Raw genomic sequence first — 57,671 nt, 5'->3', positions numbered from 1 at the left:
GAAAAATGTTAGTTATTTGGCTACGAATATCATGAATGATGCTGAAATGCGGTTTCTGAAAAATGAAAAAACAAACATAGGTAAGGCTGTCAAACGATATAACAAATGTATTGAAGATTCACATTTAAGTATTCGGAATGATGGTGATTTAAGGCGTTATTTTACCCAAATCTATTGCGAAGTACAAAAAGAGATACAAGACCAAGGTATATATGCATTAGTTCGCCAGGATTTATTAAATGAAGATTTCATTCAAAGAGAGTTGAAAAACACCATTATCAACAAGTGTTGTCAAATGGGGTTAGAAGCTACTGTTCGAGTAGACAGAGAAGTTACTCATCAAGATAATAAACGTACAGATCTTCTCTTTCGATATGGTTTATGCAAACCGATTATGATAGAACTTAAATTACTTCATAATAATGAAATTCAACAAGATAATAAACGTCATGAATATAAGGAAAAGTTTATTCAATATATTAATGCAACCAATCCTTGCTTGTCTGTATTTTGGGTATTTGATGTTCACAAGGGTGGAGATTCTTCTAAATTCGATGAATTAAAAGAGGAATACAAAGATTTACACCATACTAAAGTCTTTCTGACAGATTGTAAATGTAGCAGTGGCGTTGAAACTGGATTACAAAAAAGAATAAAAAGCTAACTCAGACATTGTCAAAAAATATGTAAACACTTTTTCCTCTTTCATTTTGAAAGGAAAAAGCCTTTTTTATTGACCATAATCTTTTTGATTTTGCGAAATCGGGATGTATAAACGAATAAATATTCCTAAGAAACTCGTATAAAATCTGCATATATGCAGGTTTTATACAAAAATTCCCGTGGTCGTCACGCTGAACGACCACGGGAATTGTCTGAAACCACCACGGTAAACAGTAACTTTCACCGTGGTGGTTTTGAAAAATCATCAGAATAAAGTTCAAAAATGGCTGGATATGCTATGTTTTGCTCCTCTGTTTCTTCTATTTCAAGGTTCTGTGGGAAAATGATTTCTGATAATATTTTCCTGTTATCCAGAATCTTATAAGGTTATATGTTTTCTGAAACTTTATTTTTCTGCAACGCTATGTTATCCGTCTGCAAAAACAGAAAACTCAGGCGCTTTGGAAATCAAATTGTCAGATTGTCATTTCCTTCAATCCCTCCGTGTACTCATACAGTTTGCGGTAGAAGGCACTGTGACAAAGCGTCTCGCGGTTGCCCACCAGAATCAGTTTCATGCGGGCACGGGTGATGGCCACATTCATGCGGCGCAGGTCACTCAGAAAACCGATGTTACCCTGCTCGTTGGCGCGCACCATACTGATGACAATCACATCCCGTTCCTGCCCCTGAAAACCGTCCACCGTGTTGATGCTGATCAGATGGCGGTAGGGCTTGAAGAATGCGTCACGGCGCACCATGCGGCGCAGCAGGATGACCTGTCCCTTATAGGGAGAGATCAGACCGATGTCTATCCGCTCCTCCAGAATCCGTTCCTTGCCGATTTTCTCCAGATAGCGTTTCAGAATGTCCAGAGTCTGTTCCGCCTCCTTCGGGTTGCTCCGGCTCATGCCGTCGGTCAGCTCGCCGCAGTCCGCATCCCCTTCGGGATCGGTGTCAAACCACTCCATGGCGATGTCCCAATCCAGAATGCCACGATACTTCACTTCGGGCGCGCTCTTGAGTCGGCCCTGATAAAACCAGTCGCTGGAGAAACGCATGATTTCCTCGTTCATGCGATACTGAATCTCCAGCAGCGACACCGCTTCGGGACGACGCTCCACGATGGTCTGCATCAGCGTTTTGCCCAATCCGCCCTGCAAGGCCTGAAGCGACTTTACGGTGGGAGGCAACTGCTGATGGTCGCCGGCCAGAATGACGCGTCCGGCTTTCTGCAAGGCAATCCAGCAGGCCGGTTCCAGTGCCTGGGCGGCTTCGTCGATGAAGAGGGTAGAGAACTTCTTGCCGATCAGTGCCCGGTTGGCACTTCCGGCCAGGGTGCAGGCGATGACACGTGCCTCGTTGAAGAGGTCCTCGTTGATGGCGATTTCCAGTTCGGTAGCACGTTCTTTCAGGCGGGCTATTTTCTGATGCAGGGCATCGGAACCGTGTTTCTTCTGGGCATAGAGGTCGCGGATGCCCTTGCGGATGGACCACAGCTGGGTGTAGTGCGGATGGCTTTCGAAGCGCCGTTCGTAGGTGCATGCCAGCATACGGTCGGTCACACGCAACGGGTTGCCGATACGCAGCACGGGTACACCACGGTCGGCCAGTTTCTCGGCAATCCAGTCCACGGCCATATTGCTTTGGGCGCACACCAGCACCTGACTCTCGCGGTGCAGGGTTTCGTAGATGGCCTCCACAAGTGTGGTGGTCTTTCCCGTGCCCGGAGGTCCGTGAACGATGGCCACATCCTTGGCCCGCAGTACCTTGTTTACGGCTGCTTCCTGTGTGCTGTTGAGCCACGGAAAGCGCAGGGACTGAAAGCTGAACTGCTCTTCCTTACGGTTGCCGTGGAAGATTTCACGCAGGTCGGCCAGCCGTCCGCTGGTGGCGCGCATCACACGGTCCAGAGCTTCGAACATCAGCCGATAGGTGGTTTCATCGATGGACAGGTGTACGCCCAACCGCCAGGCGCTCTGCAAGGCATCGGCCACTTCCGGCCCCGGCAGAGCTACCACCATGCGGTTCTCTTCCACAAAACTTACCTGACCGAAGAATTTGAAATGGCGCAGTTTGCCGTCGGTGTCACTGCCTTTGCGCGACACGCCCGAAGCGTCCTGTGTGAAGAAGCACACGGGTTTGCCCGGTTCGAACTGATGCTCCAGATCTTCGTTGGCCGTGCGTTCCAGTTCGATGACAAACTGGTTGAGCGAGTTGTAATAGCTGCGTCCCGTTTTGATGGGATACCAGCACAGTCCCTGACGGACACTGCGTTCAATGCCCCGCACTTCGGTCTGGTTCTGAAACTGCTGCTTTTCGTTTTCGTATTCCAGTTCCAGCAGCTGGCGCTGTTTCTGGATTTCCAATATGCTTGATTGCGGCATCCGGTTTCTGATTCTTTTTAGAGTGTTTGAATTTCTTTTCCGGCTGCAAAGATACGAGGATTTTTCGGAAAACCGGCTTCCCTTTAAACGGGTTTTAAAACCTTTTTAAAAGGTGTTTTCTGTAGATGGTTCATTGTTTCTTCTCCGCCTTCACCCTGCCTATAGGTCGTGTTCCCGTTCCTTTGACTCCGGTCAGGTCGTCACCTAAGTCCTGCCGGGCATTGTCTGCGATGGCTTCCAGCTTCTTGACAATATCCGGATGCTGCTTGATGATGTTGTACCGCTCTCCCGGATCAAGTCGCAGGTCAAAGAGCATTTTTTCCTTTAGAGGGTAGAACTCGTTTACTCTTCCCGGCTTACCGTCATTTCCCGGCAGATATTGCTCGTAGGTGCGGTATTTGTGTGGGAATACCAGTTTATATCTTCCGTCGGTAACCGCTTCCAGATCGTTATTCCGATAATAATAAAGGAACGAGGTTCGGGGATTGGCATCGGGAACAGACTGCAAGAGGGGCGTGATATCGACTCCATCTATTTTATGTTCCGGAAGTTTGGCTTGTGCCAGAGCTGCAATGGTGGGAAACAGGTCGATGCCGGAAACAAGACGGTTGCACACGCTGCCGGGTTTGATGTGATTCTTCCAGTACATCAGGCAGGGCACTCGTTGCCCTCCTTCAAAACTTGTTCCTTTTCCTTCCCGCAGTCCTCCGGTGTTGCCGCTGTGGTTACCATAGTTCAGCCAGGGGCCGTTGTCGGAAATGACAATCACCAGCGTGTTTTTCTCCAATCGTTCGGAGCGCAGTGTGTTTAGAATTTCTCCCAGGCTCCAGTCCAGTTCCATCATCACATCGCCATAAAGCCCCTGTTTGCTTTTTCCCCGGAACTGGGGGGATACGGCTAACGGAACGTGAGGCATCGGGTGGGCCAGATACAGGAAAAACGGTTTTTTTCGGTTCTGCTCAATGAAACGGACAGCCCGCTTGGTCAGATCCTGGGTAAAACGGTTCTGGTCCGGATTATGGGCGATGATGCTGTCTCCTTCGATTAAGGGCAGATCTGGAAATTTGATGGAAGGATGGCCCGGCCACATATCGTTTGAGTAGGGGATGCCATAAAATTCATCGAAACCGTGCTTCAGGGGAAGGAAATCAGGATGATCTCCTAAATGCCATTTTCCGAATATGGCGCACCGGTAACCTTGATCCTTTAGCATTTCTGCCATCGTTGTTTCGTTCGGATTAATTCCATAGTTAGCTCCAGGGAAAGGAGCCCCCGAGAGATTGATTCTGTTCGGGTAACAACCGGTCAGTAGTCCGGCCCGTGATGCGCCGCTGACGGCTTGTGGTGCATAATAATGAGTGAAAAGCATGCCCTGATGAGCCAGACGGTTGAAGTTGGGAGTGTGATAATCTATGGCACCGTTTATTTCCAGATCGCCATATCCCATGTCGTCCATTAAGATAATAATGAAATTGGTGTGGTCTTTAGCAAGGGTCTGGCCGGAAGGAAGCAAGCCTGCCAGAGCCAGAAGAGGGAATTTAAGGTTCATTTCTTTTTCGTTTTATAAAGGTGTATTCATTCTAAGGCAAAAATATGGATTTATTTGATATCAGTCACTGTATTCGGGGCTGTTTTTAAAAAAAGCAGTCAAGAAATCGAAACGGTTTCTTGACTGCCTGTGAATTTGCTGCTTAGAATTTCTGAGGCGCATCTTTGGAATAGGTCACGTTGGGTTGGCCTTTATAGAATACTTTTCCATGATGTTCTATTTCGCAATAAAGCGTCTGTTCGGCCCGGCAGTAGATTTCACCGTTGATACATTTCGCGGTTACTTCCTGGACGATACAGTTCTCTGCATGAAGCTCTCCGAATCCGGCGAACTGATAGTTTGCCTTCCGGGCTTCTCCTTCCAATCGCAGGATACCGGTACCGGCTACTGCTCCGGCCAGCTCCTTCGTCTGGATTCCTGCAATATGGATGTTTCCCGAACCGGCAATACTGACATCGCATTTTTCCGACTCTACTTTGGGGCAGGATATATTTCCCGAACCGGCAATGCTTATTTTACATTCCTTAGAGTCTATCTGAGAACTGCTGATATTTCCCGATCCGCTTATTCTCCATTCCAGACTTTCGGCTTGAATATGGGAGCAAGACATAGTCCCGGAACCGGCTATGTTCATGCTCAACTTCTGGTCGCATTTCAGGCCGGGAGCCTTGAAACTGCCGCTGCCGGAAATGGATACCGTCAGATGATTCGTACTCATTTCTTTACTGAGATATATGCTGCCCGAGCCGATGATCTGGATTTCCTCCAAATAACGGTAGGGGAGAATAAGCTCAATATCGTTGTAATGAACTTCCACATTATCCTTGAATTTGAGATACAGCCTGTCATCGTTTATTTCTGTTTGGATCAGATCGGCGAGGTTTTCCGGTATACGGAGTGATACCTCGTTTTTGTCGGTTGGTGTGACACGAAGCACGATGGAAGTGATGTCGATTCTCTTCAGGTTTTCTGCATCTAACTTTTGGGTGATATACTTGCTGCTGGCGTAAAATACCGAGCGGTTAACGCTGCTTCCGCTTCCGATCATATGGTTGTACTGCAGGTTGTTTTGTACGGTCTGAGACTGTGCACAGGCGTTGAGACTTACTGAGAGCATGAATATTCCGGCTAAAATTCGAATTGTTTTCATGATGTTTGTTGTTTGGTTGTTTATTTATTCTGTTTTAATACTGTTCACGGGATTCTCTGTGGCAACACGTCCGCTTTGCAAGACAACGGTTAAGAGTACCACGATGCTGACCATCAGAAAGGCCAATGGGAAGAACCACCAGTATATCGGGGTGTGCTCGGCAAAATTCTGCAACCACTTTGTGCTGATATAGTAACCGATCGGGGCGGCAATCACGAAGGCTGCAAGCAGGGGAACCAGATAGCGTCCGGCAAAGAGCAGAAGCACCTCGTGCACCGTGCTGCCCATAATCTTTCGGATGGCTATTTCCTTTCTCCTGTATTCCGTTTCAAAGAGCGTGAGGCAGAACACACCGATGAGCGTGATGAAGATACAGATGAAAGCAAATAATTTTACCTGGGCAATGAACCGGAATTCTTCTTCATAGGTTATTTGCAGATCCTCGTCCAGGAATCGGAACTCGCACGTCTCTTCCGTGTTCAGCTGCTTGATCAGTTGCTCCAACTGCTTCTTGGCTTCCAGTTTGTCGTATCCGTCGGTGATGCGTACAAAGACATTTTTATTGCGGTCGCCCCAGTTGACCGTCATATCGGGACTCATGATGATAAACGCGGCTGGAATGGTATTGTTGTCGTTGCGCATGGAGGTGAGTTTATAATTCTCGCAGATGCCTACTACCGGATAATGGCTCTCTTCGCTTCCCCAACCTTCAATATCCAGCCCGATGGGCTGTTCCAGTTTGATCCAGGGATATTTCTGAATCATGGCCCGGTTGAGGATGTAGGCTCCTTGGCGGTCGTGCTGATTGAAATCTCTTCCTTCCACAATCTTTATATTCATGGTTTTCAGAAAATGCTCGTCTACACACAGGGCAAAAAATGACAGATTGTGTTCTCCGCTTCCGCGTCCCCAACTCATATATCCGTCGGTACTGCCTAATACGGGTTCGGCAAAACTGCAGTTTTCTGCGAATGGAAGTTTGGTGATTTCCTGCCTCAGATAATCTTTCTTGCTCAGGGCTTCATACGGAAGCTGTGCATAGAGTACTTCGTCTTTGTTGAAGCCGTAGTCGGCGTTGAAAATATAATGAGTCTGTCCGGTCATGACCAGTACATACAGAGTCATGACAAAGGCCACAATAAACTGCACGGTAAGCATGGTCCAGCGCAGCATCTTTCCTCGTGGTGACAATCCGAACGAGCCTTTCAGTACGAGTGCCGGTGGAAAAGATGTGGCATACCAGGAAGAGAACAATGCGGACAGGACTCCTATTCCCAAAGTGGCGAACAGAGTGATGCAAACCAGCCCTCCGTGTGTCTGGAAACTGATGTTTCCGGAAACCAGTTTCATGCATTCCGGACTTTTCTGGAAGAGGAGAATCAGCAGGGTGGCACCAATCAGAGCAACGACCGACCAGAATACATTTTCCAGAATCATTCCCAAACGCAGGCTGGCGGTTGTGCTTCCCATCACTTTACGGGTATTGATGCTGCGCATGCGCACCGGAGTCTGTGCCAGTGAGAAGTTGGTAAAGTTGAGTAGGCCGATAATTAGAATAAAGATTGAGGCTGCCTGTAGCACATAGACAAGTGATTCGTTTCCTTTATCAGCATAGGCACTTCCTTCAAAGTAGGCGCGGTCCATCGGGATGAGCCGGAACTGTAATTTTGTTTCTTCTCCAAAGCGTTCTTTATATAGCTTCCCGATTTCCTTTTCCGCCTGTTCCTTGTTTTCGGGATTGTCCAGGCGCAGATAAATCTCGTTGTTCCATTCGGTCATACTTTGGAACCAATTCTCTTGATAACACCGGAACAGTCCGTTTTCGAAAGAACAATTCTCTGCAAAATCCTGACATACTCCGATAATGGTCAGGTTTTCACTATTCCATTGCGGAATGGCGAACTTTTTACCTACGGGATTTTCCGTTCCGAAAATCTGTCGGGCCAGACTTTCACTGATAATATAACCGTCGGGTTGTTCCTTCCAGCTGTTGGAGCCCGGAAGCAGATGGATCCCCCAAAAATCCAGAGTATTTTTATCAATGGTGGAAAGTCCCGTCTGAAATAAATTTTCTCCGACTTTGATATTTAAAGGTACTGCTCCACACATGTTCAAGGTTATTTCTTCTATATGAGGAATCTGCCCCCATAATTCTTTCAGTGGAGCCGGCAGGCTGGGGTACCATTTCGAATCTTCCCTAGATTCCACCCGATAGGTCCGCTGATAATCTTTCAGACTATGGTTGAAGGTGTTGTTGTATTCCACCTGTGTCATGAACAGGTAGAAAGCCGCCAAAGCCATGCTCAGTCCGAGCAGATGGAGCAGTGTGGCCGTTTTATAGCGGCGCAGATAATAAAATAGCGCTTTCATGATTCTCTTAGGGTTGCGTTGTTGTTTTTGTTATGGGTTAAAGTAGTCCGTTGATCTGTTCCACAATCTGTCCGTCGAACATGTTGATGATCCGTTTTGCGTATGTGGCATCGTGCTGTGAGTGTGTCACCATCACGATGGTGCTTCCTTCGTTGTTCAGCTGGCTCAGGAGTTCCATCACTTCCTTTCCGTTTTTTGAATCCAGATTACCGGTGGGCTCGTCTGCCAGAATCAGTTGCGGATTCCCCACCACGGCCCGGGCAATGGCCACCCGCTGTTGCTGTCCTCCGGAAAGTTGCTGCGGATAGTGCTTGGCTCTATGGCTCAGGTTCACCTTGCGCAGGATGTCCAGTGTGCGTTGTTTGCGTTCGGCTTTGGACACCCCGAGGTATTTCAGCTGCAGTTCGATGTTCTCTTCTACAGTGAGTTCCTCGATCAGGTTGAAGCTTTGGAACACAAATCCGATGCGTCCCTTGCGGTATTGGGTTCTGTCTTTTTCTTTCAGCTTGCTTACTTCTTCTTCGCCCAGCCAGTATTCTCCTTCATTGGGATTGTCCAGAAGTCCTAATATATTCAGGAGGGTGGATTTACCGCATCCGCTTGGTCCCATAATGGCAACAAACTCTCCGTCCTTTACTTCGAGGCTGACTCCATTGAGGGCCACGGTTTCTACTTCTTCTGTACGGAAGATTTTGGTAAGATTCTCAATTCTAATCATGATGTTTCGTTTTTATGATACAAATTTATAATGTTTCCTTATATTTCCTCTTATTCGGTCAGCAGCACAATTTCATTGTTTTTGAATGCCTCATATCCACTGGTGATCACTTCCTCGCCGGGTTCCAGACCTTCGGTCACTTCATAGTATTGCGGGTTCTGGCGTCCAATGCGGATAGGGCGCCTATAGGCTTTTTCTCCGTTTTTATCCAGAACAAAGATCCATTTTCCGCCGGTGGTCTGGAAGAAGGTTCCTTTGGGAATCAGAAGCGCCTGCTCCGACTTTCCTAATTCCAGGTTCAGGTTGTAGGTCTGTCCGCTACGGATTTTGTCCGGATGTGCGCCGACAAAGACCATATCTATGCGGAACCGTCCATCCCGCACCTCTGGATATACTTTGCGGATGCGTAAACGGTAGGTCTTTTCATCGCGTATGAAGGTGGCCGTCAGTCCCGTCCGTACCCGGTCAATGTAATGTTCATCCAGAAGCGCTTCCACCTTGAAGTCCGACAGATCGTTGATCTGGCCGATCTTTTCTCCGGCTCCGATGCTTTGTCCGAGTTCCACATCCAGCAGACCGAGTTCGCCGTCAATGCTGGAGCGCACATTCAGCTTTTCGCGGCGTTCGCGCACCATGAGCACGTTTTGCCGCATGTTGGCCAGATTCTCTTCCATCTGTTCCATTTGTGCCGAGCGGTAAATGCTGTCCTGCTTCAGTCTTTGCGAGATGAGTCCGTGTTTTTTCCGTGCCAGTTCATAGTCCTCCTCACTTTGCAGATATTCCTCCCGGCTGATCAGTTTTTCGTGATACAGCCGTTTGTTCTGTTCATAGTTTCTCTTTTTGCGCCGCACATCCATGTCGAGCGAGATCCGTTCCGTACGGTTGTTCAGCAGATCCTGCTGCATGGTGATCTGGGTGTTCCGAAGCAGATTCTGCTTTTCGGCCAGTTCCGCTTCCGCATTGAGAATCTGCAAATCCAGATTGCTGTTGCTCAATTTCAGGATGATGTCTCCTTTTTTCACTTTGCTTCCTTCTTCGATGATCTTCTCGCGGACAATGCCGCCTTCCTCCGGAGATACCTGCACCACCTGAATGGGCACCACCTGTCCGTTGAGTCGTACGTAGTCTTTAAAAAGTCCTCGGGTTACCCTGCTGATGGTCTGTTGCTTCTTGGAAGCTTTTACTGCCTGTGTCTGGCTGCCGAGCACCAGCCACATCAGGCCGGTAATCAGGGCGACGGCAGCGGCGCCATAAAGAAGATAACGGTAAACAGGATTTGTTTTTTTTATTTTTCGGTCCATAAGGCGTTTCCTTGATAATAGTTCAACAATCGGGTGTTATAGTATAGGTTCAGGCGACATTGCAACTGCTGTGCCTGACTCTGAAGAAGGGCGACCGTAACGGTCTGGACATCGATGGGAGAGGCTAATCCTTCTTCCCATTTACGGATGGTGATTTCTGCGGAAATGCTGTCGGCCTCTACTTTCTGTTCCATCTTCTTGATTTCCTGATATGCGTTCTCCCAGTCGGCCACAATTTCCGTAATCAGCCGTTGCAGTTCCTGCTGCTCGTATTCCAGATTTTCCTTGGCCTGCTCCAGTCTGTTCCGTCTTTCCCGAATGGAAGACAGAGTGTTTGTCCGGTTAAACAGAGGAATGGAAAGTGTGGCCGAGAGATATTGACCGGCATTGTTCCGCATCTGTTCCTGAAAGGCTCTGGCGTTTTTATCATTCATGTTCTTGAAGAATGAGGAAGATACGCCGGCATTCAACGACAGCGAAGGGTAAAGGTCTGCCTTGGCTGTTTTCAGATTGTATTCGGCCATCTTCAGTGCGGTCTGGGCCTGAAGGATTTTAGGCTGTGTGTTTCGGGCATATTGGTATATGGAGTCGGTAGATGCGGAGCGGGCTTCACAGTGCCAGTCGGCAGAGGAAACAAGAATCAGCGGGTCGCCGGTGGGATAATTCATTTCTCTTTTCAGAGTCAGCAAAGCCTGGTCGAGCAGGTTTTGCTGATGCGTTGTTTCAAATTCGTCGGCGGCCAGACTGGCCTGCATCTGTTTCCATTCCGCTTCTCCTTTCCGTCCTACCTCCATCATCACCTGGGTCTGATGAAGCAGAGCCTTGCTCTGTTCCAGTTTCCGACGGGCAATGCGGAGTGTTTCCTGATAGTAAATGGCATCCAGATAGGCTTTCAGCACATTCAGTGCCACATTCTCTTTTTGCATCTGAAGAGCCTGTTTGCCGGAAAGGATCTGGGCTTTGGCCATACGGAGCTGGTGCAGACGGCGGAATCCTTCAAAAATGGAGAGGGAAGCGGAAAGACTGTATCCGTTGGAGAAGGTGCTGACATCGGTGTATGTATTGGTCTGTGGGTCGATGGCACGTCCGAAATTGTTTTGCACATTGATATAACTGCTTACATAGGGCAGGAAAGAGCCGATAGAACGGGTGCGTTGCGATTGGTAGTCATTCAGATTATAGACTTGTTGCCGTACCTGATGGTTATGCTCCACAGCGTAATCCATGCACTGTTCTATGCTCCAGACTGTGCCGGAAGTTTCCTGTGCCTGGATGTTTCCGGTCAGCAGAAGCCAGATGAATCCGATAAGGTTTCGTTTAGACATGGTGTTTCTTGTTTTAAGTTTTCAGTTCAAAGATACGGCTCCGACCGGCAGCGGACAAGAAATAGGAAGAACACAGCACCACATTGTATGATAATCATACAGTCGGTCGTATAATAATCATACAATGTGGTGCTGCCAAGGTTTGAAAATGTATTGGACTTATTCTGTTTTGATACTGTTTACCGGATTTTCTGTGGCCACACGTCCGCTCTGCAAGACAACGGTCAGGAGTACCACAGTGCTGACCATCAAAAAGGCCAATGGGAAGAACCACCAGTATATCGGGGTATGCTCGGCAAAATTCTGCAACCATTTTGTGCTGATCAAGTAGCCGATCGGAGCGGCAAGCACAAAGGCTGCAAGCAGAGGAATCAGATAGCGTCCGGCAAAGAGCAGAAGTATTTCATGCACCGTGCTGCCCATAATTTTGCGGATGGCTATTTCCTTTCTCCGGTATTCCGTTTCAAATAAGGTGAGGCAGAATACTCCGATGAGCGTGATGAAGATACAGATGAAGGCGAAGAATCTTACTTGGGCAATGAACAGGAATTCTTCTTCGTAAGTAATCTGCAGATCTTCGTCCAGGAATCGGAATTCGCAACTCTCTTCCGTATCCAACTGTTTGATCAGTTGTTCCAACTGCTTCTTGGCCTCCAGCTTGTCGTATCCTTGGGCGATGCGTACAAAGATCTTTTTATTGCGGTCGCCCCATTCGGCCATATCCGGCCCCATGATGACAAACGCGGCAGGAATCGTATGGCTGTCATAGCGCATGGAGGTGAGTTTATAGTTTTCGCAGATGCCCACCACCGGATAATGCCCTTCCGGGGTGTTCCAATCCTTGATATTTTTATTTATTGGTTGGTTCAGTGAAAGCCAGGGAAATTTCCGGCTCATGGTTTGGTTCAGGATATAGGCACCTTTACTGTCCTGTGGATTGAAATCTCGTCCTTTTGCGATCTTAATATCCATGGTTTTCAGGAAGTCTGCGTCCACACACAGGGCTTGGAAAGATATGCGATGGTTTCCGCTTCCACGTCCCCAGTACATATACCGGTCGGCGTTTCCCAATATATCTGCAGCGAAACTGCTGCTTTTTACAAAGGGAAGTCGGGTAATTTCCTGTTTCAGATAATCTTTCTTGTTTATGGCCGCATCCGGGATTTGGGCATAGAGCACTTTATCCTTATTGAAGCCATAGTCGGCATTGAAAATATAATGTGTCTGTCCGGTCATGACCAGTGCATACAGAGTCATGGCAAAGGCCACAACAAACTGGCCGGTAAGTATGATCCAGCGCAGTTTCTTTCCGCGTGGTGACTGTCCGAATGAACCTTTAAGCACAAGGGCCGATGGAATGGAGGTGGCATACCAGGCAGAAAACAGAGCCGACAGGATTCCAATTCCTAATGTGGTGAGCAAGGTAATGCCTGTCAGTTGCCCGTGATTTTGAAAACTGATGTCACCTGAAACCAGATTCATGCATTCCGGACTTTTCTGAAAGATCAGAATCAGAAAGGCTGCACCGGCTAAGGCTACTGCCGTCAGGAAGATATTCTCCAGTACCATTTCCCGGCGCAGGCTGGCCGTGGAGGCTCCCATCACTTTGCGGGTGATCATGCTGCGCATACGCAGCGGTGCCTGCGCCAGAGAGAAGTTCGTAAAGTTAAACAGGCCGACAAACAGGGCGAGAATGGAAATGATGGACATCATGTGGCCTGAAGGGCGATACCTGCTTCCGTTTGCCTGAGTAAGTTTGCTGAAGTTTGCTTGCTGGACAGGAAGCAACCGGAAAGAGTCTTTTTTAGAAGACTGAAAGAAGCTTTCTGTCAGGGCTTTTTCTACGGATATTTTGTTTTTAGGATCGTCCAGACGTACAAAAATTGCATAGTTCCAATTGCTCCAGTTTCCTAAGTGAAAATGCTCCCTGCGACGGATAAGTCCGTTTTTTATGGAGCTGTTGTCCGGAAAGTCCTGATAAATGCCCTGAATGGTTACCGGACGTTTACGGTTTTCTTCTGTAATAAACAAGGTTTTTCCAATGGGATTCTCTGCTCCGAATATCCTTCGGGCTGTTTTTTCGCTGAGGATATATTCTGGTAGGTCTGTTTGTGCACTGTTTGCATCGGACTGCATCCTGATTCCCCAAAAACCAATGGCATTCGAACCCAGATCCAGATAACTGAGTTGGTAGGACATGCCCTTGTATTCCGTTTCTACTTGTTCCGTCAAGGCGCACAGACTGCTGATCTGTTCTATATGAGGCAGGTTCTGCCAGTATGAAACAATCTCTATCGGAAACACGATATTCCAGTCATAAGGCTGTGAGGTAAATGAGGAGGTTTCTACCCGATAGGTTCGCTGATAATCTTTCAGGCTGGTATTGTAATTGCGGTTGTATTCTGTTTGTGTCTGAAACAGGTAGAATAGGGCAATAGCTATACTTAATCCTAAAAGGTTAAGCAGGCTGGCCAGCTTGTATCTACGGAAGAAATAAAGCAAATATTTCATGGACATGGAATATTAATTCTACTTTTTATATTGAATTATTCATATTGTCTTTTGTTTGCTTATCGGGCATTTGGGGCGTTTATAACATTCCAAATTTATCAGAAAGCCCCAGTAGTATGGGATTTCCATAGCTACTGGGTTCAATCTTAATAGCATTCACCGATAATAATGATGCAAAGTTATGCTTTTTCAGAATACAGTCAATGTTATTTATATAATATTTATTATTTAATTTGTTGCTATTATATGAATATTTTGGTTGATACTTCTTTTTATTACTTTTTCTTGTTTACATTAAACCGGTATACCACATGCAGCAGGGCATAGCGGGGGATGACGTTGTTCCAGGTCTCTGTCCGGCCTTCCGCGGTGATTACGTTCCGTACACTGGAGAGCTGTCCCAACAAGTCGAATCCGTCCAGCATCACAGACAGGTTACCGTCCATCATCTTTTTGGCGATACGCATGTTCCACACCAGCTCGTTGGTATTCATATCTGCCGAGGTATATCCTCTGCGGCTGAACATAGTCAGGTCGGTATTGACTTCCATACCCCAAGGAAGCTCCACTCTTCCGGTCATTCCATAGTTGAAGTCCACGGCATTGATGGTTTCAAAGTCTTTTCTTTCCGAATTACTGTGTGTCCAGGTCGCCACTCCTTTCAGTCCCACGGACCATTTGTCGTAGCGCATTTCCGCTCTCAGGTTCTCTGTCAGGTAGAGTGATTTCACCTTGTACTTCATCACGCGGTAGGTCTGGTCTTCGCCGAAGAGATCCACACTGTTCACATAAATGGCGTTGGTATTGGTATACAGGGTGATCTTTTTCTGCTTGTCCACCGGGCTGGAGAAGCCCACACTCATTTGCGTGTTCCAGCGTCCGGATATGTTTTCCGGGCGGGATATCTTCTTGGTCGTATTCCGGTCGTAGCTGTATCCCATGATCACGGCATTCTTGCTGTAGTTATAGCTCATGTTGGCAGAGACCGTGCGCTGTCCTTTCAGAAAGTTGGAATAAGTCAGGGCCAAAGAATGATTGGTCGTGTTCTTCAGATCCGGATTGCCGTAGATGGTGTTCATCGGATCCTTGTCATCCACGACGCTGACCAGACTGCTCAGGTCCGGAGCATAGGAGTTGCATAGATAGGTCAGAGAGAGATCATCGTGCTTGTCCTTGGTCTTGTGAGTCAGCTTGACATACGGCTCAAAGAAAACGACATTCCGGGTGATGGTTGTATCCAGCTTGTTTCTTTGGTAATCCATGGCATAATGCTCGATGCGCATGGGAGGCTCGATGTATACGGACCATTTGTGCTTCTTCTCTGTATTGAAGTTGTCCCAGGCCAGACGCACGCCCGGCTTGTGCTTGAAGTCATGCCGTCCCTGATTGTAGCTGTTCTGAACGTCCAGCACCTGATACAGAGAGTCCTCTGTAGAAGGAATGATGCCTATGTCGTGCCCGTTTGGGAATCCCCATGCGCCATATTCTCCCAGCTGATAAATACGTTCGCTACCGGAGTTGAAGCTCTGTCCGTACTGGTAGTAAGGAGTCAGGTCGAGCGACTGGGTCCGTGTGGGCAGGTAGAAGCGGTATTCCGCCCGTGCGGAGTAATTGTAGGACTTTTGCGGCGTATCCCGGTACATGTTCCGGTAATCAGTCGTTGCGATCTGGTTGTTCGGATAGTTGTAATAAATTCTTTGGAAGATATCATAATCGGCCTTGTTCCAGGAAGCGTCCAGAAATATTCTCAGAAAGTCGTAGGTGTGGGCAATCTGTTTGGAAAAGACTCCGTTGAATTTGGCGTTCATGTGGTCACCCTTATAAATGTAATCAGCGTACCCCCTCATCAGCAGATATTTATAGAAATCGAAGTTGTTTCCTTCCAGGAACAGACTGTCCATCACATTTCCCAGATTCTCCGGATTGACACTGAAATTCGCTCCCGTGGATGTCCCGTTCGTTTTGTTCTTGTTGTAAGAGAAAGACGTATTGGTTGTCAGCTGAAGCTTTCCCTTTTCCTGCAACCGGTTTATTTCCAGCGCATGACTGGCATTCATCTGCCAGGAGTCATTCCGGCTATTGGAAGAGCTTTCCTTGAAAGTGTTTCCTTCTGACAGGAAGTTCTCACCGCTTGTTCTCTGCCGGTTGTCCGCATGGAGATGGGTAACCTGCACATTCGTGCTCGACTTGTATATCTTGTTGTCCGTAAGAAAATGGTTGATGCCCGCGATTTGTCGCTCCTGAAGCCCGTTGGTGTTGTTTCCCGGAGTCCAGTTGCTGTTGGCACCCGGTGTGCGCTCATCATTCAGGTTGTTCACGTTGGCGAGAACCGAGATCCTTGAGAAAGGTGTGAAGCGTGAGGCGAAGAGACGTCCCATGTAGCGATTGTCTGTTCCATATCCTCCTTCCATGTTACCGACATACCCGGTGGAATATTCCTTTTTGAGGCGTACGTCCATCACCAGGTTGCCTTCATCGGCCTTGAGCTGCATCGCTTCGTTGAATTTGTCTTTTTTATTATACACTTTAACCTTGTCCACGGTCATGGCCGGCAGGTTTTCCAGAAGCACCTTGCTGTTGTTGCCGAAAAACGCTTCGCCGTTCAGGAGCAGGCTGGTCACGAACTTGCCTTTGGCAAAGATGCGTCCGTCGTCCTTGATTTCCACGCCCGGCAGTTTCTCGATGAGCTTGTCCAGCATGGAACCCTCGGCCAGCCGGAAAGCAGACGCGTCATACACCACGGTGTCTCCGTTCATGTAGAACTTCACTTTGGTGGCCTTGACCACAATCTCATCCATGACCTGTTCTTTCAGTTCATATTTTTTGCGCATGTAAAAGAATCCCAGGTCGGTGTTCGGTGCTCTCCGGTAGAATTTGACGGTTATGGGGTGGTAAGCCGTTTCAAAATCTTCGTGCTCAAAACGGAGCAAGTATTCCCCCGGTTTCTCCCATGGCATCCGGAAATATCCAGAACCGGTATTCATGGAGTCTATTGCAGTACTGTCCTTTTGGAGCAGATATACCCTGACATTGTTTATATTTTCGTTTGTAAAAAGATTCTTCACCAGTCCGGAAATGGAACGGGTTCTCTGGCCTTGGGCTGAGGTTGCTCCGAACATTATCGCGAGCATCAGAAATAGAATAGTTTGTTTTTTCATCGTCATTTTTGTTTGAGGTTTGCACAAAAGTAGGGGGAGAATTTGGGCTGGCCATGCTTTCGGAAGGGCGTAACGGCGGTTTGTATGATTATCATACACTTTGCTGTATGATAATCATACAAACTGTTGCCGGCCCGATTAAAATGACGATGGCAGGGTGGGGGCTATTCCGGAATTTGTTATCTTTGAACTGTGTTAAGAAACAGCACGCGATAGGAAAACAATAATTTATACGATTCATTATATATATGGCAAATTACGGAACAATTCTGGTTGTGGATGACAATCCGGCGATTCTGACCGCCGCGAAAATCTGTCTCGACGGTGTCTTTGAGCGGATTATCACATTGTCCAAACCCGACAGCATTATGGTGACGCTGAATCAGGAAACAATAGATGTGATTCTTCTGGATATGAATTTTACGCTTGGCGTGAATTCGGGGCAGGACGGACTACTCTGGCTCCGGATGATTCACCGCCAACATCCCGATATCCCTGTGGTGCTGGTTACAGCTTATGCCGATGTGAAACTGGCGGTGCGCGGACTGAAAACCGGGGCTGTGGATTTTGTGACAAAGCCGTGGGACAATGAAGAACTGGTGCGTGTGCTGAAGGATGCCATTGACAACAGTCGGGAGGTGGTTCCATTGGAACAGGTGGAGCTGGAGCATGTGCACAAGGTTCTGGACAAGTGTCATGGAAATATCAGTAAAGCTGCGGAGCTGCTCGGCATTACGCGGCAAACCCTTTATGCCAAAATGAAGCGATGATGATTTACGGTGTGGTGATTGTCGGGATAGTTGTTCTGTGGGCCGGAATCTGGTTCTACCGCCATCAGAAACTGCTTGAGGAGCGGGCCTTTCTGCTCCGGGAGGCGGTGCGCAACCGTGATTTTGCCCACCGCTTGCCGGTCAAGGGACTGTTCTTCGGCGAGCGTGCGCTCCAGCGTACGGTGAATGATCTGAGCGAGGACATCAGCCGTTTGTTGGCCCAAAATGAAGTGGAGTCCTGGCAACGCCTGACACGTGTGCTGACGCATGAAATCATGAATGCCACAGCGCCTATCTCCAGCATCAGTCAGGCGTATCTGAATCATCCCAAGATCAAGGGCAGTTTTTATGAAGAAGGCATCCGGGCCATTTATGAAACCAGTTGCGGACTCTCGGCTTTTGTAGACAGCTATCGCAAGCTGACCAGTCTGCAGGAGCCTAATCTCGAAGAGGTGGTCTTGTGTCCTTTTGTGGAAAGCATTCGGGCACTCTATCCCGATTTGGAATGGCATCTGAATATAGAGCCGTCCGTCATCCTCAGTCTGGACGAGAACATGTGGCGGCAGGTGCTGATTAATCTGGTGAAGAACGCCCTTGAAGCCGGTGCCACGAAGATGGACGTCCGTTGGCGCGACGGTCTTTATGTCAGCAACAACGGTATGCCTATTCCGGCAGATGTGGCTTGTGAGATATTCGTTCCTTTCTTTACGACCAAGAAAACCGGTTCGGGTATCGGACTGTCCTTGTCGCGTCAGCTGATGGTTCGTCAGGGATATATGCTTACGCTGGCCGAAAGGCCGGTGAGCGGTTATACGGTAACTTTTATGATCCGGTAAACGGAAGAGGATAAAATGAAATTACCCCCGGCACAGTAAGGAATTACTGCGCCGGGGGTAATCTATTACTTCCCTGTAAGTAAAACATTACCTCCAGGGGAGTAATATAAGATGAGAGGCTATGATCTTTTATTTCCAGAGTTCGGGCATCTGTCCGTAATCCGACAGGTTGGTACAACCTTTGAAAGTATCCGAATAGCTGGCAATGCTCAGGAAATAGTCCGGATAATTGCCTCGCTCGTACAGATGCACCTTTTTGCCGTCAATCACGGTATAGGGGCTTTCTCCGCGGAGTGAGGAACAGCCGGCGAAGACATTGTAGATACTTTCCAGCATGAGGTTCTGGTCAAACAGTCCGGTCGGCAGACTGGTCAGCGACTTGCAGCCTGAAAAGGCAAATTCTATTTTGCGCAGTTTCTTGTTGTTGGCAAACAGGTTTTCCGGAATGGCTTTCAGAGCGGTGCAGCCGTCAAAAATTCCCGGAGCATTTTCCAGATTCGTCATGGCAGAGAACAGGTCTTCCGGAATGCTTTCCAGAGCGGTGCAATCCGAGAAAATACCCGATGCCGAGTTGTTGGCTGGGTAATGTACCTCGCCGAGAACGGTAACTCTGCTGCAGGCAGAAAGCAGTCCTTGCGGAATAGTCTTCAGAGAAGTGCAGTGGGTGAAGGCAGATCTCATGGAGTTCAGGTTGGCATTGTTGCGGAACAGTCCGGCCGGAATGCTTTCCAATGAGGTGCAGTAGGCAAAAATCTCATTCATGTTATTGGCCTGGGTATTCTGGGCAAACAGATCTTCCGGAACAGAGGTCAGCGCACTGCATTCAAAGAAGGTGTAGTAGAAAGAGGTCGCATTCTTGGCCGCGGCAAAGAGGTCGGCCGGCACAGAGCGGAGCGAGGTGCATCCGTAGAAGGTGCGGTTGAAACTGCTCACCTTGCTGGCATAGGTAAACAGACCTTCGGGCAGTGTCTCCAGAGCCGTGCATTTGTAGAAACATTCATCCAGGCTTTCCAGATCGGCCAGTGCGCCGCGGGTGTCCTTGGGCAGGGTCTTCAGGGTTTTCACTTCCCGGAAACTGATGGTCTTCAGATTGGGTCTTCCCCATTGTACGATGCCGGTGAGCGAGTTGCGGATATAGTCCTTGTAGGTGGATGTAGAAGTCAGATAGTCCACACTGCCGCGGAAGCGGATTTGCTTTTTGGTCACGCTGGATATCCGGTCGTAGTGATGGTTCAGTTCCCCAGCCGAGCCGATGTAGGTGTTGACTGCCTCGCTGTTGCCGTCGCCCCAGTCGACAACTCCCTTGACGTTGCCCTCAAAGGGAAGATAGGCCGTGAAGTTGTTCAGCGGATTCAGGGAGATTTCCAGAACCAGATCATCTTCGCTGTTGCGTATGCTTGTAGCAAAAGGAATCATGGTAATGGCACCGGCGTTGTTCTCCTGGTCGTATGCCATGATGTAGGCATAATATCCGGTAGCATCCTGCAGGTTCTCCACCACATGCATCCGGTTGGCCGGAAGCGTCGATGTAGAAGTGAACAGTTTGTCCATGCCTTCGTTTACATCCCGAATGATGCTGGCAAGCGGAATGGAGTCCTGACTGACGTGGATAGCATATTGGGTAGCTCCGTTGTGCGGATTCAGCTCCAGCGTCACGCTGTTCAGGTCTGCCTTCGCAACCTTGGGGGTGATGCTGGCACCCACTTCCTGCACAACCGGTAACTTGCCGATCAGAGTATCCTTGTCGGACATTCTTTGATAAATCAGAATGTGGTCGAACTTCGGTTTCGGAGTGTGGTTGTTGTAAAAATCCAGATTCAGAGTTTTCTGTTCCACAAATATATTTCCTTCGGGATACTGCAGGATGAAGTCAGGTTCCTGCTGGGCATATTCTCCCGAATCCTTGTAGTTTTTCAGGCTTTCGAGCATATAATATCCATTGTAGACATTGGTCTCGTATGCCAGATTGAAAGCTTCTTTCTGATAAGCGGGCAGGCGCAGGGTGTCTGTCTGGAACCGGACATACGGTGCTTTGCCATCGCTGGTTTCGCCTTCGCTGGGTAATGACGGCTCTTCTATATTACCGCCTTCTCCATCATGTTCGTCATCGTCTTCTTCTCCGCCCACATTGATAATGTCGCAGGAGGCCAGAAGTGTGCTTCCCACTATCAGGGGCACGGTTCCCCACGTGAGGGTACAGAGTAATGGAAGCATGGTTCGGACTTTCTTGAATGGTTGTTTCATAATGATTAGGTTTTTAAGTGAAAAAAAGTATAAGCTGAGCCAAATATAGGAAACAAAAGTTCAATCCGCAAACAAATGCTTCTGAAAATAGATTATTCTGCAAACTCCAGAATGAATTCACTGCCGCGGTCCGGCTCGGAATGCACCAGAATGCTGCCGTCGTGCAGGGTAACGATCTGGCGGCACAGGCTCAGGCCGATGCCCGAACCGTTGGGCTTGGTGGTGAAGAAGGGAACGAAGATCCGTTCGCGTACTTCCGGCAGGATGCCTTCTCCATTATCTTTTATGGTGAATACAATCCGCTTTTTTTGTTTGCAGGCGCGCACGATGATTTCCGGTGCTGTACGGTTGCGGCAGGCCTCACGGGCATTCTTCAGCAGATTGAGGAACACCTGTTCCATCTGGGCGCGGTCGGCATGCCAGACGCAGCCGGCGGGCGTATCGTCCGTGAAGCGGATGTCTGTGCCGCCAACCAGCCGTTGCAGGTCTTTCAGAAAGGCGCTTACCTCAATGGGTGTCTTTACGGGCGGAGCGATGCGCGTCAGCTTACGGTAATTCTGTACAAACTCCATCAGTCCCTTGCAGCGCCGGTGGATGATGCCCAACCCCTGTTGCAGGGTCTGCTGTGCCGATTCGCTCAGCGGACCTTCGCTACTCCGTTCGCACAGTGTGTCCGACAGGGAGATGATTGGAGTGATGGAATTCATGATCTCATGCGTCAGTACCCGGATCAGTTTCTGCCAGGCCTCCATTTCCGTACGGTTCAGAGTGCCGTGCAGATTCTTCAGACTGATGATGCGGCACTCGCGTCCCTGCACCAGCATGCGGTTTTGCGACAGGGCCAGATCCATCGGCCGGCCTTCGTGTTCATAGTGCATCACCTCTTGTCCTTCGGTCAGAGCCTGACAGATGCACTCCGGCAGGCGTACCGATCTGCCGAACAGGCGGGTGGCGGAACAGTTGCACCATTCCACGATGCCTTGTGCGTTGGCCACAATCAGGGCGGTATCCACCTCCTGAAGCAACTGTTCGTAGTAGCGGAAACGGGCTTCTTCCTTCTGCATTTTCTCTTTCTGATCCTGAAGCAGCACACTCAGTTCCCGCGCCAGATGTACGATGGTGCGGCTCTCGAATGGAGCGGTGATCCTTTCGGAGAGCGATTGCGATCTGACGCACTCCACAATCCGTTGCAGCATCTTGGTCTGCCGCATCTGGATGCGATAGAGCCGGATGGCCAGCACCAGAAGCAGCAGGGCACAGCCCGTCACGGAGAACCACAGATGGCGGGTACCCAAAAATGCGCCTAAAAGACTGCAGGCCACAATGCCGGTGATGTGGGTAATGATATAAAAGGAATACGTTTTCATGGCTCGTCGGTTTTAGAGATTCAGTTTGTTCATTTTCCGGTAGAGGGCAAAGCGTGTGATGCCCAACAGTTCGGCGGCATAGGTCAGATTGCCGTTGCTGAGGCGCACCGCCTTTTCTATGGCGCGCCGTTCCAGTTTCTCCAGATTCAGCTCTTCCAGTTCCGTTTCCTTTTGTTCCTTCACCCGGTCGGAAGGCAACAGCAGATCCTCGGGACGCAGCACCAGATTATTGCTCAGAATGGCGGCGCGCTCCATGATATGTTGCAGCTCGCGCACATTGCCCGGCCAGTTGTACTTCATCAGTTTGCTTTTGGCTTCCCGGCTCAGTCCCGTAATATTCTTTTTATATTTCCGGTTATACAGTTTCAGAAAGTGCATGGCCAGCAGGATGATGTCCTCGCCACGCTCACGCAAAGGCGGGATGTGCAGCTCGATGGTGTTGATGCGGTAGAGCAGGTCCTGACGGAAACTGCCTTCCTGAGCCTGTGCGGTGAGGTTGGCATTGGTGGCGCAGATGAGGCGGATGTCGATGTCGCGCGTTTCCACCGCGCCCAGACGGGTGATGCACCGCTTCTCCAGAGCTGTAAGCAACTTGGCCTGCATGGGAAGCGACAGATTGCCGATTTCGTCGAGGAAGAGTGTGCCGCCCGAAGCCATTTCCATACGTCCCGGTTTGGACGTGCGCGCATCGGTAAAGGCTCCTTTCTCGTATCCGAAAAGTTCACTTTCGAACAGCTGTTCGGGAATGCTGCCCAAGTCGATGGTGATCAGTGCCTCATGGCGGCGCGGAGAGAAGTGTTTCACCATGCGGGCCACAACATCCTTGCCCGTACCGTTTTCTCCCAAGATCAGGATATTGGCGTTCGTATCTGCCAACTGATAGATGGTTTCCTTGACCTGAAGCATGGCCGGAGATTCTCCGATCAGTTCCGGCAGTTCGTCGCCCTCTTTCAGGGCCGATACCTGTTCCTGCAGACGGTCAATTTCCTTTTTGGACTGACTGAGCTTGAGCGCCGAGGAGAGGGTGGCCAGCAGTTTTTCCTTTTCCCACGGTTTGGAGATAAAGTCGGTGGCGCCCGCCTTGATGGCGCGCACGGCTTTCTCCGTGTCGGCATACGCTGTCATGAACACTACGACAGCCTGCGGGTCTATCGTCAGAATCTGCCCGAGATATTCAAAGCCTTCCTGTCCGCTGATGGCGTCCCGGCAGAAATTCATGTCCAGCAGAATCACGTCCGGCTGATAGGTTTCCATGAAATAGCGGATGCGGTCCGGCTGTGTGGTAACCTTTATCTTTTCGAACACCGGTTCCAGCAACAGATTCAGGGCGAAGAGCACATCTTCGTTGTCGTCTATAATCAGTATTTTTCCATCCTTAGTCATCATCTTTTTTTATGTTTTTATGGTTTCTTGTTTTTCTACGGGGCAAAGATAAAACATTTCTGCTTGTGTTGTGCGTGCGTTTCCGCACGATTTTTGTGCGGAAACGCACGGCGTTTTAAAAGAGCCTTTTTGCCAACTTGCTGTTGTTGAGTGGATTATTCATTTGGCACGGTTTTTGAATGTCTAAAGGAGAAAAACAGACGAAAAACAAGAAGACCATGAAACATTTACTCCTGCTTTTTTCGGCATGGCTGGTCGGAACACTTCCGCTGCTGGCCGAGGACCAAGATACCAAACGGACCTTCACTTTGGCCGAAGCCATTCTTCAGGCCCAGAAGGCATCGCCCGACGCACAGGCAGCCCGGCATACCTACCGGTCGGCCTATTGGAACTACCGTTCTTTCAAGGCCAACTATCTGCCCGAGGTGAGCCTTTCTTCCGACCCTTATCTGAACCGTCAGATTAACCGGGTGACGCAGCCCGACGGTACGGAACAGTTCAAGGCGCAGAATACTCTGAACACCGACCTGTCGCTGACCATCAGCCAGAATGTGTGGTTCACGGGCGGTAATCTGTTCCTCCAGTCTTCCGTAAACCGGATGGACGAGTTGGGCGGACGGACTACCTCTTATAATACGAAACCCTTTTCCATCGGTTACAACCAGTCCTTCTTCGGATACAACAGTCTGAAATGGAACCGGCGTATCGAACCGGTGCGTTACCGTGAGGCGCAGAAGTCGTATGCCGAAACCTTGGAGCTGATCGCATCGCAGACCTGCAATTACTTTTATGCGTTGGCTTCGGCACAGACCAATCTGAACATTGCCCTTTCCAATCAGGCTTCGGCCGATACGCTCTGGCGCTATGCGCAGGGGCGTTACCGCATCGGCAGTATTACGGAGAATGAAATGTTGCAGCTGGAGGTAAACAAGCTGAATGAAGAAGCCAATGTGATGCAGGCACGTATGGATGTGGAAGACGCCATGCAGACGCTCCGTTCCTTTTTAGGATTGGGCGACCGGCAGGATATTGAGGTGCTTCCCACCGACAGCATCATACCTTTTGAAGTGCCGATAGATGAGGCTTTGCGTCTGGCGTACGAAAACAGTCCCGAACCCGAGAACTTCAAGCGCCGTATCTTGGAGAGTAAGAGCAATCTCGCCTCGGCAAAAGCTTCGCGCGGACTGAAAGCCGACCTGTATATGCAGTTCGGACTGTCGCAGACAGCCGACCGTTTTCAGGACTCTTACCGCGATCCGCTGAACCAGCAGTATGTGCGGGTGTCCTTGGCTTTCCCGATTCTGGACTGGGGGCGTGGCCGCGGACGGGTAAGGGTGGCCCGCTCGCAGATGGAGCTGACCGAAACACAGGTCAGTCAGGCTGTGGACGACTTTGAGCAGAATGTGCGCAAAATGGTGCGGCAGTTTAATCTTCAGGCCCGTCAGGTGGCTATTGCGGTGCGCACGGAGCAGACCGCAAGGAGGCGTTACGAAGTGGCGCTGAAACTCTATCTTTCGGGCAAATCCACCATTCTGGATCTGAATGCGGCCACCAGCGAAAAGGATGCGGCACAGCGCAGCTACATTTCTTCCATGAGAACATACTGGACATTGTATTACGGTTTGCGCAGCCTGACGCAATACGACTTCCGCACCCGTTGCCCTTTGAGCCATGAACTGGAGGAGGCGGAACTGCGGCGATAGAATATGAACTCTGAAAAAACGAAACATTTAAAAAAAGATATTATGGATATTCAATTAAAGAAGAAACCCTGGTACGTGCGTTACCGTTATGCTTTGGCCGGTGGAGTGGTGCTGGCCGCTCTGCTCGTCTATGCTCTGGTGCAGGCGGCCGGTCCGCAACGCCTGCGGATTCAGCTCGATCAGGTGCAGACCGGACAGGCAGAACATGCCGACTTTCTGGAGTATGTGGATGTGGAAGGTGTGGTGCAGCCTATTATGACGCTCATGGTAAACACACGCGAGGGCGGTCATGTGGAACGTATCGTGGCCGAAGACGGCAAACAGATGAAGCAAGGCGACACGATCCTGATTTTGGGGAATACGACTCTGATGCACGACATCGAAGATCAGCGCGACGAGTGGGAGAAGCAATGTATGTCCTACCGGGAGCAGGAACTGGAGATGGAGCAGAAGAGTCTCACCCTGAAGCAGCAGACTCTGAATGCGGAATATGAACTGAACAAGATCCGCAAGAGCTATAATCTGGAGAAAGAGGAATATGCCATGGGCATACGCAGCAAGGCACAGCTTGAAGTGTCGGAGGATGAATACCGTTATAAAACGAAATCTACCCAGTTGCAGCTTCAGAGCCTCCGGAGCGATTCGGTGCTGAACGGAATACGGCGCGAGCTGTTGCGCAATGACCGTATCCGAAGCCAGAAAAAACTGGAGCGGAGCGTGGAGCGTCTGGAAGATCTGGTGGTGCGTGCTCCGGCCGACGGACAGTTGAGTTTTGTCAGTGTGACTCTTGGACAGAAAGTCGGTGCCGGAGAACAGATTGCCGCCATCAAGGTGACCGACCGTTTCAAGGTGCATACCTCGCTCAACGAGTATTATGTGGACCGTATTACTACCGGGCTTCCGGCTACGATCTCTTATCAGGGTAAAAAATATCCGTTGCGGGTCAGCAAGGTTGTGCCGGAAGTGAAGAACCGCTCTTTTGATGTGGATCTGGTCTTTACCGGTGATGTACCCGAGAATGTGCGTCTGGGAAAGAGTTTCCGCGTGCAGATCGAACTGGGACAGCCGGAAAAGGTGCTGGTTATTCCGCGCGGTAATTTTTATCAACACACCGGCGGACGCTGGATTTACAAGCTGAATGCCGACAAGACACGGGCCGTGAAGATACCGATACAAATAGGGCGTCAGAATCCCGTGCAGTATGAAATTGTGGAAGGTTTGCAGCCCGGAGATTGTGTCATTACCACAGGATATGATAACTTTGGTGATGTAGAGGAACTGGTGTTCTGAACTTGGTAAATAATTTTTAAACAACAAGAATTATGATTTTTCATTATATTAAAATAGCCCTCCGCAACCTGATGAAGCATCGGGTGCAGAGTTTTCTGAGTGTTATCGGACTGGCCGTGGGCTTTGTCTGTTTTGCCTATTCATTGATCTGGCTCCGTTATGAACGGAGTTTCGACAGTTTCCATCCGAATGCCGACCGCATTTATATGATGTATAAGAAAAGCTCCATTAAAGGTGAATTGCAGAATAGTTGCTGTCCTTATCCTTTTGCTGCTACCATGAAAGAGCGGCTGCCTGAAGTGGAAGCTGCAACGGCTTTTTCTTATTCTCGTGCTTATTGTAAATTTAATCAGTTCTCAGGATTTCTGAAAATGATTTCCGTAGATACCACTTTTATGGATATGTTCGATGTGCAGATTCTTGAGGGGAGCCGGAACTTTCTCTATTCCGACCAGGAAGTGGCGCTAACACCATCTGCGGCGCGGAAACTTTTCGGTACGCTTCAGGTATTGGGACGCACATTGGACTTGGGCCGTGGCGAAGAAAAAACGGTTACTGCTCTCGTATCGGAATGGAAAGGCCATTCCAATATTCCTTATGATTTGATGTTCGGTATGAAACTTACTCCGGAGAATATATGGAAGGCGAGAAACTGTATGCTTTGTTTCCGCTTACAACAGGATGCCGATACAGCGGACTTTGCCCGTAAGTTACACGCGGTCGATACGGAATCCTATACACAGAAGGCTTCGGAATCCTCTTTTTTATGGGGATATGATTTTTCAGCAGAGCATCTGAAATTCTGTCCGATTACGGAAAGCTATGAACTTCTTTTTAAAGCTGAAACTCAGATCCGACAAACCTATATCCGTATGTTTGTATGGATCGGTGTACTGGTCATGGTGATCGCTCTGATTAATTATTTTTCTTTGCTGGTGAGCCAGATGATGAACCGTTCGAAAGAACTGGCTTTGCGTCTGGTCAATGGTTCATCGCGCCGGGGACTGTTTGCCCTATTCGCAACCGAACTGATCATGATGCTTTTGGTCAGTGGGTTTATCAGTTTTCTATTGATGGAGTGGGCCGAAAAACTGTTTCGGACAATCTCTTATGTGGAGACGGCCTGGCTGCCGGAGGCATTGGTTTATTTTGTCGGTGTGCTTTTCTGTTCCTTGCTTGTGGCAGGCTGTATCATTGCCTATTATAGTCGCAAATCGCTGACTGTAGCTTTGCAAAACCGCAAGGTGCCGGCCGGTAGACGAATGAATTTCCAGCGGATGAGTATGGCTTTTCAGTTGTTGATTTCTCTCTTGGTGCTCTTCGGTTTTGCCGTACTGTTCCGTCAGCTGACTTATCTGAGTCAGACTACGGATATAGGTTTTGAGCGTAAAGAACGTGCTACGATAGAAGTTCCGGAAGAGTTTATCGGTAATTTTCTGCACGATTTGCGTGCGCAGCCTTATATCCGGGAAGCCTGTGTGAGTGTCAGTACTTTGCTTCCTCAATCCAGTTATGGTACAATGACCACAATGGATGGTCAAGGAAAGAGTGTTACTTTCGACTCGTTTGGCGTAGATGAAACTTTCCTGCGTTTTTATAATATTCCATTAAAGGACAGTTTGCAGTCGGGGGATGAGGAACAATGTTTACTGACCGAGTCTGCCGCGCGTGAATTGGGCGGGCCGGATCTTGTCGGACAGTCATTTGGCGGTTATACCATTGTCGGCATTGTTCCCGATCTTTATACGAAGGCCCCCACCGTACCCGTAAAACCAACTCAGTTGCAGATTGTACGGCAGGAAGATAGTTTTTATTCCAAAGATAAAGTTTTAATCCATTATGATGAGCGTTATACCGAAGAATTAAAACGTTTTGTAGTAGCGTGGTTCCATGAGCGAAAAACTTATGCCACACTGGATATTGCGACAGAAGTTTACGACAGCTATCTGGCTTCCGAACGTATGCTGGTGCGTGTGTTGGGTGTAATGGCCGGTATCTGTGTCCTGATATCTCTCTTTGGTGTATATGCGCATGTTGTTTTGGCGTGCGAGCGCCGGCGCAAGGAGATAGCTATCCGTAAAGTGAACGGAGCAACGGCCGGACTGATTGTCCGTTCTTTCCTGAAGGAATATTTTCTGTTACTTCTGGGAGCTTCGGCTTTTGCTTTTCCGCTGGGAACCATTTTCATGCAGCGTTGGTTGGAACAATACGTGCTTCGTGCCGGTTTGTCGTGGTGGATTTATGCCGGAATCTTCCTGTTGCTTTGGATCTTTATGATGCTCTGCATCGGTCGCAGTGTGTGGCGTGCGGCCCGTGAGAATCCCGCCGAGGTGATCAAGAGCGAGTAAGGATGGGAAGATTTAATAAGAAATAAAATAAGAAAGTAAAGCAGTTATGATTTTATTCTACCATGATCTGAAAATGGCTGTTCGCAGCCTGATGAAACATCCGTGGCAAAATCTGATTGCCTTGGTCGGGCTGGCCGTGGCGTTGTTTTGCTTCAGCGTCTGCCTGTATTTCAGCCGTTATATTTATGCCACCGATGACTGTTTTCCAAACAAGGAATGTATCCTGGAAATCAGTTTTTATGATCCGGTTGATGATCGGTCATTTTCAACTAAGGGTGAATTGGCCGTTTCGCTACGGCAAAAGATGCCTGAACTGGATTTTTGTGCTTTGGTATTTTCTGAAACGCATGATTATGAGGTTCCGGTAACGGACGGCAAAACCTTGCCTTATAAATTGACAGTTCGTGAAACCGATTCCCTATACAACCGGGTGTTTGCGCCGGAGTTTCTGTGCGGCGACTGGGAACAGGTCAAGAAAACGCCGAATTCTATGGTCTTGTTTGAGCATACCGCCCGCAGACTGTTCGGTAGTCCGGAGAAGGCTATGGGCCAGACAATAAAATGGATAGATACTTCTTGGGAGTATACTGTTCGTGCGGTTGTGGCTGATTTGCCTTTAAATACCAGTCTGCAATTTTTGTCGGTGCTGGATGCCTTAATTGTGAATAAGCGTGAGAGTCTGCTGAAAGAAACTGACGTAACAATGGTTGACACCTATGCTTTGTTGCCGCCGGGGCAGTCCGCAGATCAGTTTGTGCAGGATTTCAATCAAAAGGATTATTCCGCGGACGACTTCTTATGGAAGGGGTGTTTGTTGCGTGCTCATAAACTGGGCCACGAGTTATGGACCGATGGAAAGGCCCGTTATCTGGCAATTTCAACTTTGGCGGCAGGTGTTCTGGTCTTATTGGCCGGACTGCTCAACTTTCTTCGCATTCTGTTCGGAACTTTCCGGATGCGTATGCGGGAATGCCGTTTACGGCAAGTCAACGGAGCCGGTTTCTGGGATTTGTATCGGATGCTTTTGGTACAGACCGTGCTGTCGGTGTTGCTGGTCGCCTTTTTTACCTTTCTGCTGATTGAACTGTTGTCGCCTTTTCTGCACCTCACGTTGCTGGAAATGATTTTCCGGGTTGATCTGCATCAGCTTCAGCTTCAGACGGCCACTTGTGTGTTCGGGCTGCTTCTTGTATGCGGTGTCGTGGCTTGGGGCGTTGTCTATCGGGTGCGCCGTACGCTTGCCGCACAGCAGTTGAACCGGAGTAGGCATACAAGAAACTATTGGCGCAATCTGTCGTTGGTGCTTCAGTTGTTTGCCGGATGGGTATTGCTGACTTTTGGCGCTGCTTTGTACCGGCAGTCGGTATATACGGAAAACACGATACTCAACACGTTGACCGTGTCCGAGAAGGAGCGGATCTGGAGAGTTCCTTTAAATTATTCATTTTTGGTTGAAAGTACAAGACAAGCTTTGGTGAACGAAATCCGGAAGTGTCCTGGTGTGGAGGGCATACTGCTGTTCAAACAAGACTATTTGAAAGAGGTTTGGCGTACTAGTATCTTTCCGGAAGAAAGTCGAACACCGGAGCAGGCTATGAGTGTGGAGATTTTGGACGTGCCTTCTGCTTTTTTCGGGTTTATGCATATGGACCTGCTTTCCGGACAACCCTCGGAAGACGGAACTGGTGTAGTGGTGGATGAAACTTTGTATCGGCGCTTGGGACGTCCGGCTTTGGGGAGTACCGTTTATAGTTTCACCCAAAGCGATCCGCTGGTGGGTGTTTCCAAGACGTTATTGCAGAATAATTATCATGGGTATCGGGAACTGGGACAGATGTTCTGTCTGAGTAATTCAGAAGTGGGGGCTCTTTATTGCTATGTGAAATGTTACGATGGACAGACAGAGGCGGTCGGCGCGTCTGTGGAGCGTATTCTTCGCCGGATGCTACCCGAGAGTGTTGATGTTTCGTTGTCTACGATGATGGATGATATCCGGCAGGAGCACGCCTATGAGTTCAAGTTGCGTGGAATCGTTCTGTTTATGGCTGCGGTCTGTCTGCTGATCGTTCTGTTGGGCATTTATTCGGCGATTACGCTCGACACCGAGCGCCGTCGCAAGGAAGTTGCCATTCGGAAAATCAACGGTGCGGGTGTGTGGCAAATTGTATGGTTGTTTGCCCGCTTCTACATGCTGTTGGTTGTCCTGACCGCAGCCGTGGCCTTACCGCTTGCCGCTTATTTGCTGAATCTTTACAGCCGGATGTATATTTCGTTCGTAGAGCTTGGTGTGCTGTTTTATGGCGGTTTGATTCTGTTTGTGGCTTTGCTGGTAACGGCTGTGGTTTATGTCCGGATCCGGAATATAGCCCGGGTTAATCCCGCCGAGGTCATTAAAAGCGAGTAAATGAGAATTCAAGAGAAAAAGATATTATTTAAAGTAAGAATGAATATGATGTGTCTTCATTATCTTAAGGTGGCTGTTCGCAGCCTCACAAAATATAAAGTTCAGACCATAGCCAGTGTGATTGGTCTGGCCTTGGGCTTTGTTTGCTTTGCCCTGTCTGCTGTTTGGGTACGCTATGAGCAGACGTTCGACAGTTTCCATCGTGGGGCAGACCGCATGTATCTTTTGAAGGCGTCTACGGTTTGGGGTACGTATGAGTCCGGTTTAAAACATCGTTTTCTATTGGCCGATGAGTTGAAACGCACCTTTCCCGAGGTGGAGGAGGCAGCGGCCTATTGGCATCGGTCGATTCCCGTTATGCTGTCGCAACAGGACAGCGTGGAGGTTGACCTCGGCTGTATCCGTGCCGATTCTTTGTTTTTCCGTCTGTTCGATGTACAGCTTCTGAAGGGCAGCTGGAGCTTCCTGAACCGGCCCGACGAAGCCGCCCTGACCGAAGAGGGTGCACGTCGGTTGTTCGGCACGGCCGATGTTTTAGGACGCACGCTGTATTGCCTGGGACAGACCTGGCGCATTTCGGCCGTCGTGGCAGGGTGGGACGGGCATACCAATTTCCCGTTCTCCATCCTGTTGGGGATGGGGCAGGCCGAAAAGAACAATCCTTCTTATGGTGATTATTATATCAGCCTGCGTCTGCGTGCCGAAGCGGATACGGCAGCTCTGACTGCACACATGAACGGCAGCAATCTGGAATATACGGCTGAGCGATGGAATAGTGGGAAAAAGCCTGTACTGCATCTGGAACCTCTGACCCATTGCCGTTATACGGTGTTTCAGGACCGGCTACGCATTTCGATGCTCTATATCCGCCTGTGTTCCATCCTGGGACTGCTGCTGATTGTGCTGGCTTTGGTGAATTTTCTTTCCATGCTGGTGTCGCGGATGCACGTACGCCGTCGGGAACTCGCCTTACGTCTGTCCTGCGGTTCTTCGCGCGGTGCACTGACTCGGCTGTTTCTGGCCGAACTGCTTCTGATCCTGACGGGCGCGGGTCTGTCGGGGATGATCCTTGTGGAGGCGGTCGAGCGGCCTTTCTGCGCGCTGTCGGGCATCGAGGGGGATATTCTCCTTCCGGTTGTCGTTTGCTTTCTGCTGCTTATGGCTGTTACGCTGCTGACGGCCTGGGGTCTCATTGTCTTTTATTGCCGACGGATTGCGGCCCGGCAGTTGCAACCGGCCGCCGCCGTTCGTCCGAGCAGGTTTTCGTTTCAGAAGGTGTGTCTCGGTCTGCAGTTGGGCATCTGCGGGCTGGTTGTATTCTGCCTGTCGTTTCTGTTGCTGCAACTGCACCATCTGACGCACACGGATATCGGTTTCGAACGCGACGGACGGGCCACGGTCAACTGCTTCGGTTCGGAATCGCTGCAGGAGCATCTGATGCACGAACTGCGCCGCCAGCCCTATGTCAGTGAAGCGGCTCTATTCGCTCCTGCCGCTGGGGAACACCGGAGCTGTCCTGGTCAATTCGTGGGACGGCCGGACAGACGATGCCGGGCCGGTCACGCTGGCCGCCATCCCCGAGGGGCAGGAATTCATGGACTTTTATGGCATCCGGCTTCTGGCCGGTACGACGCTGACGGCTCAGGCCGATAGTCTGGCGGTGCTGATCAACGAAACGGCGGCTCAAAGGCTGGACATGGCCGATCCGGTGGGGAAGAAGGTCGGCCAATGGACCGTTGTGGGTGTGGTGCGCGACTTTCATGTGTCGGCTCCTACAGTACCAGTCGAACCGACGATCTTTTTCGGTTCTAGAGACAGGGGGCCTGTCGACTTGGGGCAAGACATTCTGGTGCGCTTCGACGAATCGGATACGGATCGTCTGAAACATTTTATCGACTCGTTGGCGCAGTCCGAAGAGCCGGGCGTATTTCTGAAAATAACTACTGTGCGCGAGGCTTATGAGGAGTACCTTCGCAGCGAGCGTACCTTGCAGCGGCTGTTGACGGTGGTCGCTGTGGCTTGTGTGCTGATTACGCTGATCGGTGTCTTTGCTCATGTTTCCTTGGTCTGTGAGCAACGGCGCAAGGAGATTGCCATCCGCAAGGTGAATGGTGCTACGGCCACCGGCATCTTCCGTTCGTTTCTAAAAGAATATTTTGCCTTGTTGGTGGTGGCTTGCATTATTGCCTTTCCGTTGGGAAGTGTGGCAATGCAGAGCTGGGTGGAGCGTTATGTGGAGCGTATGACCTGGCCTTGGTGGTTGTATGCAGCCATCCTTGTGGGCCTGGCCTTGTTTGTTGTGCTCTGCATTGGTCGCAGTGTGTGGCGTGCGGCTCGTGAGAATCCTGCAGAGGTGATCAAGAGTGAATAAAGATCTAATAAAAACAGGTGTTATACAAAACCAGCATGAATATGATGTTTTTGCATTATTTGAAATCGGCTGTTCGCAGCCTCATGAAATATAAAGTCCAGACGACGGCCAGTGTGATTGGTCTGGCCTTGGGCTTTGTCTGCTTTGTTTTGTCGGCTGTTTGGGTACGCTATGAGCAGACGTTCGACAGTTTTCATCGTGGGGCAGACCGTATGTATCTGTTAAGATCATCCAGCTTCTGGGAGAATCAGACCTCCTTAAGTCATCATTTTCCTTTAGCAGAGGAACTGAAAAGAACTTTTCCCGAAGTAGAGGATGCTGCGGCCTATTGGTATTGGGAGATTTCCGTAAAACTCTCAGAAGATGCAGCTGAGGACGTAAATCTCGGTTGCATTCGTTCCGATTCCTTGTTTGTTCGTATGTTTGATGTGCGGTTAGTGCGGGGTAGCTGGAGTTTCCTGAATGTACCCGAGGAAGCTGCTCTGACCGAAGAAGGGGCGCGTCGCCTTTTTGGAACGACTGATGTTTTGGGACGCACCATTTATTATGCGGGTAATACTTATCGCATTTCGGCTGTTTTAACCGGGTGGGGACAGCATACCAATTTTCCGTTCTCCATCATGCTCGGAATGGATCAGGATGAAAAGAATAAGTCTTCTTATCCTGATTATTATATTAGTCTGCGTTTGACTTCCGAAACAGATACGGCGGCTTTGGTTGCACAAATGAATAACAGCAGTCTGAAATATAAGCAGACTAACTGGTGGGATGGAAGCAAGTGCGCATTAAGTCTGGAACCTTTGACGCATTGCCGTTATACGGAATTTCAGGACAGACAGAGTGTTTCGATATTTTATATCCGTCTGTTCTCCGCTTTAGGTTTGGTGCTGATTGTGCTGGCTTTGGTAAACTTCTTTTCCATGTTGGTATCTCGGATGCATCTGCGCCGTCGGGAGCTGGCTTTGCGCATAGCCTGTGGTTCTTCACGGGGCGGACTGACCGGACTGTTTCTTTCCGAACTGCTTTTGATCTTGTCGGGAGCAGTCTTGTTGGGAATGGTTCTTGTCGAAGCGGTAGAAAAGCCTTTTTGCATGCTGTCCGGAATAGAAGGAAGTATTCGCCTTCCGGTGGCGGTATGCTTTTTGCTGTTAGCGATCATTACTTTTTTGATGACCTGGGGAATTATTGCTTTTTACTGTAATCGGATTGCGTCACGCCAGTTGCAACCGGCAGTCGTTGTCCGTCCGGGGCGTTTCTCATTCCAGAAGATTTGTCTTGGCGTGCAGTTCGGCATTTGTGCTTTAGTTTTGTTTTGCCTGTCATTTTTATTGTTACAGCTGCGCCATCTGACACGCACTGATATCGGTTTCGAGCGCGACGGACGGGCTATGGTCGAATGCGATGGCTCAGAATCCTTGAACGAACGTATTATACACGAATTGCGCCGACAGCCTTACGTACAGGAAGTGAAGAAACTCTATTCCCTGCTTCCGCAGAAAAGCAGTGGAAGTCTAGCCGTGAACACCTGGGACGGCAAATTGGATGATGCATATTCAATTGCTCTGAATGCTATTCCTGAAGGACAGGAATTCATGAACTTCTACGGACTTCGCCTGATAGCCGGAAATACACTGATAACGCAAGACGACACTATATCTGCGGTGATTAATGAAACGGCTGTCCGCAGGATGAACATGAGCGATCCGATAGGGAAGAAGGTCGGAAGGTGGACCATTGTCGGTGTGGTACGCGACTTCCATGTGTCTGCTCCCACGGTTCCGGTCGAACCGACGATTATTCTTGGGTTTAACGGTCCCGTACACTTGGGACGGGAAACCTTAGTACGCTTTGATGAATCGGATACGGACCGTCTGAAACATTTTGTCGACTCGTTGGCGCAGTCCGAAGAGCCGGGCGTATTTCTGAAAATAACCACGGTGCGCGAGGCTTATGAGGAATACCTTCGCAGCGAGCGCACCTTGCAGAAACTGCTGACGGTGGTAGCTGTGGCTTGTGTGCTGATCACGCTGATCGGTGTCTTTGCCCATGTTTCCTTGGTCTGTGAGCAACGGCGCAAGGAAATAGCTATCCGTAAGGTAAATGGAGCTACGGCCGCCGGCATCTTCCGTTCGTTCCTGAAAGAATATTTTGTCTTATTGTTGGTGGCTTGCGTTATTGCCTTTCCGTTGGGAAGTGTGGCGATGCAGAACTGGGTGGAGCGCTATGTGGAGCGTATGGCTTGGCCCTGGTGGTTGTATGCCGCCATTCTTGTGGGCCTGGCCTTGTTTGTTGTGCTCTGTATCGGTCGCAGTGTGTGGCGTGCGGCCCGTGAAAATCCTGCCGAGGTCATTAAAAGTGAGTAAATGAGAATTCAACACGAAAAGGTGTTATACAAAACAAGCATGAATATGATGTTTTTGCATTATTTGAAATCGGCTGTTCGCAGCCTCATGAAATATAAAGTCCAGACGACGGCCAGTATGATTGGTCTGGCCTTGGGCTTTGTCTGCTTTGCTCTGTCCGCCGTTTGGGTACGTTATGAGCAGACGTTCGACAGTTTCCATCGTGGGGCAGACCGTATGTATCTGTTGGGAGTAACTAATGGCTCGGATGACTATATGTCTGTAATACTTCCATTTCCGATGGCTGAGGCTGTGCGTCAGATGTTACCGGAAGTGGAAGATATTGCCGCTTTTTCTTTCGGTTGGGAAGAGGTGAGTATCTCTGCAGATCGTAAGATTGGTTCTTTGGAACGAATCCTATGTGATACGGCTTTTGTGCGGATGTTTGACATAAAACTGGCCTCGGGCAGTTGGAGCTTTCTGGAGAATACCGATGAGATAGCCCTGACAGAAGAAGGTGCCCGCAAAATTTTTGGAACGACAGAGGTTTTGGGGCGCGAGGTCTATTGTTGGGATAAGGCTTACCGGATATCGGCGGTGCTGTCAGACTGGGCCGGGCATTCCAATTTTTCTTTTTCCTTGATAGGTGCGATAGAAGAATCGGAAAAGGATGATCCGATTATGCACAGTTATTATGTTTGTCTGCGTTTGTTTCCTGATGCAGACAGACAGAAGGTTTCTGCACGGTTGAAAGATCTGTCTTTAAAAAATACTGCCGGACTGTCCATTAAAAAGCCAGGAGTAGGAATGAGGCTGGAGCCTTTGACCGATTGCCGCCACACCGTGTTTCGCGGGAGCATGGACATATCGCTATATTATATCCGTCTGTTCTCCGCCTTGGGATTGCTGCTGATCATTCTGGCTCTGGTGAATTTCTTTTCCATGTTGGTGTCTCGGATGCATGTACGTCGCCGTGAGCTGGCATTACGCATAGCCTGCGGTTCTTCACGGGGTGGACTTACCGGAGTGTTTCTTTCCGAGCTGCTTCTGATCCTGTCAGGCGCAGGGCTGTTGGGAATGATTCTCATGGAAACGGTAGAAAAGCCTTTCAGTGCGCTGTCCGGTATCGGAGAAAGTATTCGCCTTCCGGTGGCAGTTTGCATGCTGTTACTGATGGCCTTTACGTTTTTGATCACTTGGGGAGTTATTGTTTTTTATTGCCGACGCATTGCGGCACGCCAGTTGCAACCGGCTGCTGTCCGCTCGGGGCGCTTCGTCTTTCAGAAGGTTTGTCTTGGCATGCAGTTTGGCATCTGTGCTTTAGTGCTGTTTTGCCTGTCATTCTTGTTGTTGCAACTGCGCTATCTGACACATACGGATCTCGGTTTTGAACGCGACGGACGGGCTACGATTCGTACGAATGGATCTGAATTATTGCAAGCGCATTTGTTGCATGAGTTACAGAAGCAGCCATACGTGTCCGAAGTGAAACGGATGTATTCTTTGTTTCCACAAATAGATATGTTGGATATGGCTGTTTCCTCTTGGGAGGGTAAGCCGGATGATGCCGAACAGGTTCCATGCTTGGGTATTCCCGAAGGAGAAAAGTTTTTGAAGTTCTATGAGCTTCGTCTTGTAGCCGGAAGTACGCTGACAGAGCAGAGCGACAGTTGTTCTGTCATGATTAATGAATCACTTGCCCGGAAAATGGATATGGCCGATCCCGTAGGAAAGAAAATCGACGGATGGACCATTGTCGGTGTGGTGCGTGATTTTCACGTGTCTGCTCCTACGGTTCCGGTTGAGCCGGTCATCTTTTTCAAATTGGATGCCTCCATCCCGTTCGGAAAAAACATAGTGGTGCGTTTTGACGAATCTTATACGGACCGGCTGAAGCATTTTGTCGATTCGTTGGTTCGTGCCGAGGAGCCGCAAGCTTATGGAAGTGTTTACACTGCGCGCGAGGCTTATGAGGAATATCTTCACGGCGAGCGCACCTTGCAGAAACTGCTGATGGTGGTTGCCCTGGCATGTGTGCTGATCACGCTGATCGGTGTCTTTGCTCATGTTTCCTTGGTCTGTGAGCAACGGCGCAAGGAGATTGCCATCCGCAAGGTGAATGGTGCTACGGCCGCCGGCATCTTCCGTTCGTTCCTGAAAGAATATTTTGCCTTATTGTTGGTGGCTTGCATTATTGCTTTTCCGTTGGGAAGTGTGGCGATGCAGAACTGGGTGGAGCGTTATGTGGAACGCATGGCCTGGCCTTGGTGGTTGTATGCAGCCATCCTTGTGGGCCTGGCCTTGTTTGTTGTACTCTGCATCGGTCGCAGTGTGTGGCGCGCGGTCCGTGAGAATCCTGCTGAGGTGATCAAGAGTGAATGATTTTTAATATGGATAATTTTAAAAATAGTTTCGGTATGAAAATATGGATTTATGCCTGGCGCTTTTTGAAACACGCCAAATCTTATGTATGGATAAATTTGCTTGGGCTGTCGTTAAGTCTGGCTTGTTGCATCATTTTAGTCCGTTATCTGTATCGCGAGCAGACCGTGGATGTTCATTGTGTGGATCGGGATCATGTATATGGGGTGAAAGTAATTCAGGGGGGTAATTCTTATCTGGGAACATACGGCGGTTATATAGAAAATGCCCGGATTGATCCGTCGCATGTTAAGGCTCGTACTCAGGTAAGGCCATTGCAGGGCTCTTCTTATGTGACAAAAGACGGCAATCGTTTTTTTGCCAAAGCGATTGCAACGGACAGTATGTTTCTGCGTTTGTTTCCTTATCCGGTGCATCTGGGAAAAGTGTCGCTGTCTGCTCCTAACTCGGCGATACTTCTGAAGGACTTTGCTGACAGCGTCTTTGGAACGGATGTCAATCCGATTGGAAAAACGCTACGCTTTTCCAATGGTAAGGACATTGTGGTGGAAGGTGTGTTGGACAGACCCGCCAATAAGGTTTCCATGACTTTTGATTTGATTGTTTCCTCTCAATTATCTGAAGTTTGGGATGGAGTCATGCCTATGGAGTTTTATTCTTTTTTCCCGGAAACAGATATGCGACTTCTGGAAGAGGAAGCCCGTAAGCCTCGTCAGATACTTCCTTATGATGACCGGAAATTTTCATTTTCATTTGTTCCGGTAAAAGATATCTATTGGGATCAGTCCATTCAGTATGATTCCACAGGTCAGTCCGATATGTTTTCTACCGGCAACCGGACACATTTCCGGATCTTATGTGTTGTGTGCCTGTTGTTGCTTCTGGTCGGTATTCTGAACTTTGTCAATCTTTATTTGGTCATGATGATGAAACGGGCCAAGGAACTTGATTTAAAAAGAGTGTATGGTGCCGGGAAGCATGATCTTTTTCTGCAAATATGGAGTGAAAACCAATTACTGACGGTGATTTCCATGTTGTTGGCCTGGATCATCATTGAATGTGTACAGCCTTTTACTTCTTTTCTGTTTGGTTATACACAGTCATACTTGCCTTTGGACGGTTGGATTTCAGTCGGTATTTTGGTGCTCCTGCCTTTGCTTCTTTCCGTTTATCCTTATATGAAATATACTTTTGGTCGTTCTGTGGTTTCCCTGCGTTCGATAGGTTCCGGTATCCGTTCTACCCGTTCCCGTATGGCGTTTCTTTGTTTCCAGTATGTGTTGACATTCTTGCTGTTGTTTTTGGCTTTCTATTTCAACCGACAACTGAAGCTTTTGTTGGAGGCTGACCCTGGTTTCCGGACTGAAGATGTTCTGATCGCACGGCTTAATTATAATTCCGGCTCTCTTTCATCACCCGAAGACTTTTTGCAACAACAGCAACGATTGAAAGTTTTGGGGGATAAATTGAATGCCTGTCCGGATATTGAGATCTGGGACGATAGTTATGCGGATATTCTTACAGGAGATATGGAAGCCGTATTCTTGAATGATAAAGGCGAACGCATCACTCTGAATATGCGTATGGCTTCACCACGTTTTTTTGATGTATTTGATATTCCTTTTGCCGAGGGCGGATTGCCGAAGAATGTGTCGGAAGTCAACGGACTGTTTGCGGCTGTTGTCCTGAATCGCGCCGCAATGGAAGCTTTGGGTTATACGAATCTTAGTGGTGCCGTGCTGACAGAAACAGTGCCGATGATGACTCGAGGGCTGGAAAACAACACTCTGTCTGTATCAGCTGTCGTGGAAGATTATTACGGAGGTCATTTGACTTTGGGTAAAAAACCTACAGTATATTTTGTCGGTAATCTACCTATGGGAGAAGTCTATCAGATAGCGTGCGCTCCGGGAAAGATACATGCGGTAGTGGATTATCTTCGCAACGTGGAAAAGGAGATTTATGGCAGTGAGGATTTTGAGTATCGTATTCTGGAGGACACGGTGCGGGAAATTTATGCAGAGGATCGCCGTGTCGCTTCCGTTTATCAGTTGTTTGCCGTGATGTCCGTATTGGTTTCCGTGTTGGGCCTGTTTGGCATTTCTTTGTTTGACTTGCGCCGGCGTTATCGGGAGATCGGTATCCGGAAGGTGAACGGAGCCCAACCGAAAGATCTTTATCTTTTGCTTTTCCGTCAGTACATAGGCCTTTTGCTGCTGTCCTGTTTGATAGCTACACCTGTAGCCCTGTTCTTGATTGAGCAATATACAGAACATTTTGCGGTAAAGGCATCTATCGGTGTCGGTGGCTTTTTAGCGGTATTCCTGTCCGTTGCCTTGGTTTCTTTAGGTACGCTTTACTGGCAAGTACGCCAGGTTTTGCAGAGCAATCCAGCTGAGGTGATTAAGAGCGAATAAAGTCTTCCGTGCTCCATTTGCTTGTAAAGGCTGTGCGCTTCCGCACGATTTTTGTGCGGATTCGCACGCGACTTGTAGGACGTGATTTTTGTAAAATGCTATAAAACAGATTGTTCTGAATTGGCACGCATTTTGCTTGTCTTTTTGCAGAACAATCAATCCAGATAAGTTATGCAGAGAATGAATTTTCTATTTACACTCAAACTGATTCTGCGCGGCTGGTGGCGCAACAAACTTTTCTTTGCTGTGGCTGTGATCAGTCTTTCTGTGGGGTTGGCATGCACCAATTTGTTGCTTACTTATTTTGTGCATGATTACTTCATTGAGCAGAATAATCCCGATAAAGACCGTATCTTTGCTTTGCGGCAGGATAATTTCTTTGAGGAAGGGCAGAAGGTTACTTTTGCTTTGGGCGATGTACCGCCCCAGATTCAGAAAGAGGTGCCCGGAGTGGAAAGCTTTTTGCGTCTTCAAACTTATGATCAGCCGCTGGTGCGGGTGAGTAAACAGGATTACACCGATTTATGTCTGATAGGTGCCGACTCGACTTTGATGGATTTCTTTCCGCCGCGACTGATTGCCGGGGACCTGAAACAGGTGCTGACGGCTCCCGGTAAGATTGCCGTGAGTCGCAGAGTGGCGGAACGTCTTTGGGGAGATGAGAACCCGTTGGGACAGGAGATGCGGATTACGGCAAGTGCGGAAACCCGTATTTATGAAGTAGCAGCCGTATGGGAGGAGCAGCCTCAGGCTTTTCTGAAAATGGATTTACTTACGGGGCTGGGACCGGACTTTTGGGGAGGAGTTCCTTTCCTGAAACTCCGGAAAGGGACAGACCCGGAGCAGGTGCAGCGTGCTATCCGCCAGAATGAGGGGATTGCTACGATGAAACCCGGTGACACGCAATATTACGTGGAACCCTTGTCGGAACTCTATTTCGTACAACCGGAAGGCAGTAATCAGCAACCTTTGCCGTTTTTGCAACAGAGTCCGGTGCAGCTGCTTTACGTGGGACTGTTGGCTGCCTTGCTGGTGCTGTTCGTGGCATGTTGCAATTATGTAAATATGAATCTGAGCCGTTTGTGGCAGCAACTGAAAATGATTCACGTGGAGAAACTGATGGGAGGAACCATTCAGGAAATTCGCATGCAACTGTTTGGTGATGTTTTCCTTACCGTGTTGCTTTCTTTCCTGCTTTCCTTGTTGCTGATTCACGATGTGTTGCCGCTGTTCAATTCCATTTTGGGCTCACGCCTGCAGATGTCCTTCTTCTTCAGCGGACAAATCCTGCCTTTGCTGTTTCTGGTGTTTCTCATTCTGTCTTTGGTGCCGTCGTGGTATGCCAGCCGTCGCCTGATTCGCCTGAGTTACTCCGATTATCGGGCAGCTTTTGGCAGCAGACAGAAACGTCGTTTCCTGTCTGTGCTCGTCCTGCTTCAGTTTGCGGTTACCGGCGGACTGGTATTGGCTACCGGCGTAGCGGCCCGGCAACAGAAACAGATTCTGGAGCGTGCCTCCTGCTATGAAGGCCGGATAGAGTTTGGCGACTGGGAAACTCCGCCCGTAGCTCCATTTCGTGAGGAACTGCTCCGCAAAGTGCCCGGTGTGATTACCGCCACCGTGTCAGGAGGGCGGGTCCTGAATGCGCTGATGAGCATGCTGGAACTTCCGAAGCCGGATGGTACCACCCAGTCTGCTTTCCTGCTGAAGTTCTACAGTGACACCACATTGCTTGACATTCTGAATCTGCGTCTGCTCACGGGAACAACCTTGCAGCAGATCGAACAGAATTATGCGCATCCGGCTTTGGTCAACGAAAGTTATGTGCGTACTCTGGTTCCGCCCGGAATTTCCCCGATAGGACATGCTTTGCGGGAGTTTGATGCGAAAGCCGATTCCTTATATGTATTGGCCGGAGTGGTGCCGGACTTTCCGGTCAACTCTCTGGAACATGAAATTTCGCCGGCTGTGATTTATTTGCAGCAGCCGGATCAGGAACTGGCTCAGGCCACCTGTATGCAGATTCGTCTGGCGCCGGAACATCGTGAAGAAACCCTGAGGCAGATTGCCACGGTGTGGGAGGAGATGTACCACACTCCCTTCCAGTACACCGATATGCACCGGGATTTTCTGCAACGGAACATGCGTTTCCTTTCCTTCTTCCGCATTCTGACGGTGTATGCGAGCATAGCCCTGTTGCTCACCGCATTCGGTATTTTCGGCATCTCGTGGTATGCCATGCGGCAGCGCGTGCGTGAGATGGCCATCCGGAAAGTCTACGGAGCCGGGAAGCGGCAAATACTCTGGTTACTGCTCAAGCCGTTCCTGATGTATGCGCTGGGTGCTTATCTGGTCGGCATTCCTTTGGCCGCCTGGGCTGTGACACGATGGTTGCAACAGTTTGCCTATCGGGTATCCTTGTCGGCATTCGATCTGCTCCTTCCGTTGGGAGTGCTGTTGGGCCTGTCTTTCCTGATTGTAGGCGTGCAGGCATGCGTGCTTCTGAGAAATGATGTGGTGCGTTCTCTGAAAACAGAATAAATGAATCCTGAGAGATACAGATAATATACAATAACCTTATAAATACGAATAAAATGATTAAGACAGAAAATTTACAGAAGGTGTTCCGCACAGAAGAGGTGGAAACCTGGGCTTTGAACAAGGTGAATATTGAAGTCAAGAAAGGGGAGTTTGTGGCCATTATGGGTCCGTCCGGTTGCGGCAAATCTACCCTGCTGAATATATTGGGACTGCTGGACAATCCTACCGATGGAACTTACTATCTGGATGGGGTAGAGGTATCGAAGTACACCGAGGCACAGCGCACCCGTTTGCGTAAGGGAGTCATCGGCTTTGTGTTCCAAAGCTTCAATCTGATTGATGAGCTGAATGTGTATGAGAATATCGAATTGCCGTTGCTCTACATGGGAGTGCCGGCTGCCGAGCGCAAGCAAAAGGTGCAGGAGGTGATGGATCGCATGGCCATTGCCCACCGTGCCAAGCATTTCCCGGGACAGCTTTCCGGCGGTCAGCAGCAGCGTGTGGCCATAGCCCGTGCCGTGGTAGCCGGACCGCAGCTGATTCTGGCCGATGAGCCTACCGGTAACCTGGATTCCAAGAACGGAAAGGAGGTGATGCAGCTGCTCAGCGAACTGCACCGCGACGGTACAACCATCGTTATGGTGACCCACTCGCAGCACGATGCCGGTTATGCCGAGCGCATCATCAATCTGTTCGATGGTGAGGTGGTTACCGAACTGGAACTGTAATTATCCGCTTCGTTCCGCTTCAGAAGCGATGCAATCATAAAGGGTTAATAAAAAGATGAGGTATGCCCCGGCTCAGGTCCGGAAAAAGAGAAACCTGGAGCCGGGGGCTCATACCTCATTAAAAAGACCGGAAAAGAATCATGTCTTTACTCCGCGCAGAGTAAGCATATGATTCTTTTCCGGTCTTCTGTTTACAGACTGAAGGCTTTTCCGTGCAGTCTGTATCTTTAACTGCAAACTTTAAATGTTGGGAGTTGCATCCAACTCGGTCTTGAGTGGGAGGCAACTTTCTTCTTATCGGGAAATCAATACTTTCTTTCCGCTCTTGGTTACATAAACCCCTTCGGTTGGGTGCAGCACACGGCGGCCTTGCAGGTCGTAAAGTTCCTCCGGCGCGTTATCGGTTACGATGTCGGATTCGATTCCCGTAGTGCCGTCACCGTCTTCCCGGAAGGAGATGATGAATCTGCCGGCTCCTTCGGCTGATGCCGGAATATTCATTCCCGGCAGATAAGCCTTGTTTGCTCCCAGATTCAGATCGTTGGCTGCCACCTTGTAGAATCCGATAACTCCGTTTTTGTTGCCCAGAATATAGTCTTTGGCGGTAACGGCTTTCGGCAGTAAGGTACCCTCCAGTACATTGTTGCTGTTTGTTGCGCTACCTTCGTCCGTAGCGGAAATGGTCAGAGTATAGGTGTTGGCTTTTCCTGCCAGAATCACAGCCGTATTGGCCGGGATCCATTCGCCCGGAAGTTCTTCCAGAAGCAACTGATGGTCTTCGCCCTTGTTGCTCACACTTCCGGTGTAGGCTTTCAGACTGCCGTCCTGCGGCAATTTTACGGCAAACGGATAATGAGCTGTGGCATATCCGGCTTCGGTGATGGTAATGTCCAAAGCTGGTGCTTCAACCAGATACCATTGGGTACCGTCCACACGGTCGCCACAGGCCGATACGGTCTGTCCGTTCAGATGCACGTAGGAGTTGCCACCGGCTTCGGTATTCGTATTTTGCAGATAGAAGCGGGCACTTCCTCCGTCAATCAGGGCAAATGTTCCCTGTTTGATCTTGCTGCCGTTCAGGCTTCGGCCTTCCAGACCGAATGCGTTGTTCTGATTGTTGCTCTTGGCTGCTCCCAGATACTCTCCCTGCACGGAAATGCGGTAAGCTCCGTTTGCTGCCGGTTCCAGAAGGAAGATGCCATTCGCCTTGGCTGCTGCGGGGCTTGTTGCCTGGAAGAAACCGTCCTGCTGCGCTGCTACGGCACTTTGTGCATCAGTTCCTAACAGATAGTAGACTTTATGCAGGTTCAGCGCAGTTTTGTTCTCGAAGGCATCACATACAGCTTGATAATTGGCTGGGGTAGGATTGCTTTTCAGCGCTTCGATAGCCTGTTTCACGGCGTTTCGGTCTGCCGGTTCGCCTACAGCACCGTTTGGAATACTTTGAAGTCTGTTTTCAAAATCCGGTGCGGTCAGACTCAGAACGTCTGTTGGGTTCATGGCTTTCAGGGCGGTAACAGATTCCTTTGCCGTTCCGAAAGTTACTTCCTGATTGGCTACGCAGAGGAATGTCTTTCCGTAGTTGATATTTTTGCTTTGAAAGCAGAACATCTGATCGTCTTCCTGTCCGGATGCAGTTGCGACAGACCATACGACCATGTCATTTTCGGGACTGCTCATCGCTGCTTTCCCGTCCTCCTGAGTATAGGTTACGGCCAGAGAACTTCCGGCAGCCTTGTTATACAGTTTGAATCCGTCGGTCACGTTTCCGCTGATGCACCACAGCTTGCTTTCGTCCAGAAGATGACCTTCGGTGAGGGTTGTGACCTGGATATGCTCCTGGTTTTGCGCGTCATATTGCATCAGTTTCAGCGCACCGCTGCCGTTGCTGCCCATCAGATACCAGTGTGCATCCGTGAAATTGCCGTTGCTGACGGTGGTGGTTTCAAAAGGCAGGTTATCTGCATACTGCAATGTGATCTCCTTGCCGGATGCTTCTGCCGTGCTGACTGTTCCTTCACTGCTGATGGTCAGTTCCTGATCTCCGGCCATCGCCTTGGTCACTTTCCGGAAGGGGAATGCCGGCAGTGTGATTGCTGCTCCGGGCTCTGCTTTTAGGGTTTGTGACTGGAAGGTTTTTCCGTTCTCGTCCTGACATACGAGAGTATAGCTTTCCTGACCTTGTGTCGCAAAATATTCCTCCCAGTATTCAGTACCCTTATCGTAACTGTAAACGGTTACAATTGGAATCAGACCATGCTGGACTTCTCCATTAATCAGTACGGAAGTCTGCATATATGGGCGCCAGTTCTGGTCTTTGCGGTATATCACATCAATTTTACCCAAAGAGAGATCTCTTCCCAGAAGCGAGTTGTTCCAGGCTGTCGCAGAGTCTACATAGTATAAGGCTTTGACATAGCCATTTTCATCAAATTCGGCTCCCCAAAAGGTAATGGCATGACTTCCCGATATGTTACTTTCGTCGATGGAAAGCATGCGGTTGTTTTTCAGAGCGTCAACCACACATTCGTTGAACGTGCGCCGGCTCATCGGGTTGTAAGTGACGGCCAGTGAGTTATTGCCAAATACATCTTTGAAAAATCCGCCTTTTCCTTTTGCGGATGCCTGAACGCCATCATCTATTCCGTTGATAAACCAGTCGAATCCGCGAGTGGGAAGATCACCTTTGTTTTCCACCCAGTTTCTCACAAAGTGTCTGAACACATCCGAAACTCCCTTGCCGTAGTACTTGAATTCGGGAACATCGTGTGTCTTTCTGTATTCCTGAATATATTTTTTGTTGCGGTCCAGCCACCAGTGAATTACATTGGAGCCTGTTGCGGCCCAACAGAAATTCAGCCAGTCCTGGTCTACATCATACCAGCCTCTTCCGGCTTTCCATTCAGCGAAATATTTCACAGGGTTTGTACTTGTCTGTACCCAGTCCTCATCGGGCACGTGAACGCCCTCCACAAAAACACTCTGTCCCTTGAACTCCTCACAGGCTCCTCCGATAGAGCCGTCCAGAGGCGACCAGAAGGCATACAGAGTGCAGGAACTGGTGAACCTGGCGGTACCGCCAATCCGGTACCGGGCATAGTCATCGGGCGAAAGGCCATATCCTTTGCACTCATATCCTTTGTCGGCAGTTGTGAACTGGTGCGGCGGTACGATGATGGTCTGGTTGGCACGCACGTAGATCGGTTCCATGCTTCCTTCGCCTCCGTTGCCATTGAAGGAAATCCGTAAGGCTGTGGCTTCCGGCTCCCAGATGGCATACAGCGTAGAGTTAGACGAGTAGTAAGTGAACCGTGGAAAAGCATCCTGATACATCGGTTCGTCACTGCCCGCCGTATTGCTCCAGCCAACAAAGCGATAGCCCTGACGGGTAAAGGTATTTTTCGGGAGCTGGAATTCCTGTCCCTCTGCAAGTCCTGTCAACGGCTCCATGCTGCCGCTGCCGCCATTGCTGTAGAAGGTAACTTGTCCGGTTGCTGCCGGAATTTGCTGCTGTCGGGATATTGTCGGATTTGTGGTCCGGCTTGTGCCGGCATGAAGAGTCGGCACTTGCTGCATTCCCTGAATGGGATAAGCCTCCAGTCCGGAGACGGCCAGCAGGGAAAGCAAAAATAGGTTCTTTTTCATAAATCAATGATTGATAGTATATTCTATTCTTGTTAAGGCAGCAAAATTAGTCTATTCTTTCAATACTTGCAAGTGAGGTTCGGCTCATTTGTGGTTATAATTCGGATACTAACAAAAAGTGGTTTTATTTGTTTTTGCTTCAGAATGTGTTTTATCGGGAGATTCCTGCAGGTCTGAACCCATAAAAAAAACGTTCCTGATGATTTTCAGCAATCATCAGGAACGTTTTGATAAATCATTGGGATCGTTTTTTACAACGCTCCGTATGGGGATTTTCGGACTCAGTCCTTATCCTTTAATCTTGCGGTAGTAATCCACCATCTTGATGGCTGTCACGGCACATTCGTCACCTTTGTTGCCCAAAGTGCCTCCGGCGCGGTCCTGTGCCTGCTCCATGTTGTTGCAGGTAAGCAGTCCGTAGATTACCGGCACGTCGAAGCGCTCGTTCAGTGAAGCCAGTCCCTGAGTGGTGCCCTCGCAAATATAGTCGAAGTGCGGAGTGTCGCCGCGTACCACACAACCGATGGCAATTACGGCATCCATCTTGCCGCTCTTGACCATCTGAGAGGCTCCGAATACCAGTTCGAAACTGCCCGGAACGGTCATCACGGTGATGTCTTCTTCGCGGGCACCGTGCTTGGTCAGTGTGTCATAGGCACCCTGAAGCAGGGCTCCGGTGATGTTGTTGTTCCATTCGCTCACCACGATGCCGAAGCGCATGCCCTGAGCAGAAGGAACAGAGTTCAGATCATACTCTGACAGATTGTGAAACTTGGTAGCCATAATTACGGATTATTTGCTCAGACGTTCGATGTATTTGTCGATTTCTACAGCCTGCATGGACTGTGGATATTTGTTCTTGATTTCGTTGTAGCAGTTCAGCGCCTTGTCGGTGTTGCCCTGAGATTCGAAAATCTCACCGGCCTGCTGCAGGTACATCGGAGTCAGGGTGTTGTTGTCGGCCATTTCGGCTGCCTTCAGCAATGTTTCGGTAGCCTTGTCCAACTGGTTGAGCTGAGCATAGCAGTTACCCAGAACACCTACGGCAGCCGGAGTGATCATTTCGTCATCGCACTTGTCGTATGACTCCAGATACTTCACAGCCTCCTGATAGTTACCGCTCTGAGCATAGCTCATTCCGGCATACAGGCGAGCCAGATTTCCGGCCTTGGTTGAGCTGTATTCTTCTGCAATGTAGATGAATCCCTTGTAACCGGTGCTGTCACCTTTCAGAGCTCTCTCGTAGTCGTTCATGGCAAAATACTGCTCGCCTTTGAACAGGGCTTCGTTGGCTTTCTGGTTCTTTGGTTCCAGAATGAAGCTCTTGTAGAGGAAGAATCCGGCTACAGCCACAACGACAACGGCCAGTCCGGCCATTACGGGTTTCTTGTACTTGTCGATCAAAGCCTCAGAGCTTTTGATGTGATGGTCCATATCATGACCATGAGTTGTTTTGTTTGTCATTTTTATAGAACTGTTTTGTTATTATTTCCTTGGTTGAAAGTGCGCTTTGTACCGTTTGCGACAAAGGCGAAGCAAATTTATACAAAATCCCCCGTTTTATAAAATTTATGGCTTATTATTTTCAGATATTCTTGATAAAACCTAATTTTGTATGATTCAAAGATTAATGATTTCCAGGCATGATACTGAAACGAATATCTATCCTCAATTATAAGAACATACGTGAGGCAGACATTGAGCTGTCGCCCAAAATCAATTGTTTTATCGGACATAACGGAGAGGGGAAAACCAATATCCTCGATGCCGTGTATTTCCTTTCGTTCTGCAAGAGTTATGTCAATTCGGTGGATTCGCAGAACATCACACACGACCAGGACATGTTCGTGATTCATGGGTTCTATGAGCGTGAGGATGGTGATCCGGAAGAGATTTTCTGCGGCATGAAGCGCAAGGCCAAGAAGCGTTTCAAGCGCAACCAGAAAGAATACAAGAAACTGTCGGAACACATCGGTCTGATTCCGCTGGTAATGGTGTCGCCTTCGGATGCCGACCTGATTCTGGGCGGAAGCGAGGAGCGCCGCCGCTTTATGGATCTGGTGATTTCGCAGTATGACCGTCCGTATCTCGATGCCCTGGTGCGCTACAACAAGGCCTTGCAGCAGCGCAATGTGCTGCTCAAGCAGGAAGAGGAGCCGGATGCCGAACTGCTGTCCTTGTGGGAGGAAGCCATGGCCCGCGAGGGGGAATATATCTATGCCCGCCGGCAGGAATATGTCAATGAGTTCGTCCCGATTTTTCAGGGCTTTTATTCGCGCATTTCGCAGGATAAGGAGCAGGTGGGGCTGCACTATGTGTCGCACTGTCAGCGCGGACCGTTGCTCGACGTGATCCGGCGTGACCGCGCCAAAGACCGCATCATGGGATATTCGCTGCACGGAGTGCATAAGGATGATCTGGAAATGACGCTGTCGGGTTTTCCCATCAAGCGCGAAGGGTCGCAGGGACAGAACAAGACGTTCCTGATTGCCCTGAAACTGGCGCAGTTCGATTTCCTGAAACGTACGGGCAGCCGCACCACACCGCTGCTGTTGCTGGATGATATTTTCGACAAACTGGATGCCACACGCGTGGAGCAGATTGTGCGTCTGGTGTCGGAGAACTGTTTCGGACAGATCTTCATCACCGACACCAACCGCGACCATCTGGATCAGATTCTCCGCAATATGGATCAGGAATACCGTTTGTTTCACGTTCAGAAAGGAGACATCAGCCGATGAGACGCAACAAATCCGAAATGTTTGGCGACCTGCTGCGTCAGTTCCTGCGCAGCGAGGGACTGGAGACTCCGCTCAACGAGCGGCGCATCGTGTCGGCGTGGCCGCAGGTGATGGGAGAGGGTATCTCTTATTACACCGGCAATATCTTTGTGAAGAACCAGACGCTTTATGTGCAGCTTAAATCGCCTTCGCTCAAATCGAATCTGATGATGAACCGGGCCCAGCTGGTGCGCCAGCTGAACGAGGCGGTCGGGGCACAGGTCATCACGCAGATTGTGTTCTATTGATTCGTCCCTTCGGGAAGAGTCACGATCCGGTGCATCCGGATGTCGTGTGCTTCGACCGGCAGCTCCGGCAGCAGCTGGAAGGGGAAACAGATGCCCATGCGGGGCACCTCCTTCAGTGCGGGACGGCTCAGCAAGCGGTCGTAATATCCCTTGCCGCGCCCCAGACGGCAGCCGTCGGCCGTAAAGGCCATGCCCGGCACGACAATCAGGTCTATTTTTATTTCATTCAAATTCATATCTTCGCCCTCCGGTTCCGGAATTCCGAAAGGATTCTCTGCCGAGAGGGTGTTTTCGTTCTGATACCGGCGCACCACCAGGTCGTCGCCGCACACCACCGGCAGCAGAATCTGTTTGCTGTGGGCATATTTCCGGATCAGTGAGGCCGTGTCCACCTCGTCGGGCAGGGCGTAATACAGCAACACGGTTCGGGCTTTCTGAAACACTTCGGTCTGCTCCAGCAGGCGGCATACTGCCTGCGACCATGCTTCAAGCTGCTCTTTCGGGCAGCTTTGTTTTCTTCTTCTGATTTCTTTTCTTAATATCTGTTTTTCGTTCATGGGATACGGAGATTTTTAAAAAGGCCCGGAGCCACACTGCCGAGAGTGTGGGCCGGGCCTTTCTGAAGGGATGAGTTTTTATTTTTTCTTGTTCTTTTGTGGGGCGCTGGCTGCCTTTGGAGCCGGTGCCTTAGGTTTGGCATCACCGTTCTTGAATACTTCCAGCGATTTCTTGATGGTGGCATCGCTTTCATTGAGATATTCAATGTAGGCTTCCATGTCGCGGCAGTTGTAGATGATGGTGCCGTAGATAGCCTCTTCAAAGCGCTTGCGCGATCTGCGGATCATCAGGTTGCGGCGGCGCAGTCCCTTTTGAGAGGCGTAAGTGGCAAACTGGTCAATCACGTTCTTCTTTTCCAGGAACTTCACAATATCGCTGTTTGTTTCCAGTTTGTTGATTTCCTCACGATGCTGATCGGAGTAGTTGAAACAGAACTGGCGTACCAGACCGCTCAGAACCGCTTCCTTATAATATAAGGTGATGTCGGTTGTATCTTCCGGAACAAAGATGTCCGGCATGATACCGCCACCGCCATACACGGTGCGTCCCAGGCGGGTCTTGTATTTCTCGCCGCTTTGCTTGATGCTGTCCTGTGAGAAGAACTCACCGCGCTCATAGCGCATCAGCAGGTCGTTTTCGTATTCCTGTCCGTGGCCTTTCTCATAAGGCTTTTGGATGCAGCGGCCCGACGGAGTGTAGTAGCGTGCCGTGGTGAGGCGGATAATACTTCCGTCCTTGAACTCGATAGGCAACTGAACCAGACCTTTTCCGAACGAGCGGCGTCCGATAACCAGACCGCGGTCGTTGTCCTGAATGGCACCGGCAAAGATTTCACTGGCCGATGCCGATCCTTCGTCTACGAGAACTACCAGCGGAATATCGCGGAAATTGCCCTGTCCGTCGCTGAAATAATTCTCACGCGGCGATTTGCGGCCTTCGGTATAGACGATGAGCTGGTCCTTGGGCAGGAACACATTGGCCATCTGGATGGCGGTGTGCATGTATCCGCCCTGATTGCCGCGCAGGTCGATGATGAGGTTCTTGAAGCCTTCGCGGTTGAGCTGGGCCAGAGCCACCAGCATCTCCGGATAAGTGGTTTCCGAGAAGCTGCGTACCTTGATGTAGCCCACGTCCGGCGTTACCATATAGGCGGCATCAATACTGTGTTGCGGGATGTCGCCGCGCACGATGTCGAAATACAGGGTTTCCTTTTCGTGGTTACGCTTGATGCCGAGTTTCACTTTCGAACCCTTGGGGCCTTTCAGGGTTTTCTTGGCGGTGACGTCGGTCACTTCCTTGCCGACAAACGGTTTGCCGTCCACGCTCACGATGCGGTCGCCGGCCATCAGACCGACTTTCTCGGACGGACCACCCTTCACGACATTCATAATGTGGATGGTGTCTTCGCGGATGACGAACATCACACCGATGCCCGAGAAACTGCCCTTCAGATCCTCCATGGATTCTTCGGCATTCTGGGCACTGATGTAGGCCGAATGCGGGTCGAGCTCAGACAATATCTTCGGCATGGCCGACTCCACCAGATCCTTTACGTTGACGGTATCGACATACTGCTCGTCGATAATGCGCAGCAAATCATTGAGCTTGTTGCTGCCGGTGTTGATGATGCTCAACCGGTTTCCGGAGAAATGGTTGGCATAGAAGGTTCCGATCAGAATTCCTGCCACAAGGCTTAAGGCCAGAAAAAGAGGCATAAGCCGTGGACTTCGATTTCTACTCATGGGATTTAGCTTATTGGTTATTTATCATTAGGTTTTGAATCACTGGGCAATTCCAGATAACACACCTCTACTCCGGCCTTGCGAAGCAGGTTGATGCCGTCTTCCAGGCGGTAGTTGCGCGAGTAGATCACGCGCTTGATGCCGGCCTGAATGATGAGTTTGGAACATTCGATGCAGGGGGCGTCGGTCACGTAAAGTGTGGCGTTCTCGCTGTTGTTGCCCGAACGTGCTATTTTGGTGATGGCATTGGCCTCGGCATGCAGCACATAAGGAAACGTCTGGTTGTTTTCGTCCTCGCATACATTCTCGAAGCCCGATGGAGTGCCATTGTATCCGTCGGAAATGATCATCTTGTTTTTCACGATCAGTGCTCCTACCTGACGGCGCTTGCAATAGCTGTTTTCCGCCCAGATGTGCGCCATGCGCAGATAGCGCAGATCCAGTTCCGTTTGTTTGTCTTCCAATGTCATAAGTCGGATGTGTTTCTGGGTTATGATTGTTTCTTGATACCGTTTCTTTCGAGCAGGGCGTCGATGCTCGGGTCCTGACCGCGGAAGCGGCGGTAGAGCGTCATCGGATGCTCGGTACCTCCCTTCGACAGGATTTCCTTGCGGAAGCGGGTGGCGATTTCGCGGCTGAAGATGCCGTGCTGCTTGAACAGGGAGAACGCGTCGGCATCCAGTACCTCGGCCCACTTGTAGCTGTAATAGCCTGCGGCATAGCCGCCCGACATGATGTGGCCGAACTGTACCGACATGCAGGTGTCCGGCTCCTGAGGCAGCAGGACTGTGCGCTTCCAGGCTTCGCGCTCAAAGGCCATCACATCGCCTTCGAACGGATGGTCCAGAGTGTAGTAGGCCATGTCGAGCAGGCCGAAGCTCACCTGACGGATGCAGGCATAGGCCACATTGAAATTGCGGCTGCGCACCACACGGTCAATCAGTTCGTCGGGCATCGGTTCGCCGGTCTGATAGTGGCGGGCAAAGGTGTTGAGGAAATCCTTCTCGATGGCGAAGTTCTCCATGATCTGTGAAGGAAGCTCCACAAAATCCCAGTACACGTTGGTTCCGCTCAGGCTTTCGAAACGGGTGTTGGCAAAGATGCCGTGCAGGGCATGACCGAACTCGTGCAGGAAGGTTTCCACTTCGCCGAGGGTGAGCAGAGCCGGCTTGTCTTCGGTGGGCTTCGTGAAGTTCATGGTGAGCGATACGTGCGGACGGCTGTTTCCGTCCTCCTTGCTGATCCATTGCTCCTTGTATGAAGTCATCCAGGCACCGCTGCGTTTGCCTTCGCGCGGATGGAAGTCTGTGTAGAGCACGGCCAGGAAACTGCCGTCCTCGTCAAACACTTCGTAGGCGTGAACATCGGGATGGTATACCGGAATGTCCTTGTTTTCACGGAAAGTAATGCCGTAAAGGCGGGTGGCCAGACCGAATACGCCTTTCTTCACCTGCTCCAGTTCCAGATAGGGGCGCAGCATCTCGGCGTCGATGTTGTATTTCTCCATGCGCAGCTTGTGGGAATAGTAAGAGAAGTCCCACGGACGGAAATCGAAATCGTCGCCTTCGAGTTTCTTGGCCAGGGCGATGAGCTCGGCCACTTCTGCCTTTGCGGTAGGCAGATAAGCTTCCAAAAGATCGTTCAGCAGGCGGTAAACCTGTTCGCTGGTCTCGGCCATACGCTGTTTCAATACGAAATCGGCATAGGTGCGATAGCCCAGAAGCTGGGCTTTCTCGCGGCGCAGGTTGACAATGCGCTTCACGATTTCCAGATTATTGTACTCGTTGTCCTTGGTGCAGATGGTGTTTGCGGCACGATACATCTGTTCACGCAGACTGCGGTTGTCGGCATAGGTCATGAACGGCGAGTAGCTCGGAGCATGAAGGGTAAACACCCATCCTTCCAGATTCTTTTCCTTGGCGGCCAGACGGGCGGCCTCGATGGCGCTGTCCGGCAGGCCCTTCAGATCCTGTTCGTCGGTCAGATGCAGCTGGAAGTTGTTGGTCTCCTTCAGCTGATTCTGTGAGAACTGGAGTGTGAGCTGGCTCAGTTCCTTGCTCAGGGCACGGAATTTCTCTTTATCCTCGGCGCTCAGGTTCACACCGCTGCGGATGAATCCGTCGTACATCTTGTCCAAAAGCATCTGCTCCTCGGCATCGAGCGGACCGTGGTTCTCATACACCTGTTTGACGCGGGCAAACAACTGCTCGTTGAGCATGATATTGTTGGCGTGCTCGGTCAGGATGGGCGACATTTTCTGTGCCAGCTCGTCCATCGCGTCGTTGGTTTCGGCGCTCAGCAGATTGAAGAACACCTCGGTGACGCGTGAGAGCATATTGTCGGGAGTAGTATAGGCGATGGTGTTGTCGAACGTAGGGGCCTCCGGATTATTGATGATCTTGTCGATGGTTTCGTTCTCGCGGCGGATACCTTCGAGGATGGCCGGTTCGTAGTGCTCCAGTTTGATTTCATGAAAAGGAGCGGTATTGTGCGGAGTTCCGTAAGGTTGGTTGAAAAACGGATTCTCGTGGCGTGTCTGGTTCTTTTCGTTTGTCATATATTATGTTATTTCAATTCATTATATTCCGATAGTTTTTCTATGCTGGGAATGATGATTTCCTTCCGCTTGAGCATCAGTTTGCCTTCGTTCTGCATCCGGTTCAGGCTTTGCGACACATTGATGCGGGTGTCGTTCAGGATGTCGGCCAGATCAACCATGCGCACCGTGAGGCTCTTTTCGCCGGCCGGATACTGGATGTGCTGCAAAATGAAGCGCACGATTCTCTGCTCCAGAGACTCCGTCGGAAGAATGTTCCAGCACGGTCGCTGCTTCTTGAAAATGATACTGGAAAGATAATTAAGAAGATTCAGGCGGAACACATCGTAGGAAGCGATGATTTGAAGTGCCGCATGTTTGGGAATACTGATGATGCTGGCTTCGGTCAGGGCCTGATAGGTGCTTCGGTAGTGCGGATAGATGCCGAAAAGCGCTTCCGGCTGGATTACGGTCGGACCCTGAATCCGCTCGCTCACGGTAAAAAGATGATGGTCGGCCCGGGTGACGATACGGAGCGTTCCCTTCAGAACGAAGATCAGATGCTGGCACTTTTCGTCTTGCATGACGATGTTGCGTCCCGTGGGTATGTTCTTCGTCTGGAGCGGCAGGCTGTTCACTATCTGAATCATGTCGCTCCGGCCCATACCCTGAAAGAAGGGAAGTTCAAGCAATGTCTCAAAAATGGAATTTTCCATTACAACTAATCTCCAATTAATTCCTAACAAACTATATTTTCGCAAAGATAACAAAAGAAAAGTTATCCCTCGGGAATAACTTTTCTTTTATTCATGTCTTTAACTATTTTTGAATGTACTTTTTGGCTGTTTGGCCACCCACCTCCAGCTGATAGTCGTTCAGTTTTTCTTTTTCCGAAAAATTCTGCTAAAATATGCCGAATAGCTAAAAATGAGCGATTTACAAGTGTTTCACCTCAATAGAGGTAATGACTTGGTAATAGTTTTAACTTCTGTATTATACATAAGTTTGCATTACTTGTCAAACAACTCTTTTCGGTGACAAAGGTACAACATTTATGTGGATTGATGAAAATCATATCCATTTTTTAGATTTTATTTTCAGTTGCTGCCATATACGTAACTACTCAACACCCCTTGGATGTGTCAAATCCGCAAAATATTGATGATTTTGGCTATATTTATGCTACAAAATAGGCTATTGTGTCAAATGAGTACTTGAAATTCATTTTTAGGGGCTGAGTAGTAACAAGAACATCTGAGACCTACAGAGAATGAACCGCCAACCTGTGGGGAGGAATAAATTGAAAAATGCTTCCATACTGCGGGAGTACGGAAGCATTGGTATGGGGGAAAAGACAAAAGATTATTGCAGACTCTTGTCAAGAATTTCAAGAAGAATGGTAGGGTCCTCGTGGATTTGCTCAGCAGTGAGTCCTCTCTTTTCCACTTCTTCAGCGACGGCAGGATAGTCCTTGAATTTATCCTTTATCTTTTTCAACAGTTTCTTTTGAGAGTATTTTTCTCTTTTGGAATTAATTTTTTTATCCTCAAATAACATCCAATAGTAAACATGCTTGCCGCTATCAACCATATAGTGATATGCCCTACAGTCTAAATAAACGGTAATATTTGTCCATATACCAGTAAACGACCTGCTGTGGGTGGAATTGTCAAAAGCAAATGGTTCCATATAGCCAGTGACATGTTTTCCCTTGAAAACTTCAGTTGCCAAAAATGGAAATTTAGGGTCGTCATCTATAAGGATGAAAATGCGTTTCTTGCCATCCTGGAGAGCATTATCCACCTCAAGGGATTTAATGTCTACGATTTTGTATTTTACATCCTTACCATTTTGTGTTTCACTGAAATAGATGTTTTTCTTCATAAAGTGGATGTCGTTCTGCA

37 protein-coding genes (1 of these 37 running past the window's edge) are annotated in these 57,671 nt (G+C 49.5%); 16 read left to right on the top strand and 21 right to left on the bottom strand.

Annotated elements, in window-relative coordinates; all coding sequences use genetic code 11:
- Window positions 1–664, top strand: partial view of an NACHT domain-containing NTPase gene (locus DXA74_RS07635; RefSeq protein ID WP_118526305.1) — the final stretch only. 3,293 nt of this gene lie to the left of the window's left edge; the window shows 664 of its 3,957 coding nt (coding positions 3,294–3,957); its start codon lies beyond the left edge, outside the window; it ends in the stop codon at window positions 662–664.
- 475 nt (window positions 665–1,139) lie between these two features.
- Here DXA74_RS07635 and DXA74_RS07625 read toward each other — a convergent pair whose 3' ends face one another.
- The 9 genes from DXA74_RS07625 to DXA74_RS07585 all read right to left on the bottom strand — a co-directional run bounded on the left by DXA74_RS07625 (window position 1,140) and on the right by DXA74_RS07585 (window position 17,132).
- Complete coding sequence (locus DXA74_RS07625) at window positions 1,140–3,050, bottom strand: AAA domain-containing protein (RefSeq protein ID WP_118526301.1); 1,911 nt, start codon at window positions 3,048–3,050, stop codon at window positions 1,140–1,142.
- Window positions 3,051–3,180: 130 nt separating this feature from the next.
- Window positions 3,181–4,599, bottom strand: a complete 1,419-nt coding sequence (locus tag DXA74_RS07620) for a sulfatase (RefSeq protein WP_118526299.1) — start codon at window positions 4,597–4,599, stop codon at window positions 3,181–3,183.
- A 142-nt stretch (window positions 4,600–4,741) separates the two neighbouring features.
- Window positions 4,742–5,749, bottom strand: a complete 1,008-nt coding sequence (locus DXA74_RS07615; RefSeq protein WP_118526297.1) for a GIN domain-containing protein — start codon at window positions 5,747–5,749, stop codon at window positions 4,742–4,744.
- A gap of 24 nt (window positions 5,750–5,773) precedes the next feature.
- On the bottom strand, window positions 5,774–8,119 hold the full coding sequence (locus tag DXA74_RS07610) for an ABC transporter permease (RefSeq protein WP_118526295.1): 2,346 nt from the start codon (window positions 8,117–8,119) through the stop codon (window positions 5,774–5,776).
- Between the two features lie 37 nt (window positions 8,120–8,156).
- Window positions 8,157–8,837 carry an ABC transporter ATP-binding protein gene (locus tag DXA74_RS07605; protein WP_118526293.1) on the bottom strand — a complete coding sequence of 227 codons (681 nt, stop codon included), beginning with the start codon at window positions 8,835–8,837 and terminating at the stop codon, window positions 8,157–8,159.
- A 50-nt stretch (window positions 8,838–8,887) separates the two neighbouring features.
- Window positions 8,888–10,138: an efflux RND transporter periplasmic adaptor subunit gene (locus DXA74_RS07600; protein ID WP_118526291.1), complete on the bottom strand. Its 1,251-nt coding sequence runs from the start codon at window positions 10,136–10,138 to the stop codon at window positions 8,888–8,890.
- On the bottom strand, window positions 10,123–11,463 hold the full coding sequence (locus tag DXA74_RS07595) for a TolC family protein (protein ID WP_118526289.1): 1,341 nt from the start codon (window positions 11,461–11,463) through the stop codon (window positions 10,123–10,125). The genes DXA74_RS07600 and DXA74_RS07595 overlap by 16 nt, the downstream gene beginning before the upstream one ends.
- A gap of 159 nt (window positions 11,464–11,622) precedes the next feature.
- Window positions 11,623–13,974, bottom strand: a complete 2,352-nt coding sequence (locus DXA74_RS07590) for an ABC transporter permease (RefSeq protein ID WP_158576039.1) — start codon at window positions 13,972–13,974, stop codon at window positions 11,623–11,625.
- Between the two features lie 275 nt (window positions 13,975–14,249).
- A complete protein-coding gene (locus DXA74_RS07585) occupies window positions 14,250–17,132 on the bottom strand; it encodes a TonB-dependent receptor (protein ID WP_158576038.1) in 2,883 nt (960 codons plus the stop codon).
- Between the two features lie 248 nt (window positions 17,133–17,380).
- Here DXA74_RS07585 and DXA74_RS07575 point away from each other — a divergent pair, with 248 nt between their 5' ends.
- Both DXA74_RS07575 and DXA74_RS07570 read left to right on the top strand, forming a co-directional pair.
- On the top strand, window positions 17,381–17,902 hold the full coding sequence (locus DXA74_RS07575) for a response regulator (RefSeq protein WP_118526281.1): 522 nt from the start codon (window positions 17,381–17,383) through the stop codon (window positions 17,900–17,902).
- Window positions 17,899–18,738, top strand: coding sequence for a PAS domain-containing sensor histidine kinase (locus DXA74_RS07570; RefSeq protein ID WP_370448491.1), 840 nt, complete (start codon window positions 17,899–17,901; stop codon window positions 18,736–18,738). The genes DXA74_RS07575 and DXA74_RS07570 overlap by 4 nt, the downstream gene beginning before the upstream one ends.
- A gap of 129 nt (window positions 18,739–18,867) precedes the next feature.
- Here DXA74_RS07570 and DXA74_RS07565 read toward each other — a convergent pair whose 3' ends face one another.
- From DXA74_RS07565 to DXA74_RS07555, 3 genes are all read right to left on the bottom strand, one after another.
- Window positions 18,868–20,982: a hypothetical protein gene (locus DXA74_RS07565; protein ID WP_147401051.1), complete on the bottom strand. Its 2,115-nt coding sequence runs from the start codon at window positions 20,980–20,982 to the stop codon at window positions 18,868–18,870.
- Window positions 20,983–21,074: 92 nt separating this feature from the next.
- A complete protein-coding gene (locus DXA74_RS07560; protein ID WP_118526277.1) occupies window positions 21,075–22,349 on the bottom strand; it encodes a PAS domain-containing sensor histidine kinase in 1,275 nt (424 codons plus the stop codon).
- 12 nt (window positions 22,350–22,361) lie between these two features.
- Window positions 22,362–23,732, bottom strand: coding sequence for a sigma-54 dependent transcriptional regulator (locus tag DXA74_RS07555; RefSeq protein WP_118526349.1), 1,371 nt, complete (start codon window positions 23,730–23,732; stop codon window positions 22,362–22,364).
- 218 nt (window positions 23,733–23,950) lie between these two features.
- On the opposite strand from DXA74_RS07555, the gene DXA74_RS07550 reads away from it, so the two are divergent.
- The 11 genes from DXA74_RS07550 (at window position 23,951) to DXA74_RS07500 (ending at window position 44,258) form a co-directional block, all read left to right on the top strand.
- Window positions 23,951–25,435 carry a TolC family protein gene (locus tag DXA74_RS07550; protein WP_118526275.1) on the top strand — a complete coding sequence of 495 codons (1,485 nt, stop codon included), beginning with the start codon at window positions 23,951–23,953 and terminating at the stop codon, window positions 25,433–25,435.
- A gap of 42 nt (window positions 25,436–25,477) precedes the next feature.
- Window positions 25,478–26,725 (top strand): efflux RND transporter periplasmic adaptor subunit, encoded by a 1,248-nt coding sequence (locus tag DXA74_RS07545; RefSeq protein ID WP_118526273.1) that lies wholly within the window; start codon window positions 25,478–25,480, stop codon window positions 26,723–26,725.
- A 32-nt stretch (window positions 26,726–26,757) separates the two neighbouring features.
- Window positions 26,758–29,073: an ABC transporter permease gene (locus DXA74_RS07540; protein ID WP_118526271.1), complete on the top strand. Its 2,316-nt coding sequence runs from the start codon at window positions 26,758–26,760 to the stop codon at window positions 29,071–29,073.
- Window positions 29,074–29,119: 46 nt separating this feature from the next.
- Window positions 29,120–31,477, top strand: a complete 2,358-nt coding sequence (locus DXA74_RS07535) for an ABC transporter permease (RefSeq protein WP_118526269.1) — start codon at window positions 29,120–29,122, stop codon at window positions 31,475–31,477.
- A gap of 45 nt (window positions 31,478–31,522) precedes the next feature.
- The gene (locus tag DXA74_RS07530; RefSeq protein WP_199666125.1) at window positions 31,523–33,130 is read left to right on the top strand and encodes an ABC transporter permease; all 1,608 of its coding nucleotides are present in this window, start codon (window positions 31,523–31,525) and stop codon (window positions 33,128–33,130) included.
- Window positions 33,072–33,848: an ABC transporter permease gene (locus DXA74_RS07525; RefSeq protein ID WP_158576037.1), complete on the top strand. Its 777-nt coding sequence runs from the start codon at window positions 33,072–33,074 to the stop codon at window positions 33,846–33,848. The genes DXA74_RS07530 and DXA74_RS07525 overlap by 59 nt, the downstream gene beginning before the upstream one ends.
- A 41-nt stretch (window positions 33,849–33,889) precedes the next feature.
- A complete protein-coding gene (locus tag DXA74_RS07520) occupies window positions 33,890–36,211 on the top strand; it encodes an FtsX-like permease family protein (RefSeq protein ID WP_158576036.1) in 2,322 nt (773 codons plus the stop codon).
- Between the two features lie 45 nt (window positions 36,212–36,256).
- The gene (locus tag DXA74_RS07515; protein WP_158576035.1) at window positions 36,257–38,572 is read left to right on the top strand and encodes an ABC transporter permease; all 2,316 of its coding nucleotides are present in this window, start codon (window positions 36,257–36,259) and stop codon (window positions 38,570–38,572) included.
- A gap of 35 nt (window positions 38,573–38,607) precedes the next feature.
- Window positions 38,608–40,989, top strand: a complete 2,382-nt coding sequence (locus DXA74_RS07510) for an ABC transporter permease (protein ID WP_118526347.1) — start codon at window positions 38,608–38,610, stop codon at window positions 40,987–40,989.
- Between the two features lie 180 nt (window positions 40,990–41,169).
- A complete protein-coding gene (locus DXA74_RS07505; RefSeq protein ID WP_118526259.1) occupies window positions 41,170–43,530 on the top strand; it encodes an ABC transporter permease in 2,361 nt (786 codons plus the stop codon).
- A 53-nt stretch (window positions 43,531–43,583) separates the two neighbouring features.
- Window positions 43,584–44,258, top strand: coding sequence for an ABC transporter ATP-binding protein (locus DXA74_RS07500; protein WP_118526257.1), 675 nt, complete (start codon window positions 43,584–43,586; stop codon window positions 44,256–44,258).
- A gap of 294 nt (window positions 44,259–44,552) precedes the next feature.
- Here DXA74_RS07500 and DXA74_RS07495 read toward each other — a convergent pair whose 3' ends face one another.
- From DXA74_RS07495 to DXA74_RS07485, 3 genes are all read right to left on the bottom strand, one after another.
- Window positions 44,553–47,903 carry an IdeS/Mac family cysteine endopeptidase gene (locus tag DXA74_RS07495; protein WP_118526255.1) on the bottom strand — a complete coding sequence of 1,117 codons (3,351 nt, stop codon included), beginning with the start codon at window positions 47,901–47,903 and terminating at the stop codon, window positions 44,553–44,555.
- A gap of 288 nt (window positions 47,904–48,191) precedes the next feature.
- Entirely contained in the window at window positions 48,192–48,686 is a 495-nt protein-coding gene (gene ribH, locus DXA74_RS07490; protein ID WP_118526253.1) for a 6,7-dimethyl-8-ribityllumazine synthase, read from the bottom strand.
- A 9-nt stretch (window positions 48,687–48,695) separates the two neighbouring features.
- Window positions 48,696–49,367: a tol-pal system YbgF family protein gene (locus DXA74_RS07485; RefSeq protein WP_118526251.1), complete on the bottom strand. Its 672-nt coding sequence runs from the start codon at window positions 49,365–49,367 to the stop codon at window positions 48,696–48,698.
- A gap of 179 nt (window positions 49,368–49,546) precedes the next feature.
- Here DXA74_RS07485 and DXA74_RS07480 point away from each other — a divergent pair, with 179 nt between their 5' ends.
- Window positions 49,547–50,644 (top strand): DNA replication/repair protein RecF, encoded by a 1,098-nt coding sequence (locus tag DXA74_RS07480; protein ID WP_118526249.1) that lies wholly within the window; start codon window positions 49,547–49,549, stop codon window positions 50,642–50,644.
- Window positions 50,641–50,931, top strand: coding sequence for a DUF721 domain-containing protein (locus DXA74_RS07475; RefSeq protein ID WP_118526247.1), 291 nt, complete (start codon window positions 50,641–50,643; stop codon window positions 50,929–50,931). Before DXA74_RS07480 ends, DXA74_RS07475 begins: the two co-directional genes overlap by 4 nt.
- Here DXA74_RS07475 and DXA74_RS07470 read toward each other — a convergent pair.
- From DXA74_RS07470 to DXA74_RS07445, 6 genes are all read right to left on the bottom strand, one after another.
- Window positions 50,925–51,488, bottom strand: coding sequence for a 5-formyltetrahydrofolate cyclo-ligase (locus tag DXA74_RS07470; RefSeq protein ID WP_118526245.1), 564 nt, complete (start codon window positions 51,486–51,488; stop codon window positions 50,925–50,927). The two genes, DXA74_RS07475 and DXA74_RS07470, sit on opposite strands and share 7 nt — an antisense overlap.
- 78 nt (window positions 51,489–51,566) lie before the next feature.
- Window positions 51,567–53,231 (bottom strand): S41 family peptidase, encoded by a 1,665-nt coding sequence (locus DXA74_RS07465; RefSeq protein WP_118526243.1) that lies wholly within the window; start codon window positions 53,229–53,231, stop codon window positions 51,567–51,569.
- 17 nt (window positions 53,232–53,248) lie between these two features.
- A complete protein-coding gene (locus tag DXA74_RS07460) occupies window positions 53,249–53,701 on the bottom strand; it encodes a dCMP deaminase family protein (RefSeq protein WP_118526241.1) in 453 nt (150 codons plus the stop codon).
- A gap of 20 nt (window positions 53,702–53,721) precedes the next feature.
- On the bottom strand, window positions 53,722–55,788 hold the full coding sequence (locus DXA74_RS07455) for a M3 family metallopeptidase (RefSeq protein ID WP_118526239.1): 2,067 nt from the start codon (window positions 55,786–55,788) through the stop codon (window positions 53,722–53,724).
- Window positions 55,789–55,796: 8 nt separating this feature from the next.
- Window positions 55,797–56,483 (bottom strand): Crp/Fnr family transcriptional regulator, encoded by a 687-nt coding sequence (locus DXA74_RS07450; protein ID WP_118526237.1) that lies wholly within the window; start codon window positions 56,481–56,483, stop codon window positions 55,797–55,799.
- Window positions 56,484–57,129: 646 nt separating this feature from the next.
- Window positions 57,130–57,671 (bottom strand): hypothetical protein (locus tag DXA74_RS07445; protein WP_233550478.1); only part of this gene is annotated, 542 nt, incomplete at its 5' end.

Source organism: Bacteroides sp. OF04-15BH, from assembly GCF_003477995.1.
Classification (GTDB): Bacteria; Bacteroidota; Bacteroidia; order Bacteroidales; family Bacteroidaceae; genus Paraprevotella.
This window is presented reverse-complemented; position numbering and strand designations above follow the sequence as displayed.

Excerpts from the sequence above, each read along its gene's own strand:
- DXA74_RS07605 (WP_118526293.1), bottom strand. The coding sequence starts at position 8,837 with ATGATTAGAATTGAGAATCTTACCAAAATCTTCCGTACAGAAGAAGTA.
- DXA74_RS07550 (WP_118526275.1), top strand. The coding sequence starts at position 23,951 with ATGAAACATTTACTCCTGCTTTTTTCGGCATGGCTGGTCGGAACACTT.
- DXA74_RS07530 (WP_199666125.1), top strand. The coding sequence starts at position 31,523 with ATGATGTGTCTTCATTATCTTAAGGTGGCTGTTCGCAGCCTCACAAAA.
- DXA74_RS07585 (WP_158576038.1), bottom strand. The coding sequence starts at position 17,132 with ATGAAAAAACAAACTATTCTATTTCTGATGCTCGCGATAATGTTCGGA.
- DXA74_RS07565 (WP_147401051.1), bottom strand. The coding sequence starts at position 20,982 with ATGAAACAACCATTCAAGAAAGTCCGAACCATGCTTCCATTACTCTGT.
- DXA74_RS07455 (WP_118526239.1), bottom strand. The coding sequence starts at position 55,788 with ATGACAAACGAAAAGAACCAGACACGCCACGAGAATCCGTTTTTCAAC.
- DXA74_RS07450 (WP_118526237.1), bottom strand. The coding sequence starts at position 56,483 with ATGGAAAATTCCATTTTTGAGACATTGCTTGAACTTCCCTTCTTTCAG.
- DXA74_RS07545 (WP_118526273.1), top strand. The coding sequence starts at position 25,478 with ATGGATATTCAATTAAAGAAGAAACCCTGGTACGTGCGTTACCGTTAT.
- DXA74_RS07590 (WP_158576039.1), bottom strand. The coding sequence starts at position 13,974 with ATGAAATATTTGCTTTATTTCTTCCGTAGATACAAGCTGGCCAGCCTG.
- DXA74_RS07560 (WP_118526277.1), bottom strand. The coding sequence starts at position 22,349 with ATGAAAACGTATTCCTTTTATATCATTACCCACATCACCGGCATTGTG.
- DXA74_RS07570 (WP_370448491.1), top strand. The coding sequence starts at position 17,899 with ATGATGATTTACGGTGTGGTGATTGTCGGGATAGTTGTTCTGTGGGCC.
- DXA74_RS07535 (WP_118526269.1), top strand. The coding sequence starts at position 29,120 with ATGATTTTATTCTACCATGATCTGAAAATGGCTGTTCGCAGCCTGATG.
- DXA74_RS07540 (WP_118526271.1), top strand. The coding sequence starts at position 26,758 with ATGATTTTTCATTATATTAAAATAGCCCTCCGCAACCTGATGAAGCAT.
- DXA74_RS07600 (WP_118526291.1), bottom strand. The coding sequence starts at position 10,138 with ATGGACCGAAAAATAAAAAAAACAAATCCTGTTTACCGTTATCTTCTT.
- DXA74_RS07480 (WP_118526249.1), top strand. The coding sequence starts at position 49,547 with ATGATACTGAAACGAATATCTATCCTCAATTATAAGAACATACGTGAG.
- DXA74_RS07465 (WP_118526243.1), bottom strand. The coding sequence starts at position 53,231 with ATGAGTAGAAATCGAAGTCCACGGCTTATGCCTCTTTTTCTGGCCTTA.
- DXA74_RS07610 (WP_118526295.1), bottom strand. The coding sequence starts at position 8,119 with ATGAAAGCGCTATTTTATTATCTGCGCCGCTATAAAACGGCCACACTG.
- DXA74_RS07470 (WP_118526245.1), bottom strand. The coding sequence starts at position 51,488 with ATGAACGAAAAACAGATATTAAGAAAAGAAATCAGAAGAAGAAAACAA.
- DXA74_RS07475 (WP_118526247.1), top strand. The coding sequence starts at position 50,641 with ATGAGACGCAACAAATCCGAAATGTTTGGCGACCTGCTGCGTCAGTTC.
- DXA74_RS07460 (WP_118526241.1), bottom strand. The coding sequence starts at position 53,701 with ATGACATTGGAAGACAAACAAACGGAACTGGATCTGCGCTATCTGCGC.
- DXA74_RS07495 (WP_118526255.1), bottom strand. The coding sequence starts at position 47,903 with ATGAAAAAGAACCTATTTTTGCTTTCCCTGCTGGCCGTCTCCGGACTG.
- DXA74_RS07520 (WP_158576036.1), top strand. The coding sequence starts at position 33,890 with ATGATGTTTTTGCATTATTTGAAATCGGCTGTTCGCAGCCTCATGAAA.
- DXA74_RS07500 (WP_118526257.1), top strand. The coding sequence starts at position 43,584 with ATGATTAAGACAGAAAATTTACAGAAGGTGTTCCGCACAGAAGAGGTG.
- DXA74_RS07595 (WP_118526289.1), bottom strand. The coding sequence starts at position 11,463 with ATGTCTAAACGAAACCTTATCGGATTCATCTGGCTTCTGCTGACCGGA.
- DXA74_RS07505 (WP_118526259.1), top strand. The coding sequence starts at position 41,170 with ATGAATTTTCTATTTACACTCAAACTGATTCTGCGCGGCTGGTGGCGC.
- ribH (WP_118526253.1), bottom strand. The coding sequence starts at position 48,686 with ATGGCTACCAAGTTTCACAATCTGTCAGAGTATGATCTGAACTCTGTT.
- DXA74_RS07620 (WP_118526299.1), bottom strand. The coding sequence starts at position 4,599 with ATGAACCTTAAATTCCCTCTTCTGGCTCTGGCAGGCTTGCTTCCTTCC.
- DXA74_RS07515 (WP_158576035.1), top strand. The coding sequence starts at position 36,257 with ATGATGTTTTTGCATTATTTGAAATCGGCTGTTCGCAGCCTCATGAAA.
- DXA74_RS07510 (WP_118526347.1), top strand. The coding sequence starts at position 38,608 with ATGAAAATATGGATTTATGCCTGGCGCTTTTTGAAACACGCCAAATCT.
- DXA74_RS07615 (WP_118526297.1), bottom strand. The coding sequence starts at position 5,749 with ATGAAAACAATTCGAATTTTAGCCGGAATATTCATGCTCTCAGTAAGT.
- DXA74_RS07525 (WP_158576037.1), top strand. The coding sequence starts at position 33,072 with ATGGACTTTTATGGCATCCGGCTTCTGGCCGGTACGACGCTGACGGCT.
- DXA74_RS07625 (WP_118526301.1), bottom strand. The coding sequence starts at position 3,050 with ATGCCGCAATCAAGCATATTGGAAATCCAGAAACAGCGCCAGCTGCTG.
- DXA74_RS07485 (WP_118526251.1), bottom strand. The coding sequence starts at position 49,367 with ATGACAAACAAAACAACTCATGGTCATGATATGGACCATCACATCAAA.
- DXA74_RS07575 (WP_118526281.1), top strand. The coding sequence starts at position 17,381 with ATGGCAAATTACGGAACAATTCTGGTTGTGGATGACAATCCGGCGATT.
- DXA74_RS07555 (WP_118526349.1), bottom strand. The coding sequence starts at position 23,732 with ATGACTAAGGATGGAAAAATACTGATTATAGACGACAACGAAGATGTG.